Source organism: Enterobacter sp. 296B2 (genome assembly GCF_034106185.1).
GTDB lineage: Bacteria > Pseudomonadota > Gammaproteobacteria > Enterobacterales > Enterobacteriaceae > Enterobacter > Enterobacter cloacae_N.
Genome location: NZ_JAWNCA010000023.1, coordinates 1 through 55,681, shown reverse-complemented (window position 1 = coordinate 55,681; position 55,681 = coordinate 1). Strand labels below are relative to the sequence as shown.

Sequence of the window (55,681 nt, the reverse complement as noted above, 5' to 3'; positions counted from 1 at the left end):
CACAGCGCACCCTGATGGAGATAAGCCAACGCACAGGCACATCGCTTACTGCCAACTCGAATCTATATAGCCGTATTGCTCAGTCCATGCGATCAGCTGGTTACGCTTCTGCAGAAGTAGCGAAAGTAACCGAAACTGTCGCAACATCCCTGAGGTTATCAGGGGCCAGCACAGAAGAAGCCAGCTCCGTTATCACTCAGCTCAGTCAGGCGTTAGCGTCTGGTGTTTTACGTGGCGAAGAATTTAACTCCATCATGGAGAACGGGGGAAGGCTGGTAAAACTGCTGGCTGATGGCCTGGGTACCACTGTTGGTGGTCTGCGTAATATGGCCAACAACGGCGAGCTGACCACAGACAAAATCGTCCCGTTGCTTACCAACGTCGAGATCCTGCGTAAAGAGTTCGATACCCTTCCCGCATCAATCAGCGGATCTGCACAGAAAGTGCAAAACGCCTTTCTCGCATGGGTGGGCGGGGCGAACGATGCCGTCGGCGCATCATCAACCCTTTCCGGCGTGCTGGATGGTCTGGCGAATAACATCGATGATGTGGCAAATACAGCCGGTATTCTGGTTGGTGTTGGCCTCGCCCGTTATTTTGGCAACATGGTCGGCAGCGTTGCTCAGTCAACCCGGGCAGTTCTCGCTAATACGGCCGCCGAGGTCGCGCTGGCGCAGGCTCAGGTTCGCGGCGCTCAGGTTACCGTTGCTGCTGGTCGCCATGCTGTTTACCGCGCTCAACAGGCGCGTGCAGCGGCGACGAGTATTGAGGCTCAGATTGTCGCTGAGCGTAATCTTGCTGCTACTCAGGCATCGCTGAATACGGCGCTTGCTGGCAGGACTTCTGCCGTTAATAACCTCACAAATACGGCCTCGGTGATGTCCCGCCTGGGTAGTGGCGTTCTTGGCATTCTCGGTGGCTGGCCTGGAGTAATTATCGGTGCCGGCGCTGCGATGTATGGCCTTTATCAGCATACCCAGCAGGTGCACCGTGAGGCGGTAGGTTTTGCCAACAACCTTGACGAGATCAACACCAAGCTCCAGCAGATGTCGGTGCTTGGCCTGCGTTCGACCGCGGCTGATGCCCGTACATCTTTACAGGCGCAAAAACAGGACCTGGCCGACCTCGACTCTCAGATCGCGAAGGTGAAAGACAGCCTTAAGGCGGTTGACCAAATCCAGCAGGACTACAACCGCCATCCGATGCTGACCCTGATCAACACCTTCATGGACCAGGCCGACATAACGGCCAAAAACATTGAGCTGACCGACAAGCTGAACCAGCTGGAGTACCAGCGCGAACAGGCAGCCTCAAAAGTCGAGCAAACTCAGAAGCTGGTAAACAATGCCAGTGATCTGGCCACGCAAAAGGCTATCGAACAGGCTGGCGCCGTCTCAATCCTGAAAGGTGCGTATGACCTGCTTAACCGCTCAATGTCAGCGACCGCTGGCGCCAAGCCGCCACAATATGCCGGGCCCGTGGTTTCACTGGCGAACGCAACACCGCAACAGCAAACCGCACTGGAGCGCTCGCGCCGCGATAATGAGCTGGCCAGCTTAAGCGGATTAGAGAAACTCCATCAGCAGCACGTCTACGAAGCAGAAGACCTGAAGCTGACGGGGGCGCTTTATACACAGTACATCTACAACAAGGATCAGGCAGCCAAAAAGGATGCAGCAGCTGCAGAGGCAAAAAAAACCTCCACTGCTGCCTCAAATGCGCAGAGTAAAGCCGAGCGCGAAGCGGCCAGCACCGCCGAACAGTATTCCCGGAAAATGGCCGATCTGAGCGTGGCTATCGACGTGCAACGCGTCCGGGCCACGGAAGGCGAAAAAGCCTCGGAGCTTTACGCTGCATCGCACCAGGCAGGCACTAAATGGACCGACGAGCAGCGCAGGGCGATCCAGGCATCATCAGCAGAGCTGGCAAAATGGACGCAAAAAGCCGACGAGAACGTGCGCAAGCAGCGAGAACAAGCTGATGCCCTGAAGGATTTAACTGAAGCGGCCCGAAAGTTCAGGGATGAGGCGACGCTGACAACCGAAACCGCAGGCATGAGCGATCGCCAGCGCAGCCGGTTCGACGAGACGCAACAGATCGACCGTGTTTTTGCTAAAACGGACGGCGGTACCGAGGCCATCGCGCAGCGCGCCGCAGCCCTCGATGCTCTGGATAAGAAATACAAGGTTATAGCAGCAGCTGAAGCGGACTGGATGTCCGGAGTATCACGCGGCTATGCCAACTGGTTTGATGAAATCAGTAACGTATCCGGCACGGTTTCTGACGGGGTGAAAACCACACTCGACAGCGCGTTTGGTAACGTCACCTCAATGCTCGAAGGCAATAAAGTTAGCTGGAAATCGTGGGGTATTTCTGTCCTGCAGATTATCGAAAAAGTAGCTCTGCAGATGGCGGTGGTCAGCGCGATGGGTGGGGCCTCTTCCGGTTCTGGCATCTTTGGCTCACTCATCGGCAGTGTAGGCAGCTTCTTCGGGGGCGGGGCGGGAGCAGCAGCCAGCACCGGTACTGCGGTTTCCAGTTACGGATCGAGCTTCCAGTTTAACGCCAAAGGCGGCGTTTATGACTCCCCCTCTCTGAGCGCTTTCAGTAATGGGATCGTCAGAAATCCCACCATGTTTGCTTTTGCAAAAGGCGGGGCCGGAATCATGGGCGAGGCTGGGCCGGAGGCAATCATGCCGCTGACCCGCGCGCCGGATGGTTCTCTCGGTGTTCGTGCGGTTGGAGGTGGCGGAGGTCAGTCCGTATCGTCGGCGCCACAGGTTTATATCACCATCGATGGTAACGGCAACACCTCAACGCAAACCTCACCAGGCCTTGAGCAATTTGGTGCAGAGGTCGGGAAATTTGTCGATCAGCGATATAAGCAGAATGTAATGCGTGATATCCGCCCCGGCGGTGACATCTGGAACGCAATGAAAGGAAACCGATAAATATGGCCATCGAAACTTTCACATGGTGCCCACGGATTAACGCTGAGGCTGACACAAATTTCCGCGTCAGGAAAGCCAAGTTTGGCGATGGATATGAGCAGGTTTCAGGGGATGGATTAAACCCTAAAAGCCAGCAATGGACGCTTAATTTCACCGGTAATGAAACCTACATTTCCGCCATAAAGACTTTTCTCGACAGGCATGAAGGAACGAAAGCTTTTCAATGGAAGCCACCGCTCGAACCTTTGGGTTTGTATCGTTGCGAAACGTATAAACCCGCCGGGCTTGGCGCGGGGAAATTCAACCTTGAAGCAACATTCATCCAGGCATTTAAACCATGAGCTTAAACGCAGATTATCAGAAGCTGGAATCCGGAAACGATGTTCGTCTGATTGAGGTGGACGGTTCTTCCTTTGGGCTAACGGACGTTCTCCGCTTTCACAATTACAGCATTCCCCACTCAGAAGCGGAAATCATCGCCGCTGGCGGGGATGAGTCCAAGCTTCCGGCGAAACCAATCTGGTGGCAGGGCAATGAATATGCCGCCTGGCCATATCAACTGGAAGGTCTGGAGAAATCAACCAGTGGGAGCAATGCAACGCCATCCCTGACGGTTGCGAACATCGAAAGCTCCATTTCAGCCCTGTGTCTTGCGTATGACGATCTGCTGCAGGCTAAAGTCACTATTCACGACACAAAAGAGAAATATCTCGATGCCAGAAATTTCGCAGACGGTAACCCTTCTGCAGACCCGACTCAGGAAAAGCTGCAGGTCTGGTATATCGACGGGAAAACGGGCGAGCTTGCCGGTGAAACCGTTGAATTTGTTCTTTCCAGTCCGATGGACCTGCAGGGGCAAATGATCCCGACGCGACAGCTTCATTCCCTGTGTACCTGGTGCATCCGGAATAAATATCGTACCGGCGACGGCTGCGACTATGCCGGCACCCGCTATTTCGATAAAAACAACAACCCGGTAAGCGATCCGTCGCTGGATGAATGCAACGGTACGCTGACGGCCTGCAAACTCCGATTCGGCGAAAATAACGAACTCTCGTTTGGTGGCTTCCCGGGCACGTCTTTGATTAGGAGTTGATATGCGTCAGAAAACCATCGATGCGATTATGGCGCATGCTGCAGCTGAATATCCTCTTGAGTGTTGCGGCGTGGTGGCGCAGAAAAGCCGCGTTGAACGTTATTTCCCGTGCCGGAATCTTGCCGCGACGCCGGAGGACAATTTTGTCCTCTGCCCGGAAGATTACGCAGCTGCTGAAGACTGGGGTACGGTGATCGCCATCGCTCACAGCCACCCTGATGCCACTACGCAGCCGAGCGAACTGGATAAGGCGCAATGCGATGCAACGCTTTTACCCTGGCATATCGTGAGCTGGCCGGAGGGGGATTTACGCACCATCCAGCCGCGTGGGGAACTGCCGCTGCTGGAGCGTCCGTTTGTGCTTGGTCACTTCGACTGCTGGGGGCTGGTAATGAGCTATTTCCGGCAAACGCATGGTATCGAGCTCCACGATTACCGGGTGGATTATCCCTGGTGGGAAAACGACTATCTGGACAACTTCTATCAGGATTGCTGGTATGAGTGCGGATTCCGTGAATTCGACGGGCCACCAAAACCCGGCGATATGGTGATCATGCAGGTCCAGGCCGATAAGTGGAATCACGCGGGGATCCTGCTTAAGGACAATATGCTATTGCATCATCTCTACGGCCATCTGAGCCAGCGTGTGCCGTACGGCGGTTACTGGCAGGAAAGAACAGTTAAGTTATTGCGTTATAAAGATTTATTTCTGTATTAAATTATGTCATCAAAAATAATTCTTATATTGCAGCCAGATTGAATGGTGTTAAGATATTTCCGATTGTAATTAAGGGAAATAAATGATGAAGAAAATAGTCCTGATAGTTTTAACTACCATGATTTTATCTGGTTGCGCGGTTCGAAAGGAAATGGTTCCTATGGGGGGAAGCAAGGCCGATGGTACTGTGAGAATGGGTTATACAGTCGGTCAATTTGAAAAGCCTGTTGTTGACCTTAATCAAGCCGCATCTTTAGCCGCCCAAAAATGTAAAACTTGGGGATATGAAGGTGCAGAACCTTTTGGCGGACAAACTAGCCAGTGTGGACAGATGGATGGTTTTGGGAGTTGTATTATGTCCAATGTATCTGTCGAATATCAGTGTACCGGCGGTAAAGCTGCACAAAATTGATATTTAAACCGCTTCGGCGGTTTTTTTATGTGTGGAAATTGTATGAAAGTGGTTATGAGTCGAATTGAACTTGGCGGAGTTCTTGGTAAAACGTTTGGAAAAGTTCACCATCGCCTGATTTCCCGTGTGAGCGAGGCTGGTGTCGCACTCGCGAAGACCATTCCTGGATTTGAGCAGTTTATGATTTCCAGCCAGCGTCGCGGGCTCACATACTCTGTGTTTAAGGGTAAAAGAAACATTGGTGAGGATGATCTTGGCTTTCCGGTTACCGGTGACGTTATTCGTATTGTTCCAGTAATTATTGGCAGTAAAAAAGCAGGGATATTACAAACAATCCTTGGTGCAGTGCTGGTCGTTGTCGGGGTGGCTGTTGGCTATTTTTCCGCAGGTACGTTATCTGCAGCCGGGTATGGTGTCGCACAATTTGGTGCGGCGATGATGGTCGGCGGGGTTGTGCAAATGCTTTCTCCTCAGCCAACCGGACTGGCCAGTAAACAAAGTGCAGATAACCGTGCATCATACGCGTTCGGTGGTGTGACAAATACCGCAGCTCAGGGTTACCCGGTACCACTTCTCTACGGTCGTAGGCGAATCGGCGGGGCGATTATTTCTGCCGGAATTTATGTCGAAGATCAGCTGTAGATAACAAACCTTTTTTCAGGCCACCTTCGGGTGGCTTTTTTATGGGCGCAATATGGCTACAGAAAAAGTGTTAAAGGGCCGCAAGGGCGGCAGCTCCAGTTCCCGAACCCCTACTGAGCAGCCAGATGATCTGCAATCTGTAGCGAAGGCTAAAATCCTCGTTGCGCTTGGGGAAGGGGAATTTGCAGGGCAGCTAACCGGCAAAGATATCTACCTGGACGGAACGGCGCTTGAGAACGCCGACGGCTCCCAAAACTTCAGCGGTGTGACGTGGGAGTTTCGTGCGGGAACGCAGGCGCAAAATTACATTCAGGGCATTCCCGGTACCGAAAATGAAATCAGCGTGGGTACCGAAGTATCAAGCGCTACAGCATGGACGCGCACGTTCACCAATACGCAGCTATCAGCGGTTCGTCTGCGTCTGAAATGGCCCTCGCTTTTCAAGCAGGAGGACGATGGGGATTTGGTCGGCTATTCGATTAACTACGCGATTGACCTGCAGACGGACGGCGGAACATGGCAGACGGTACTCAATACCAGCGTGACCGGCAAAACAACCTCGGGTTACGAGCGCAGCCACCGTATTGATTTACCGCAGGCTGGTAGTACCTGGACAATTCGGCTGCGTAAAATTACTGCTGACGCCAACAGCGCGAAGATCGGCGACACGATGACGCTGCAGAGCTTCACCGAGGTGATTGACGCCAAACTGCGTTACCCGAACACCGCGCTGCTCTACATCGAATTCGACTCAAGCCAGTTCAACGGCTCTATTCCTCAAATTTCATGCGAACCGCGCGGCCGCGTTATCCGCGTTCCAGATACCTACGACCCTGAAACCCGCTCTTACAGCGGGACATGGGCCGGTGCGTTTAAGTGGGCATGGACGGATAATCCGGCGTGGATTTTTTACGATCTGGTTGTTTCTGACCGATTCGGCCTCGGGCACCGTTTGACCGCTGCGAATATTGATAAATGGACGCTTTATCAGGTTGCCCAGTATTGTGATCAGATGGTACCTGACGGCAAAGGGGGCAACGGTACCGAACCACGTTATACTTGCAACGTGTACATTCAGGATCGGAACGATGCCTACACAGTCCTGCGTGATTTTGCTGCTATCTTCCGTGGCATGACCTACTGGGGCGGGGATCAGATTGTGGCCCTGGCTGACATGCCGCGCGATGTTGATTATAGCTACACGCGCGCTAACGTTGTTGGCGGTCGCTTCACCTATTCGAGCAGCACCACGAAAAGCCGCTACACCACAGCGCTGGTTTCATGGTCAGATCCCGGTAACGCTTATGCTGACGCGATGGAGCCAGTATTTGAGCAGGCGCTGGTGGCGCGGTACGGCTTCAATCAGCTGGAAATGACAGCCATCGGCTGCACCAGGCAGTCAGAAGCGAACAGAAAGGGGCGCTGGGGTATTCTCACCAACAACAAGGATCGCGTTGTTTCGTTTGATGTCGGTCTGGACGGAAACATACCACAGCCGGGGTACATCATTGCCGTGGCAGACGAGCTGCTGTCCGGAAAGGTTATGGGCGGCCGCATCAGTGCCGTAAACGGTCGCGTTATCAAACTTGACCGCGTGGCAGATGCGACAACTGGTGATCGCCTGATTCTCAACCTACCTTCCGGAGCGTCGCAGAGCAGGACCATTCAGGCGGTGAACGGTGAATCAGTCACAGTCACCACGGCATACAGTGAGACGCCACAGGCCGAAGCTGTTTGGGTGGTTGAATCTGACGAGCTTTACGCTCAGAAGTACCGCGTTGTCAGCGTAAGCGATAATGATAATGGCACCTTCTCGATCACCGCCGCATGGCACGATCCGGATAAATATGCCCGTATCGATACTGGCGCAATTATCGACCAGAGGCCAATAAGTGTAATACCTCCTAGTAATCAGTCGCCGCCTGCGAACATCGTGATCAGCTCGTTTTCTGTGGTTCAGCAGAATATCAGCGTCGAGACCATGCGAGTGAGCTGGGACCAGGCACAAAATGCTATTGCCTATGAGGGGCAGTGGCGCCGCGACGACGGAAACTGGGTGAACATGCCTCGCAGCTCCACCACGTCATTTGACGTCCCGGGGATTTATGCCGGGCGCTACCTGGTGCGCGTCCGCGCAATTAATGCCGCTGAAATTTCCTCAGGATGGGGATATTCAGAAGAGAAGACACTGACCGGCAAAGTAGGTAATCCGCCTAAGCCAGTAGGATTCACGGCAACGGGAATTAACTGGGGGATTCGTCTTAACTGGGGTTTCCCGGCAAACACCGGCGATACCCTAAAAACGGAGATTCAGTACACAGCTAACAGTGACTTTTCAAATCCATTATTGCTGTCAGATGTGCCTTATCCATCCGCTGAATATACCCAGCTCGGGCTTAAGGCTGGGCAGGAATTCTGGTACCGCGCGCAGCTGGTCGACAGAACAGGTAACGAATCCGGGTATACCGACTGGGTAAGGGGGATGTCTAATGATAACGCCGATGATTATTTGGGCGATATCGCAGACGATTTCCTAACCTCTGCCGACGGGGAACGCCTCACTGGTGACATCGATACCAACATTGAGGGAATTCTACAGAACGCCCTGGCGAACCACGGAACAGTTGAGCACCAGTGGGCACAATACGGTGAAGTGCGTGCCGATATCCTTGTTGTTAAAACGACCATTGCTGAGGTAGATAAGGCAATGGCCGAAATGTCGACGCAGGTGCAGGCCCAGATCAATGACGTCACGGCTGCACTGGAGGACAAGCTTACCGCAGTGGTCGATGCCTCAGGTGCTTCGGCAATTTACACCCTTAAAACAGGCGTGAGGATAAATGGCATCATGTATAACGCCGGGATGTCGATTGCCGTTCTGGCGCAGGCAGGGCAGCCGATTGTTACCCGAGTAGGTTTCAACGCTAACCAATTCGTACTGATGAGTGGCAGTGGTGATACCCAGTATTCGCCGTTCGCGGTGGTTAATGGCCAGGTCTTTATCAGCTCAGGGTTTATTCAGGATGGCACGATCACCAACGCCAAAATCGGTAACTTTATCCAGTCCAACAATTATGTCGCCGGGCAGTCCGGGTGGAAACTGGATAAAGGAGGTACCTGGGAAAACTACGGCAGCGACGGGGAGGGCGCAAGAAAGACTACGAATGTAACGGACAGCATCAGGGACGCGAACGGCGTTCTCCGCGTACAGATTGGTAAAATTACGGGGGTATTTTGATGACGTGGGGCATTCAGACGTGGGATGCCAATGGCAACCCGAACAATTACGGTATTAAGCCAGTTTCAGTGGTAGGCCGCATCCCACTTTCTGAGGGGCAAAACTCCGGAAGCTGGTCATTTACCATTCCGGACGGAATGAAGGTCGGGTTTGTCGTTTCTCTGGATAAGGGGGCTGTCTCTGTGGGACGACGTATCGTCGCCAGCGGAAATACGATAACTCTTTCCGCGGCAAGCAGCGTAGGGATTGGAAACTATCCAGCATCTGAATGTGAGCTCGTAGTTTATGTGGAGAAAGCCTAGTGGCAGATTATGGCGCGCTGATTGCTCTGGAAAGCGGAAATCCTTTTATTACCCCACAGTCCACACCATTCTGTCTATACAGAAAGGTAGTGGTTAACTCAGTAGCAAGCGGGGCATATCACGGTGCATCTGCAGCAGTAGCTCTGGACGTGTCTTATCCAGCAATGGTTTTTTGCAAAACAAGTGATACAGCTCAGCCTACATTGGTCACTGCGGCCAGATCAGGAGGAAATATTCTTGTTGGATCAAGCAATGCTTATGGACAGGCACATACATTAACGGCCTACATCTTTGCTATCTACCCGCAGACATTGCCAAAATGGGGATTTGCTATCTGGGATGCTGCCGGGAAGTTGGTTCTGACAAACGAAAGTCGGATATTGAGTGACCTTGTGACTGTTGGGACGCCGGGAGCTACGACAGGTGGAATTAATATTGACGTCACTTTACCTGGGAGTTATGCGGTGGCGCCCGCTATCCTTGGCTCCCAAATCATCCAGAACAATAACACTCAGCCACCCACGATTGTAAATATCACAGCTTACTCAGGATGTCGGTTTAATGGTTCATCAACCAGAATTAATGCCGCGCCATCGACCACGGCTACTGGTTCTGCTGCTGGTGGGACAACGACTGGGATAGCTTTGACGGCTATCAACACTGCCGCCTATGATTGATCGTTTTAAGCGATCAAATCAACATAATTGATCTGTTATATCTATTTTATATTTTAATACCGCTGCGTTAGTTTTACTTATTAAAAACTAGCCAAGGTGTGAAATGACAAAAATAATATTCGCGATGGTATTCTGCCTGTTTCTTTCTGCTTGCTCCGGTTCAGTTCTGCAAAAGCAGAAACCATTATGCGAGGCAGAAGCGCTTATTGGTGGACAGGTTCAGTCGGTACAGATTTACGGTGTGCGTAAAGTAGCCAGTCAGACACAATATAGAGCAGGCTACCCCTTCAACTGGCGATGGGTGAGCAAAAATAACTTCACAAGGTCGACCTGTTCAAAATGAACAAAACAAGAACCCGCTTCGGCGGGTTTTTTATTATCTGAACTCAGGAGTTTTTATGTCGGCAGGTACAATTACCCTCACAAACGGGTCCGCTATTGTTGGTGGTAGCGGAACGGCATTTGCAAATGAAATCGCTGCAGGTGACTTCATTGTCTCTACTGTGGGCGGCGTTCCGTATACGCTGTCAGTCAAATCAGTCGAGAGTAATACCCAGTTGACGCTGGTCAGCAACTTTACCGGGCCTACACAATCAGGTGCGGCCTGGTCAGCAGTTCCTCGCGTGGCTCTCAACATGGTAACTGCCGCGCTGGTGGCGCAAAGTGCTGAAGCTCTGCGTGGACTGAATTACGACAAACAGAACTGGCAGCAGGTTTACAGCGCCGCCGGAAACATCACCGTGAAACTGCCCGACGGCACTACCTTCACCGGCCCGTCCTGGAAATATCTGTCTGACAATATGGCGACGAAGAGCGGCGGGGCCGTACCTGTTAATCAGGGCGGTACTGGTTCGACAACCGCATCAGGTGCTCGCACAAACCTCGGTTTGGGAGACAGCTCCACCAGGAACGTCGGCACAGCGGCGGGAACGGTGGCCGCCGGTGATGATTCTCGCCTGAGCACCATTGACAACAAAAGCGGTGGCACGCTTACATCCTCCCTTAACATCACGGGTAACACCGCATCTTTCATAAACCAGGCTGGTTCTCCGTCTACTGGCACATTAGTGTTTGGCGGTTCAATGCGCTCATCTTTCCGGATTGCAAACCAGGAGCGTGCAGCTGCGAGTTTACAGGCGAGATATGTTTGGGGTAATTCAAGTTCATACGCTGAATTAAGTGTTGCTACTTTCACAGCATCCGGGTCGGTAGGGGTTGCAGCGGCCTTCAATTTTGATGGTAATGGTTCAGCAACTGCACCAGGGGCCTGGGTGCCAAACTCTGACGGACGTCTTAAATACGCTATCGAGAGAATTCCGGACCCGTTGGGGAAAATGGTTAAGCTTCGCGGGGTCACATGGAAGCGTCTCGATGATATAGCTCCAGGTATTGGGTTTATCGCGCAGGAAGTGCAGGAGGTATTTCCTGAATTCGTTTTTGAAGGCGGTGACCGTACGCTGGAAGATGGTACCGTCGTGGAGAAGGTTTTAAGCCCTGATACCTACGGTGTGGCGGCAGCCCTTCACCATGAAGCAATTTTGGCTTTAATGAATCAAATTGAAGATTTAAAGAAACAGGTCGAGGCGTTGCAGCCTGGAAGTTAAGGAAACCACCGCCCACCGTATGCAAGAACGGTCAGCGGCTGGTTGCTCAGTGTCCATGCCTGAGCAATTGTCGGGAATTTTACCAGAATGATTTTGGCTGAGCACAAACGTAGTGGAAAGAAAGCAGGCGGTAATAATTTAAGATGTGGCTGTGTGCACGCTTTATAAAAGATTTCCGATCTTTAAGGGGATTTGCAAAGCATAAGTTATTAAAGTTCATCAGGATTGTTCGATGTGCTGATGCCGACTTTGACCAGGCTCAATATCATCAGACCAAGAGCTACAACCACAGTTGAAGCGATTATAAATGTTGTCATGTCGAGATTTCTCACAGGAGTGTGTTAGTTAGACTGCGTGAAGCCACAAACGTTCAGAACATAAAAATAAATATGAGAGTGATCATTGAGGGAGGTGCCGCCCATCGTATGCAAGAATGGGCGGTGGCTGGTTGCTCAGTGTTCATGCCTGAGCTACCGGGAATTAGTTTACTTGAGGTATCGTTCGGTGTCTCTTTTATTAATATGTCTGGCTTTCCATTCAGAATAATCTCTCAGTAACCATCTCGAACTTCTGCCTAGCTTTACCGGGGCAGGGAATTCGCCCCGATTTATAATTGAGTAAAAGTATTTAGCAGTGAACCCCGAATCGTTAGTTATGTACTTGAGGTCAATGAATGAATCATCAGAAAGGTTAGTTCTTGTCTTTGGCATCATGTATGTATTTCCTATAGTCGTGAACTCATTGAAAATGTGCGAAGATAAAAATTACCGCTACTTATACTCCCTCGATGCTCGAACTTTTTCAGTGATCCACGCTTCCACTTCCGTTGATATCCACCTAGTTGACCTACCTATTTTTATTGATTGTGGAAACTCGCCCGCATTCATCGACTTGTAAATGAATACCTTTTTGAACCCAACAGCCCTACAAACTTCTTTCAGATCCATCAAATATATGTTCAAATTGTGCTCTCCTCATTGAATGATAAATGGACGTCTTCTTGGAAAAACTAACATTGACACGAAAGGAAGAACGAAGGAGTGAACAAAAGAAAACCCGACGCGGTTTCCATGCAAACAAATATGGGGGTACTTTAGGGGGTATGTTGTTTTATTGAATGGTATATTTATTAGTATTATCAGTGGATTATTTGAATGTATCGAATCCTACAGGGGCCATTTAAAAACAGGCGTTTACGCCACTTTCAAACCAGCCTGATTTTCTCCTTGTGTCGTATTTGTGTTATGGTTTCCAAAAATGGCATCTATCTTTCGTGCATGTTCGTTTAAATGGTTCGGGGCTAGGTGAGCATAACGACGGATCATTTCGAACGACTCCTAGCCGCCATTTCTTGCAGAACGGACAGCGGTATGCCGGACTGAATTTACCAGCTCGCCCTGGTATGGCGGAGGTCATGAAAACGGAAGTTCTCGATACCTGCTTTTTCCAGTCCTGTACGCCAGGCGGCATTGTCATCCACTCGCATTTTACGGACAGCCGGAGTGACGGTTTTGTCGGGGCGCGTTGATGGCTTCGTGTGAACGAATATCATCATTGCCGTACTGACGAATCTCTATTTCAAAATCCGTGAAGACAACCGCCGCAGCAGGAGCCGAGATGAACCCAACGTTGAGGTTTAAGTTGGTGGGTGCCATTGACGGCGGATCTGGAGCAATCACTGTTGCTGAAATAATGCTGGGCAATGCGGATCGGCTGGAAGGTCGGCGTTATTATGCCTATCAGGATGTGGTCGGTGTATGGGCTGTTTGCGATGACCACATCGGCGCTGACATTCGCCGCGGCGAAGCGACCAGTATCGGCGGCCTGACGATGCTACCGGCCCCAGACTTACTGACTCCTCTGCTCGGGATTATTTCATCCTCAGAGAGTGGAATCTTCACAGTGACGAAACAGGTTGTCTATCTGCAGGAGTACATAACTACACAGTGTATGAGGTAAAATGCCATCTTTATTCGGAGGGCATATGTCAGAACACGAGTTAGCAGTTCAGTCTCTCTATGTAGCACAGTATTCTGCAAGATGGGCGCGATATGCTGTATGGATATATGGAGTTTCTGCAGTAATTGGCTTGGTGGCAGCTATGGCAACATTATGGGCAGTATTAGTTGCAAGAAAAGGGTTGAGTTCATGGAAGGATCAACACATAAGTGTTGCGAAGGCTGAGTGGATTGCTTCTCTGGTAAATTACGCTTCCGGCTTGTCTTCTTTGCCAGATTTAATAGATTGGCGTAATCCTGGTGATGCGAAGCACGTAGAGAGAATTGCTTTTCTTCAATATGAATGTATTAAGTGCTGGAAAGTTCTTCAGGTTCATTTGTCACAAAACCCAGTGTTGGAAAAAGAGTTTCATGAAAGATATAACCTTAAATGGGCAACATTTGGAGTTAACTCCCATAATGCATATATGAGCAGGCAGATGACTAAGGAAGCGTTAAAAAAAATATGCATTGATTTGTATAACACTTGAGATTGTTCATGCCGCCTACGGGCGGTTTTTTATTGCCATCACCATGAACAGACCCATCATAATGGCAATTCTGCTCACTTCTTGCAGAGGATGCGCAAATCCTTGCGATTAAACCCGCCATCTTTTGACAGATCTTGATATCCGTTAGGGCAAACTTCATTTGCTTTTGCATAGCAAACATCCCAACCGGTCGAGGCGCCACATTGGATGTCGTACTCGCTTGAGCCATCAGAGCGTTTGATTTCTTGGGAAGTAGAGCAGCCAACAAGCATGACCGCAAAAGTTAAGGGGAAAAGTGTTTTCATGTTCATCTCCAGGGGAAAGCATGAATATAAACCGCCTGCTCATGATTCGCGAGCCATCGTTATGCCTGGAAGAATAAATGCTGGACATTTACCAAATCACGCTAACCTCCCGGACAGGCGAAACCTTCACGGGCAAGATGTCGCGACGTCAGCCTGAGCTGGTTAACTGCTTTGTGCCGCTGGCGACCGAGACAGGGGAGTGGATATATTTCGCTCCGGCCAATGTGAAGCGCGTGCAATTCACGCCGCTGGTAGGGAGCGTTGAAGAAAAGGGCGAATGAACGCCCTGTGTATTAACCGCGGGCCTCTCGGCCTTCTTCATCCTCAGGGACGCGGTAACGCCAGTATTTTTCAGGTTTAACCCAAACGACATTTTTCCCGCTATCAACTCGAAACTTATTAATCACTTTGGTTGATAGCGCCTGGTTACCGTCAGCATTTTCCTTGATATGCTGCTCGTTGTTATGTTTAACGAGATAGTCGACAACATCTTGTTGGTAAAGACACTTGGATGACTGAAGGTTAAACATCATCCAAGATGACACGTCCGAGACAGATAGCCTTGGTGTGTTTGGGTTTACGGCTTTGGGGATGGGACCATTAACGAAACTTCAGGAAAAACGCCGCTATCAAGTTTCTTCCCTGCGAACCATTGGCATCCGTAAGAAAGTAATTTCTCTCCATATTGAGATGGCAAAATAACATCTTTGATAGTCATATCAGGACCACCGGATTTAAGAGTAACTATATCTCCAGCGGCATATTTAGCTTTGCTGCTCATAAAAACTCCATGAAATGAGATTTCCCATAGCACTCAACGACAAACAAGAAATGTTCTGTCGTGAGTACCTCATCGATTTAAACGCCACTTAAACGGCTATTCGGGCGGGATACAGCGCAAAGACAGCTAACTGCACAGCCTCCGAAAAGCTGTCAAAATCTGACGTTCAGCCCAGAATTGCCGAACTCAAAGCGCAGCGCAATGATCTGGTTGGCATAAATGCGACATACGTCCTGAATCGTCTCGTTGAGATAGAGCATATGGATGTGCTCGACATCCTCAAAGACGATATGAGTCTGAAGCCAGTAAGCGATTGGCCTTCATTCTGGCGGAGATATCTTAGCGGCTGCGATGTGGCTGAGATGTTTGAAAGCCGTGGGGAGGAGCGTGAGATGGTTGGGCTGCTTAAGAAAATTAAGTGGCCGGATAAAGTCAAAAATCTCGAGCTGCTCGGGAAGCGCATAGATGTGATGGCTTTCAAAGAGCAGGCCACTCATGAACATACAGGCAAGAACGGCTAACCTATCGAAATGGCGATGCTGACCAGATAAGAATACAAGACTTCCCGGCGGGAGATGTTGGAGGATGACGACTGCTGAGCAAAAGGGTTACGCCCGAATGATTGAATGTGAAGAGGACGGGCTTTACTACGCTCGTTACTTCTTCAAGCAGCGCACCGGCGGCATGATGATTGTCGCGCCGCACCACAAGGTTATTCAGTAAACACTGGTTCGCGTCATTGATGGTGAGATTTAGCGCCAGATTATCAACGTTCCGCCTGGCTACACGAAAACGGAACTGGCAACCATCGACAAGATGGGGCTTGCGCTTAACTGCCGAGCCCGCTTAATGCACCTGTGGTACTCGCATAACCTTGCGCTGCTGAACTTCTCCACCGCACTCGGAATGATTAAGTCGCAGGCTTATCAGTCAATGTGGCCGATGGCGCTGCGTGATGATGGAGACAGCAAGGCTATGTGGTGGACTGAGCACGGTGGCGGCGTTTATGCGTCGTCAGCTGCCGGACAGGTTACCGGGTCCCGCGCGGGTCACATGGAACCGGGCTGGAAGGGTATGCTGATTATCGATGACCCGGTTAAGCCGGATGACGCTTACTCTGAGAACGTCCGAGACCGCGTCAACAACCGTTTCAACGAGACAATCAAATCACGACTGGCGATCGAGACGACGCCGATGATTGTCATTATGCAGCGGATCCATTACCACGACCTGAGCGGCTATCTTCTGCGGGGCGGGAGTGGTGAGAAATGGCATCACCTGAATCTGCCGGTGATTATCGACAATAGCCAGCCATACGCTGCACATTATCCTGAAAACACCCACGCTATACCGATTGACCATGGTCTTCCTGATGGATGGCTGTGGCCGTTTAAGCATAACGAATCGCATCGCGTATCCCTGTTTTCTCACCGGCGCACCGCCTAAGCTCAGTACATGTAGAACGCGAGGGAAACGGCCAGTGTCATCAGCAAGCGCCTCGATGTGTCGATGTCGAAGACCATCGCTCAGACTGAGCGGGTTGGAGCGCTGCGGCAGGCGCAATGGAACGAAACGGACTGGGCTGCCGACAGGCTGGGGCTGAATACCGGCCTGCTGTGGCTGTCAGCGCTCAAGCCAACAACGCGCAGTTGGCACGCCAGCCGTCAAGGCAAGATCTATACCACCGAAGAGGTGCGTGACTTCTACGCTGAGAAAGGTAACTGGTACAACTGTTACTAAAGTTAGATTCCGGTGCTGCTCAACGACGACGGCAGCATCTTCAATGAAGGAGTGGCAGAAAAGCTGGCAAAGGAAAGAATAGCTTGGAAAACATCAGATTAATAGTATTTTAATATTTTCGAGGAGAGATACTATGAGTCTAAACTTTTTACATTACCCCGTAGGTATTGGATATACCATTTTTCAAAGACCAAGCGGCACGCCAGTGCACATCGAGCAGGCGTATTTGGTGGAAGGTGAAGATAAAGAAATTCAAGATTATCTTAGCTTCCTTAATCAGGTGCTTGGTGAAACTACCCCTGTGACATATGAAGTGATAATGTCTGGCACCTACAAAGTTCCATCACGTGTGAAATTGGTATGGGATATCGATGAATTCATCAAGATGCCGAAAGATGAATTCATTGCTCGCTTCATTAAGCCATACACGAATAATACATGGATCTACAGTTAACGACCTGACCCGCTCCGGCGGGTTTTTTATTTCCTGAAATCCACCAATGAGGACCCAGCATGAAACGCAACCGCGTTAACGTGCTGACCGTCGTCAACTCCGCTTCAAACATCACCACCGAAAGCGTCAACGGCAAGCCACATATCGTGGTTCGCGGAATCACGCCTGTCGTAGATGATATCTTGATGAACCGGAAATTATACCCGGCAGCTGAAATCGAAAAAGCCTACAACACGCTCGAGCGTAACCCGATGCCCCTAGGCCACCCAAAGGTGGATGGCAAGCATGTTTCGGCGCGTGATGTCCAGGCGGTAAACGAGTACCACGTCGGGGCGTGACTGCAGACGTCAGCCACAAAGACGGGAGGGTGACGGGCGACATGTACGATACTCATTGCTACACCGAGTCCACCCAATAGCCGATTCTGCACCGTCTCTGCTTCAGTTACTGTTTTATCAGACAACACGGCAGCCATTTGCTCCGGCGACATAACTACATGTAATCCGTTACTTATACCAATACTCCATTTACTTGATTTGTAGATAATAAAAAATATCAGCGCGTTGCGCAAAAGGTGTTGTAGTCTGCTAAAAGTGGCCACTTAGACCTACTGCTTAATAATCTAAACCCTGCTAGTAATAGCAGGGTTTTGTTATAGTTGGAGATCTGCAATGCACAATAGTAAACAGCTGCCGTATTTATTTAACCCTGACATGACCGCTGAGCAACATGAAGACTGGCTTGTACAGCAGAAAAATTGCTTACAAAGCGCTGGCGCTACAGAAAGCAATACATCAGTTCTGGCCAGAAGCATCAGAACTTGAATCTGACCCCCTCCTCTAAAGACCATCCAGCCTACATGAAATGACAAACAATAAATCAAAACATATATCTTTTATGAATGCATCGACGGTTCAGGCCGATTTTATGAGCCACGTAACCCCGAACATGATTCGTTCAGTATAGTCATCCGTCATTGCACTATTTGAACTGAAACATATCCCTGCTTTACTAAAAGGTGATTAATCCTGTGATGAGGGTCCACCTGTGGCATATGTCGACAAAGCACTTCGGTTTAATCCCGCCTCACCTGTCTTTCAGGAAAATCTTCATAACGTCTATCAGCATATGCGACACCACCAGCCGGTGGCGCGAATCGGTAAAACGTGGGTGCTTACCCGCTATCAGGATGTTTATCAGGCGCTGAAAGAGCGAGCGTTCGTCTCTTCGGGCATACCTGAAGATGTTCATACCGAAATGGAAAAACAGTGCTTCAATCTCTCGCCCCCTTTACGGGATCTTCTCTACGGCATTGTGCTGTTTGAAGATGGAAATGTGCATCGCGCGCACCGTCAGGCGCTGCAGGCTCTGTTTACCGGCGAATCCTGGGCGGCGCTAACCCGGCTTGTTTCTGAGGAGTCGCATTCAGTGGTGGCAGATTTAACAACCACCGGCACATTTGACGGCATACGCCAGCTTGCTGCGCCGCTCTGGGGAAAACTGTTTACCGCCTGGCTCAACCTGCCGAAAGCGCAGCAGGAGGTGGTAGAACAAGAGAAAAATGCCATTCGGCTCTTATTAGATCCCAGCGCCATCGATCGAGAGGGGCTTGAGCGGCTGGTCGTGGCGCTTTCCCGTCTGGATGACAGTTTTCGACAACTTGCGCAGGCGCACGGACAGGGTTACGACTCGCTTTTTTATCGCAGCCTTCTGAAAGGTTATGGCGGCGATCGGGATGCGCTTGCCGCACGGTTTAGCACCGACTGCGTCACGATGCTTATCGGCGGCAGTGAAACCAGCGAAGCGTTAACCGGAAACCTGGTGTATATGCTGGCACAGCAGCCTGAACTACAGGAACGCGTCAGAAATAACACTCTCCGGATGAAAGAGATCGTCAGTGAAACCATGCGCTTTGAGTCTCCGCTGCAGATGGGCAGACGAAGGGTTGCGGCTCCCGTGCAGTTTCTGGGGCGCGAACTTAAAGCCGGGGATAACATCTTATTATGCCTCGGCTCTGCGAATCGGGATGAAAGCGTCTTTGAAGAGGCGTGGCGCTTTATTCCCGGCCGCAAGAACGCGCAGCGACAGCTGGGATTTGGCGCCGGTGTACACCAGTGTATTGGGCAACTGCTGGCGCAGTGTCAGGCTGAAACGCTGGCGATGGCCTTAAGCGAACGCGGGACGATCTCTCTTGTGGGAGACGCGAAATGGTCGAATCGAAGCCTGATTCTCCGTACGCTGGAGACGCTGCCTGTTAAAATTATCTAAGCGATAATGAGGGTAATGACAGGATGAGGATCCTATTCCCTCGTGATTCACAATAATATTCACGACACCGAGAACTAGAAATAATGTCATTGCAGCCGCTCCCAACGCAGAGTGGCTGTCCTTCAGCAAGCATTAACTTTCCCGACGAGTTCATCGATCTTCATAGGCTTACCGAAATAGTAACCCTGCAAAAAATCGCTGTCCTTTAAGCGCAGATAGTCAGCCTGAGCCTTTGTTTCTACGCCCTCGGCAATAATCCTCAGGTGCATTTTTTTCGCCAATTCGATAAGACTGTCCACCAGTCTGGTATCGCCATTTTCACTAATCTGGCTGACAAACAGTTTGTCTATCTTGATGAATTCGGGGTCTAGCGCGTGAATGTAAGAGATGTTGGAACAGCCGGTCCCAAAGTCATCCAGAGCCAGGGAGATATTGGCTTGTCGGAGCGTTGCAAACCATTCGCTTAACTGAGGAGTGAAATGCAGCGGATCGCGTTCCGTAATTTCGATAACCAGCTGGACCTGGCTCGACGCGAGTTTTTGCAAAAGCTCAAGCGTATCCGTCTCGAAGCGCGGATCAAGGCAGTTACGGACGCTCAGATTAAGGTTGATATAAAGCCGGTCAGGGAAAAGCTGAATTCGATGCTGAAGATCGGCAATGACCTGCTGAATCAGATGATGCGTTAGCGGGGCGATAAGCCGGTGTTTCTCTGCCAGCGGGATAAATGTATCTGGAGACACGGGGCCGTACAGAGGATGATTCCAGCGAGCGAGTACCTCGATACCCGCGATAGTGCCCGTCTGGCTGTTAAAGAAGGGCTGGTAAACCGGCACAATCTCGCGCTTCTCGATGGCCGCGCTCAGGGTGCTTTCCGGGGAGAGGGTAAGCAGGCGGGCCAACAGTGTATTGAAGCGGGTGAACCATCCTGAGGTTAATTTTGTCGTGGTTATCATCATGAGCCTTAAGCGCGCGGCGCCCTCTCCGGACAGCCGCGCGGTGGTTATCAGAATTTGACCCAGTCATCCTGGTCATGGGAAGAAGATCGTTTAATAGGGGTCACGCTGGCGGTTAGCTGGCTTTCTCGTTGGCGGGGTTTGTGCCCGTTTGACACACGGAAAATCGACACCACTTTTTCAAGCTGCACGGCCTGATCCTCCAGCGAACTTGCCGCAGCGGAAGACTCCTCCACCAGGGCGGCATTTTGCTGAGTGGTGGTGTCCATTTCTGCCATCGCCTGGGCAATCTGCGAAATTCCGCGGCTTTGCTCATCAGTGGCGGCGGCAATTTCGTTCATAATGTCACGCACCTGCGCCACGGATGTCTCTATTTTCGTCATCGCATCCCCTGCGCTTTCAACCAGACTAAAGCCGGTATCCACCTGCACGACCGATTCGTTAATCAGGTTTTCAATCTCTTTTGCTGACTGCGCGCTGCGCTGAGCAAGGGTTCTCACTTCTGCGGCAACCACGGCAAAGCCTTTACCCTGGTCGCCCGCTCTGGCGGCCTCAACGGCGGCATTTAGCGCCAGAATATTGGTCTGGAAGGCGATACTGTTAATCACGGTGGTGATCTCTGAAATGCGGTGCGAACTGCTGCGCACGTTTTTCATCGTATCGATCACCTTCAGTGAGATCTGACTCCCTTCCGTCGCATTTTGCGCGGCTTCATCAGCCAGCTGGCGCGCATGATTAGCATTCTCGGCGTTGAGCGCGACGGTAGAAGTCAACTCTTCCATGCTGGCGGCGGTTTCGACGACGGCGGCTGACTGCTGTTCGGTGCGCGACGACAGATCCATATTGCCTGCGGCAATTTCTGAAGACGAACGGGCGACGCTATCCACCCCATTGCGTACGTCATTAATGATGTTTTTCAGGTTTGCATTCATGGTCGCAACGGCCTGCATCAGCAGACCCGGCTCATCACGACGTGTGCTGGTCAGTGTGCTGGTGAGGTCGCCCTGGGCGATTTGCTCTGCAACACGCAGGGTCTCATTAAGCGGACGGGTGATGGACAGGGTGATGCCCATCGCTAAGAGGACGCCAAGCGCAAGACCGATGGCAGCAACGATGCCCATCTGTATCTGAACGCTATCAACCGTATCAGACACTTTTTTCTGCTGCAGGCTAAATAATGTCTGGATGGCCTGCGTCAGCGTTATCGCTTTACCGGTTAAGGTATCGGAGAGTGTCGACTGTTGATTCCAGACGTTTTGGTAATTTATTAACTCTGCCGCGACGTTTTGCATGTCTTCCAGGCCTGACTGCAGCCAGACCTTTTGTTCCTCGGTAGCAACCGAAAGCAGTTGTTCGGTGTCCGATTTTGCGATGTCCAGACGCGCGCGGATCCCTTTCATTAACGCATCCGTAGGATGCTGTTTATAGAGGGTAACCTGAGAATCAATGTCGCTCATGACAAACGCAATCTGAGCGGCCACAAGGGCGTGCGAAGCGTCCAGCGAGCCATTTCGGCTGAGCGTGGAAGCCAGGCCGGAGTTATCGCACAGTCCCTGAGTGCTCAGTTTCTGTTCGCTGATTTTCTTCTCAGAAAGGGATTTTGTGAAAGGCAGCAGGGTGGCGACGTAGCTGTTCACCGCATTTGCCGTATCGTCCAGCGCTTTTTTTCCTTCCGGGGACCAGGACAGTTTTTCCATACTGGCGACAATGCTCTGCATGCGCTGGGAGGCGGCGTTGGTCTGATCAAGGTACTTCTGGTCGAGCGTATACTGAAAATTCGTCCGCCCTAAGCGAACCTGCGTCAGGGCGTTAAACAGGTCGGTGGTATGGCCGTTCTTTTCGACTTTATCCTGAATGTTGCTGAGACCCAGCAAACCTGAAATCAGAATAACAATCGTCACGAGCAGCACGAGAGAAAAACCAAAGAATAACTTCTTACGAACTTTCAAGTTGGCAAAATGGTTGATTATGCTCATATATAAAATTCCAGTGTTGGTATAAACCAAACAACAGTGCTAATAAATCATTAACGAAAAAAATGCTGAGGCAGAGAGATGATAAAAAAAAGCCCCTCACACGTGAGTGCTCAGGGCAAGAACCTGAGTTGACATCACTCACTCAGGCTATCTGTCTTCTCCTCTTTTTTAACAGAATGAGCCGGGAGTTCGCTCATTCTGTAATAAACGGGGATTACATCCGAATAATTAATGATGTAACCACACCCTTTAATATTGCGAATAAAATTTTCTGGTAACCCTAGCATACTCAGTTTGTTGTTGAGATTGCGCAGAACCTGCCACAGTCGTTGTGTGGAGGGGCTCAGATTATGCGCCTCCCAAATTTCTTCAAAGAGCTCTTCTTTAGGGATGGGCTGGGCTCTGCCATTCATCAACAAATAAAGGAAAAGCCTGAGCATCGTTTCATTAAAATAAATAGAGGCAAATGCAATGCTTTTATCACTCTGTATGCCAGTAAGGCGGTAGAGTCTTCGGTTAGAAATATCAAAATGAATGTCATCACCGATCATAAACCCATATAGACGATAACCCATATCTAATACCCATATTAAATGAAGACGAACTTGCATCACTACATATAAGCGCTGAGATAATCCATACCGTTTATAGGGTGGATTATATGGCTGCAATAAATGCTTTCCAATACACATCCCTGTGCGCTATGAGAAACCGGTTGTACCTCACCCTGGCATGGAGTTTTTGTCGATATAAGTTGTATTTTTGGAATAAAACGTCAAATGCTTTTCATTTTTCTTTTGTTTGTTCTGAGAATCGATATGCAATCGACCGCTCAACATAAAAATGCAAATTTTGAAAAAGATTCAGCATTTCTTTCTGTGGACACTACCAGGTAATGAGAAGCCTGATAGCGCCCTTTCGATACCGCATAGGTTACGATTCCTCTGCAGCAAAGAGGAGTGAAGATAAATGATTTATACTGATTAAGTTGATCCTTAAGCTGGGCGGAAGGTGAGAGGGAATGGGGAGTGAAAACCAATAATTCGTTGATAATAAATAACTAATTCCTGAATCAGAAAACGGATACGGATGTGAAAGTATAATAATGATGAATGTACAAAATCCCTGCGCGTTAACGGCCGGTGCGTCATGAAGCCCGTCTTTCTGATAAACGGCACCGTGCTTTTTGAGCCTGAGCTGCGTCGACTGTGCTCACTTTCGGGCTACCCTGAGCGCGCTGTGCTCCTGCATGCTCCGGTTAGCGAGTGCCTGCTACAGCTGCTTGAACACAACGGTGAGGTGCTTACGCAACGTTATCTTTTCTCAGCGGTATGGGAAAAACAGGGTGCAGTTGTCACGACCAACGCCCTCTACCAGACTATCGCCTCTATCCGTAAGGCCCTTAAGATGGCGGGTCTGGCAGATAATGTTGTGCAAACCGTACCCAAAGCGGGGTTTAAGTCGGTTGCTCAAATTCAGACGGGTACACTCGACACCTTTATCGCGACGGACGCGGCTTCGCCAGCCGACCTGCAAACTGAAGCTTCCGTGCCGACACCGCGCGTAGCAGATAACCGTTTCCGCTTTCTCTCAGGGAAAATAGCGTTTGGCGTCGCTACGGTGTTATTTATCCTTTCGTGTATGGTTCTCTATCAACAGTTGCATGAAAAACGCGCGGGATTTGAAACCTATCAACCGATAGGCAATATTGCAGGGTGCGACGTTTATTCCTCCTGGTATGACAAAATAAAAAGTCAGCGGATATATATTGGCCTGACCAAACGTTATCCCATTCAGTGCAACGCAGGTGGGGTGGCCTATATCACGCTCAACCGTTATCAAAATGGAACGTCGGTGATTGTGTGCGATAAATTGCCTGAGGTTGCTGGTGCACAATGTGATTCCATTTTGTACAGGGAGCAATATCATGAAAATGACTAGCCGGAGTGTGCGCTGGTTGTTCATCCTGTTGATGATTATCGCGCCACTTTTTTATGCCTGGTATACGCATTATCAGCGGAATCATTTTACCTGTGAGAGTCATCTCATTATTGTTGATGAAAATTCGCGGGTAGATGCCCTCATGACGTTTACATTTAATAATGGTGTTGGCAGTTACGATTCCACCGGAGAATACAGTCAGGCGGGTCAGGAAACGGTTGCCATCAGCAATAAAATTGCCTTCCGTTACTGGCGCGAAGAAGGGCGAATTATTATGATTTCCAGTGATACAAACGAGCGCCCGAAAAAAGACGAACCTTTTCGTCACTCTATTCCCGATTTTTTCCGCCAACGCGACCATGGCATTAGTATACAGCTCGTTCCGGTAAACGCTGCTTCCTACCTCTTCATCTTCGGAAATACTCCCGCGTTTTACTGTGCTAAAGGATGAGGGGGCCCCTTTATCACGCACTTTTTTGAGCTGGATCTTGCGCATATTTACGCTTGCCAAAGTATAGATAATGCGTATAGTTCTCATTTGCATTGCAACTAATACATTCTAAGGCCCGCCAACGGGTCATTTTTGCGCGCACTTTCAAACGAGTTAACGATGAACAACACCAAAATGCACAAAACGCTGCTGGCACTCGCCATTGGCGCGGTTACACATTCCGCCTGGGCGGCGGAGGGTAAAAAAGAAGACACCATAGTTGTGCAGTCTGCACCTGCCGGCGACTTCAAACCCGGCGGCGACCAGCTGGTGCCGGCCTTCCTTGACGGGCAGGTGGCGAATGGCGGACGCATGGGGATGCTCGGACAGCAGAACGCCATGGACGTGCCGTTCAACATCATCAGCTACACCTCGAAGCTGGTGGAAGATCAGCAGGCGAAAACCATTGCTGACGTGGTCGCCAACGACGCGGGCGTGCAGTTCGTTCAGGGGTACGGCAACAGCGCTGAAACCTTCCGCATTCGCGGCCTGAAGTTTGACGGCGACGACATGACCTTTGGCGGCCTGTCCGGCGTGCTGCCGCGTCAGGTGGTGGATGCCCAGATGGTCGACCGCATCGAGATCTTCAAAGGGGCAAACTCCCTGATGAACGGCGCGGCAAGCTCCGGCGTGGGCGGGATGATCAACCTTGAGCCAAAACACGCGGGCGACACCCCGCAGGCGAAAGTGGGCGTGGACTACACCTCGGACTCCCAGATTGGCACCACGCTGGATGCGGGCCGTCGCTTTGGCGATAACGACCAGTTCGGTGCACGTGTCAACCTGGTCCATCGTGAAGGGGAAACCGGCGTACCTAACGATCGCCGCCGCACCACGCTGCTCTCCACCGGCCTGGACTACAAAGGCGACCGCTTCCGCTCCTCGCTGGACCTGGGCTATCAGAAAAAAACCTTCCACGGCAGCCCGACCAGCGTCAACATCTCGGCGGTGGATTTCGTGCCTGAACCGCCGAAAAACGATCGTAACTTCTCGCAGAAGTGGGCCTACAGCGATATCGAAAACGAGTTCGGGATGTGGCGCAGCGAGTACGACATTACCGATAACTGGACGGCCTATACCGGCCTGGGCGCGCAGCACGCGCATGAAGAAGGGATCTACAGCGCGCCGAAGCTGGTGGACAAGAGCGGCAAGGCGACGGTCAGCCGTCTGGATACCAACCGCATCAGCGATTCCGTCAGCGGCATGGCGGGCATTCGCGGTAACTTCACTACCGGCTTCGTCTCGCACAAGGTGAACGTCGGGTATTCCGCGATGACTAAAAACGAAAAAATCGCGTGGAAAATGTCGGCGGCGAAGGATAACCCGACCACCAACATCTATCACAACACCGGCGTCGATATGCCGGACAGCACTAACTTCAACGGCTCCGGCGGCAAATACAGCGATCCGCTGACCAGCGGGCGCACCCGCACCCAGGGCTGGCTGCTGAGCGATACCCTGGGCGTGCTTGACGACAAGCTGCTGTTCACCGCAGGCGCGCGCCATCAGAAAGTGGTCGTTCGCGGGTATAACAAAATCACCGGCGCAGAGAACGACGCGGACGGTTTCGACGGCAGCCGCTGGATGCCAACCTACGGCGTGGTCTACAAACCGTGGGAGGAAATTTCCCTCTACGCCAACCACACCGAAGCGCTGCAGCCGGGCAAAACCGCACCTAACACCGCCACCAACTACGGTCAGAGCACCGGCATCGTTCACTCTAAGCAGAACGAAGTGGGCGTGAAGGCGGACTTCGGGCGCGTGGGCGGCTCGCTGGCGCTGTTTGAGATCAAAATGCCGTCGGCGATCCTCGATGCTAACAATCACTACGGCCTGGATGCGGAGCAGCGTAACCGTGGCGTGGAGCTGAACGTCTTCGGCGAGCCGATGCTCGGGATGCGCCTGAACGCCAGCGCCACCTGGCTGCAGGCGGAGCTGACCAAAACCAAAAACGGCGTGAACCAGGGCAACGATGCGATCGGTATTCCGAACTTCTACGCCGTGCTGGGCGCGGAGTACGACATCAAGCCGGTTGACGGCCTGACGGCGACCGCGCGGGTGAACCACTCCGGCACGCAGTATGCTGACCTCGCGAACAGCAAAAAACTCGACAGCTACACCACGCTGGATCTGGGCATGCGCTATCGCTTCGCGGTGAACCACAGCGCAAACCAGATGACCATTCGCGCGGGTATCGACAACGTGACCAACGAAAACTACTGGGCCAGTGTGGACGACTCCGGTACCTACATCACTCAGGGCGAACCGCGGACCTTTAAGGTCTCGGTTGGCTACGAGTTCTAAGCGTTCCACCTCGTTATCCGGGGCACGGATGCCCCCATCCTTCCGTCACAGTGTTATAAAATTGTAATAAAAGCTTCTTACACTGGTCGCCAACTCTTTACCTCTTGGCCAATGACAGGAAGCCGCTATGGGCAGACCCCTCAAATCCGTTTTTAAAAAAGAACATCGCGACGATATCGCTAATCGCAGCGCTAACCCGGTATTCTCCGAGGTGGCAGAAGTGTTCCTCTCCCGCCGCCGTTTTCTCCAGATGGGCGCCGTCGCGGGCGCTGCCGTTTCATTCCCCTTTTTGATCAAACCCGAAAATGCCGTTGCCGCGGTATCGAAGCCTTCCGCGCTGGCAAAAGCGGTTTCCCTGGGCTTTACCAGTATCGACGTCTCCACGGAAGATACGGTCAGGGTGCCGGAAGGCTATATTGCCCGCCCGTTCTATCGCTGGGGTGACCCGACGGGGATCAAGAACAACATGCCGGCCTTTAAGCCGGACGCCAGCAACACCACGGACGAACAGGCCGTACAGGCGGGCATGCACCACGACGGCATGGCATGGTTTAGTCTGCCGCAGGGGGAGCACAACCCGGAGCATGGCCTGCTGGCGATGAACCATGAATACATCGACAACGGGATGCTGTTTACCGACGGTACGGCGAACTGGAGCCTCGACAAAGCCCGCAAGGGGCAGAACGCGATGGGCGTCTCGGTGGTGGAAGTGAAAAAAGCGGGCAGCGACTGGCAGGTGGTACGCCCGTCTTCATATGCCCGCCGCATCACCGTCAATACGCCGATGCAGCTTACCGGCCCGGCCCGGCATCAGGACTTAATGAAAACCGCCGCCGACCCGCAGGGGGAACGCGTGCTGGGCACCATGCAAAACTGCGCCAACGGCCACACGCCGTGGGGCACCTATCTCACCTGCGAGGAGAACTGGTCGGATATTTTTGTTAAAAAAGCCGATCGCAACCCGCTGGAAAAACGCTACGGCATCAGCGACAGCGATGAATCCTACCGCTGGAACGAGGTGGATGAGCGATTCAGTGTCGATAAAACCCCTAACGAACCGAACCGTTTCGGCTGGGTCGTGGAGATCGATCCCTACAACTCAACCTCCACCCCGCGCAAGCACACCGCGCTGGGCCGCTTCAAGCATGAAGGGGCGGCCGTCACGCTCGCCGCTGACAGCCGCGTGGTGGTCTATATGGGTGACGATCAGAAGTTCGAGTACATCTATAAGTTTGTCTCGGATAAAAAATACGATCCCGCGAACCGTGAAGCCAATATGCAGCTGCTGACGTCCGGCACGCTGTACGTCGCCAGGTTCAACGAGGACGGGAGCGGCGACTGGCTGCCGCTGATCTTCGGGCAAAACGGTCTGGATAAAAGCAAAGGGTTTGAAAGCCAGGGCGATCTGCTGATTAAAACCCGCCTGGCGGCCGACGCGGTGGGGGCAACCAAAATGGATCGCCCGGAGTGGATAGCCGTCGATCCGCACGCCAGTGGCAGCGTCTACTGTACGCTCACCAACAACAGCGATCGCGGGAAAGAGGGCAAGGCGCCGGTGGATGCCGCCAACCCGCGCGCCAACAACGTGTTTGGTCATATTATGCACTGGCGCGAAGAGGGGACCGATCCTGCCGCCACGCGCTTTAAGTGGGATATTCTGGTGATGGGTGGGCGGACCGACAGCGACGATCCGAAGGCCAAAGGCTCCATGCAGGGCGCGGCATTCGGCAGCCCTGATGGACTCTCTTTCGATCATCAGGGCGTCCTGTGGATCCAGACCGACGTCTCCTCCAGCACCATTAATAAGAAAGCCTACGAGGGGATGGGCAATAACCAGATGGTGGCCACCATTCCGGGCACCAACGAGTATCGCCGTTTCCTGACCGGGCCGCGCGGGTGTGAAATTACCGGCATTGCGTTTACGCCGGACAACCGGACGCTGTTTATCAACATTCAGCATCCGGGGGAGGGCGGGGATGATATTACCGACCCGGCCAATCCGCGCGCCGTCTCTAACTGGCCGGACGCCAGCCCGAACGGACGCCCGCGTTCGTCAACGGTGGTGATTACCAAAGCGGACGGCGGGATCATCGGGTCGTGACGTTTATCCGCCGGGCGCACGCGCTGGCCCGGCGTTAAACTTGCTACCACCAGCATGAAGTGTTAAAACGTGCCCCTTCTAAAAAAGAGACAGGGGTAGGGCGTGAAAGACGCGTCATCCGCTTCAGGCCATGGTAGCGCTGAAGCTTCGTCGGATCAGAATCCGACGCTGCAACGTGGTTTGCAAAATCGACATATTCAGTTAATTGCCCTTGGCGGCGCTATCGGTACCGGGCTGTTTCTCGGCATCGGCCCCGCCATTCAGATGGCCGGCCCGGCGGTTCTGCTGGGTTACGCTATCGCCGGGATTATCGCCTTCCTGATCATGCGCCAGCTCGGCGAGATGGTCGTTGAAGAGCCGGTGTCAGGCTCCTTCGCACACTTTGCCTATAAATACTGGGGCCCGTTCGCAGGCTTCCTCTCCGGCTGGAACTACTGGGTGATGTTCGTGCTGGTGGGGATGGCGGAACTGACCGCCGCAGGCATCTACATGCAGTACTGGCTCCCGGACGTGCCCACGTGGATCTGGGCGGCGGCCTTCTTCATCATCATTAACGCCGTTAACCTCGTGAACGTGCGCCTGTATGGCGAAACCGAGTTCTGGTTTGCGCTGATCAAGGTGCTGGCGATTATCGGCATGATCGGCTTCGGCCTGTGGCTGCTGTTCTCCGGCCACGGCGGCGAGCGGGCCACTATCGACAACCTGTGGCAGCACGGGGGCTTCCTCGCGACCGGCTGGAAAGGGCTGATTCTCTCCCTGGCGGTGATTATGTTCTCCTTCGGCGGGCTGGAGTTGATTGGCATCACCGCGGCCGAAGCGCGCGATCCGCACAAAAGCATTCCGAAAGCGGTCAACCAGGTGGTGTACCGTATTCTGCTGTTCTACATCGGCTCGCTGGTGGTGCTGCTGGCGCTCTACCCGTGGGTGGAAGTGAAGTCCGACAGCAGCCCGTTCGTGATGATTTTCCACGATCTCAACAGCAATATGGTGGCTTCAGCGCTGAACTTCGTCATTCTGGTGGCGTCGCTGTCGGTCTATAACAGCGGGGTTTACTCCAACAGTCGCATGCTGTTTGGCCTCTCCGTGCAGGGCAACGCGCCGAAGTTTCTCACCCGCGTTAGCCGTCGCGGCGTGCCGGTGAATTCGCTATTCCTTTCCGGCGCGATTACCTCTCTGGTCGTGCTGATCAACTACCTGCTGCCGAAACAGGCCTTTGGCCTGCTGATGGCGCTGGTGGTCGCGACGCTGCTGCTGAACTGGATCATGATCTGCCTGGCGCACCTGCGCTTTCGCGCCGCGATGCGCCGCAAGGGACGCGAGACGCAGTTTAAGGCGTTGCTCTACCCGGCAGGGAACTACATCTGTATCGCCTTCCTGGGGCTGATCCTGGCGCTGATGTGCACCATGGATGAGATGCGTCTTTCGGCAATGCTGCTGCCGGTGTGGGTGGTGTTCCTGTTTATCGCATTTAAGCTCTCGCGCAAAAAGTAGCGCGGTTTTCTCCTCTCCCTGTGGGAGAGGGCCGGGGTGAGGGCACCAGACCGCACCTGCCTTCACGCCCGGTCAGGCGAAGCAGCCACCTGCAGTATCAAATCTGAAACGCGATCCGTTTCCCATTCGGTAACGTCACATCGATGCTCATTTCACCGCCTAGCGCGCTGACATAACGTTTGAGCGTTGAAAGCCGGGGATCGTTTCCCGGCTGTTCGATTTTTGCCACAGTGGGTTGTTTTACCCCCATTGCCTCGGCCAGCTCTGTCTGCGAAACATTGAGCTCTTCCCGCAGTTGGTTCAGGGCAACAATTCTGCGCATCACTTCAACTTTAGCCGCAATACGCTCCTGACTTTCCGCGCTCTGTTGTGCCATGAGTTCTTTTAGCGTTGCCATATGGCCTCCTTATCCGCCAGATGTCTGCTGTACTCAACGTCAGCCAGCGTAATCATTTCGTCATAAAACCGTTTTTGATTGCAACCGGTTTTGTCTCCAGCACAGAGCACAATTGCCTTACGGTCGGGATCAAAAGCAAAAAAGCTCTGATGGGATTTCTCGCATGTTGAATCCGTAACTCTTTCATGTTCGCATAGGCTGAAGCCTTCACGGTGTCTACGTATGGCCGCCCAAGCGTCGGGCCAAATTCAGCAAGAATATGCATTGTTGCCAGCACATCTTCTTTTAATGCTGTTGTTTGTTCAAAGAACCATTCATCAAATCTTTCCGTTGTCTCGACATTCCACATCGTTTCTCCTGTAGCTTCCTCGCTGTATTATTTTATAGCCTATTGGCTATAGCTACAATCAGAACGTCTCGTTTTGTCATACAACGAGCTTTATCGTGACCCCCCTCCCAAATCTGTTTCGATCCACAGGATCTTTAAATTGTAATCGATTACTTTTTACTTGAACTGTTTTGTAATCGATTACTTTTGAGGGTGGGGCTCATCATGATGTCAACAACTGAAAGTAGTGGGAAGGCGATAGCACAGCACCGGCTGCTGGTTCCGCGGCTGTCGCTGATGATGTTTTTGCAGTTTTTTATCTGGGGTAGCTGGTCGGTCACGCTCGGCCTGGTGATGACTCAGCACAACATGTCTTTGCTGATTGGCGATGCGTTCTCCGCCGGGCCAATCGCCTCTATTCTCTCGCCGTTCGTGCTTGGCATGCTGGTGGATCGCTTCTTTGCCTCGCAAAAGGTAATGGCGGTGATGCATCTCGCCGGGGCGGCGATCCTGTGGTTTGTTCCGGGCGCGCTGATTGCCGAAAACGGCGCGCTGCTGATTGGCCTGCTGTTTGGCTACACGCTCTGCTACATGCCGACGCTGGCGCTGACCAACAACATCGCGTTTCACAGCCTGGCGAACGTGGATAAAACCTTCCCGGTGGTGCGCGTGTTCGGCACCATCGGCTGGATCGTGGCGGGTATTTTCATCGGCGTTACCGGCGTGGCGGCAAGCGTCACCATCTTCCAGGTGGCGGCGGCCAGCTCCGTGCTGCTGGCGCTTTACAGCCTGACGCTGCCGCACACGCCAGCCCCGGCGAAAGGCCTGCCGGTCAAGGTGCGCGATCTCTTCTGCGCGGATGCCTTTGCGCTGCTCAAAACCCGCCACTTCTTCGTCTTCTCCGTCTGCGCGATGCTGATCTCCGTTCCGCTGGGCACCTACTACGCCTACACCGCCTCGTATCTGGCGGATGCCGGAATTGCCGACGTCAGCACCGCCATGTCGTTCGGGCAGATGTCCGAGATCGTCTTCATGCTGGTCATTCCGCTGTTGTTCCGCCGCCTGGGCGTGAAGGTGATGCTGCTGATCGGCATGCTGGCGTGGTTCGTGCGTTACGCCATGTTCGCGCTGGGCGTCAGCGAAGAAGGACGCATCCTGCTGTACCTCGGCATTCTGCTTCACGGCGTCTGCTACGATTTCTTCTTTGTCGTCGGCTTTATCTACACCGACCGCGTGGCGGGCGAGAAGGTGAAAGGCCAGGCCCAGAGCATGATCGTCATGTTCACCTACGGCATCGGCATGCTGCTCGGCTCGCAGATTTCCGGCGCGCTCTATAACCGCCTGGTGGCCGGGCAGACCGTGCCGCAGGCGTGGGTGACATTCTGGTGGATCCCGGCGGTGGCTGCCGCGGCGATCGCGCTGATTTTCCTTCTCACGTTTAAGTATGACGATGACAAGGCGTAATGTTCAGGAGGTGGTATGAGGACGATAAAAGGACCCGGCATTTTTCTGTCTCAGTTTATTGGCGCAGAAGCGCCGTTTAATTCGCTCGACGGGCTGGCTGAATGGGCGGCAGGTAAAGGTTATAAAGCGGTGCAGATCCCCTGCAACCATCCGCATATTTTTGACGTCGAGAAAGCGGCTGAGAGCCAGGCCTACTGCGATGACGTCACCGCTAAGCTGGCCGCGCACGGGCTGGTTATCAGCGAACTGTCGACCCATCTGGAAGGGCAGCTTGTCGCGGTAAACCCGATTTACAGCGACGCGTTTGATCACTTCGCGCCCACGTCCGTGCGCGGTAACGATGCGGCGCGCCGGGCGTGGGCCACGGAGAAGCTGAAACAGGCGGCGGTCGCCTCGGCCAGATTAGGCCTGAAAGCGCACGCCACCTTCTCCGGCTCACTGGCCTGGCCGTTTTTCTACCCGTGGCCGCCGCATAACGAACAGCGTTTTCAGGAAGCGTTCGGGGAGCTGGCAAACCGCTGGCGGCCGATTCTGGATACCTTCGACGAGCAGGGGGTGGACGTCTGCTTTGAGTTGCATCCGGGGGAAGATCTGCACGACGGCGTGACCTTCGAGCGTTTTCTGGCGCTGGTGGATAACCACCCGCGCTGCAACATTCTCTTTGATCCGAGCCACATGCTGTTGCAGCAGATGGACTACCTGGCCTTTATCGACATCTACCACGCGCGCATCAGGGCGTTCCACGTGAAGGATGCGGAGTTCCGCCCGAACGGGCGCAGCGGCGCGTACGGCGGCTACCAGCCGTGGATCAACCGCGCCGGACGCTTCCGGTCGCTCGGCGACGGGCAGATCGACTTTAAGGGCATTTTCAGCAAGCTGACCCAGTACGACTATGACGGCTGGGCGGTGCTGGAGTGGGAGTGCTGTCTGAAGGACGGCGAGACCGGCGCGCGCGAAGGCAGCGAGTTTATCCGCCGCCACATCATTCCGGTTTCCGGGCGCGCGTTTGATGATTTCGCCGCTGGAGGCAAGCATGATTAACGTCGGAATTATCGGCAGCGGGTTTATCGGCCCGGCGCATATCGAGGCGCTGCGGCGTCTCGGATACGTGCAGGTTGTGGCCCTCTGCGACGGCACGCTTGCCAAAGCGCAGGAAAAAGCGCGTCAGCTTAACGTGCCGCACGCGTACGGCAGCGTTGAGGAACTGCTCGCACACCCCGATCTGCACGTGGTGCACAACTGCACGCCTAACCACCTGCACGCGGAGATTAACCGCCAGATCCTGCGCGCGGGCAAGCACGTGTTTTCCGAAAAGCCGCTGTGCATGACCCCGGACGAGGCGCGCGAGCTGGTGGCGCTGGCGGATCAGACGGGCGCGGTGCACGGCGTGAGCTTTGTCTATCGCCAGTTTGCGATGGTGCGCCAGGCGGAGAGCATGATGCGTGCGGGCAGCGTCGGGCGGCTGTTTGCCTCGCACGGCAGCTATCTGCAGGACTGGATGCTGCTGGAAACCGACTATAACTGGCGGGTAGATGCTGCGCTGGGCGGCGCATCACGCGCGGTGGCGGACATCGGCTCCCACTGGTGCGACACTGTGCAGTTTGTCACCGGGCGGCGCATTACCGAGGTGATGGCGGATCTCTCCATCGTCTGGCCGACGCGCAGGGCCAGCAAAGGCGGGAATCAAACTTTCTCCCACAACGAGCGGGCGGAGTATGAAGACAAACCGGTCACCACCGAAGACTTCGGCTCGGTGCTGTTCCGCTTCGACGACGGCAGCAAGGGCAGCTTTAGCGTCTCGCAGGTGAGCGCCGGGCGTAAAAACCGCCTGACGTTTGAGGTCAACGGCAGCGAGCGGTCGCTGGCGTGGGATCAGGAGGTGCCGCAGCAGCTGTGGATCGGCCATCGCGCGCAGGCCAACCAGACGCTCACCGACGATCCGGGGCTGATGAACCCTGACGTGGCCGACAGCGCCCACTTCCCCGGCGGACATATCGAAGGCTGGCCGGACGCCTTCAAAAATATGATGGCGCAGTTCTACCGCGCCGTGCAGGCGGGCGCGATGCCGGATACGCCGCAGTTTGCGACGTTTCACGATGGCGCAAACGTGATGTATATCATTGATGCTATTGTGAAAAGCCATCAGCAGCAGCGCTGGGTGCGCGTGGAACAATAACGCGTTGCCCGGTTCGCCGGGCAATAAATTTATGGTAGCCTGCACAAAACGCTAACCGCAGGATGTGTCGTCGCTATGTCAATTCAGAAAATCGCTCAGCTGGCCGGGGTCTCCGTGGCGACGGTCTCCCGCGTGCTGAATAACAGCGACACCGTGAAGGCGAAAAACCGCGAGCGCGTTCTGCGGGCGATTCAGGAGAGCAACTACCAGCCAAACCTGCTCGCCCGTCAGCTGCGCACCGCCCGCAGCTATATGATCCTGGTGATGGTGTCCAACATTGCCAACCCGTTCTGCGCCGAAGTGGTGAAGGGCATCGAAGCCGAGGCGGAGAAAAACGGCTACCGCATTCTGCTGTGCAACTCCGGCTCGGACATCGAGCGCTCCCGCTCGGGATTAAGCCTGCTCTCCGGCAAAATCGTCGACGGCATTATCACCATGGACGCCTTCTCGAAGCTGCCGGAACTGGCCGCGCTGATTGGTTCTGCACCGTGGGTGCAGTGCGCCGAATACGCCGATGCGGGCGCGGTCTCCTGCGTCGGCATCAATGATGTGGACGCTTCACAGCATGCCGTCAGCCAGCTGGCCGACGGCGGACGCAAGCGTATCGCGATGATCAACCACGATCTCAGCTACAAGTATGCCCGCCTGCGCGAACGCGGCTACAAAAGCGTGATCCACCTGCGGGATCTGGACTATCAGGCGGTGGAGTATGCCAGCGATCTCAGCTCCGGCGCGGGCATGGCCGCGATGCAAAATCTGCTAAAAGAAAACCCGCCAGATGCGGTATTTGCCGTTTCCGACACGCTGGCGGCGGGCGCGCTGCGTGCGATTCAGCAGGCCGGGCTGCGGGTGCCGGAGGATATCGCGGTCGTGGGCTTTGACGGCACCGAGCTCGCGGAGATGGTTTCGCTCACCACCATCGAACAGCCGTCGCGGGATATCGGGCGCAAGGCGGTCGATCTGCTCTTAAATAAGATCGACAACCCGGATGCACCCACGGAGAGGGTGATGATGGACTGGCGCTTTATTTCCCGCGCCAGTGCCTGATTATTGCGCGATGATGCCAGCCAGGGAGCGAATATCGTTCCCGGTTGGTGACTGGTGAATGCGCAGACCAAATTCATCCACCACCGCAAAAATATGATCGAAGATGTCGGCCTGAATTTCCTCATATTCCGCCCAGACCACTGTGTTGGTGAAGGCGTATATTTCAATCGGCAGGCCGTTGGCGTCCGGCGCGAGCTGGCGCACCATCAGCGTCATATCTTTGCGGATGCGCGGGTGGTTGCACAGATATTCATTCAGGTAGGCGCGGAAGGTGCCGATATTGGTCATCTTGCGCAGATTTAATACTGATTCCCCTTCACCGTTCTTCTGATTCCACAGGCTAATTTCCTCATGACGCGCGGCCAGATAGGGCTTCAGCAGCTTCGCCTGAATCAGCTTCTGCTGCTCCTGCTCGTCGAGGAAATGAATGCTGGTGGTATCAATATTCAGGCTGCGCTTAATGCGTCGCCCGCCGGAGGCAGACATGCCGCTCCAGTTAATAAAGGCGTCAGAGACCAGCGCCCACGTCGGGATAGTGGTGATGGTGTTATCAAAGTTGCGCACCTTAACGGTGGTCAGGCCGATATCCGTCACCGTGCCGTTGGCGCCGTATTTCGGCATCTCCAGCCAGTCGCCGAGCTTGAGCATGTCGTTGGCGGAAAGCTGAATCCCCGCCACCAGTCCGAGTATCGGGTCTTTAAACACCAGCATCAGAACGGCGGCCATGGCGCCCAGACCGCTGATAAGAATCGCCGGGGACTGGCCGATCAGCAGGGAGATAATTAATATCCCCACCAGAATGGCGCTCACCAGCTTGATGCCCTGGAAAATCCCTTTTAGCGGCAGCTGCGACGCGGTGGCCATTTTCTGCGACAGGTTAAAAATCACGTCCAGCAGCGAGAAGAAGGAGAGCAGGGCATACACCATCACCCACAGCTTCGCGCAGGTGGTGAGCATTTCCGCCGCTTCGCTGCCTTTTTGCAGCCACAGCACCGCCTGAACGTTGACGATTATCCCCTGAAGGGTAAAGGCCAGACGGTGAAATAGTTTATTCTGGGTAATGATCTGCAACCATAAATGGCTGCTGGCCTGCGCGCGTTTCTCAAATGCGCGCAGCACCACTTTGTGAAGAATAAAATGAACGATGATGGCGGTAAGAAAAATAATACCAAAGATAATCACTAAAGAGGTGGTGTGATTAATTTCAATGCCTAACTCTTCAACCTGAGCAATTAATTCCTGCATAACATCTCCTGTATTGTTGCAGCCCCATAATGGCGGCTGCGGATCTATTATGCAAATTTGCGGGCTTATTTGGCGGCCTGGCAGACCTTCGCCACCGGCAGGCACAGCCTGTGACGCATACGGATTGTCGCCAGCGCCAGGATAACCATCAGGCCGGTTTCTACTGCCAGGAAAAGGTTAATCGCCTGCGCGTAATTTCCGTGATAATTCTGCAGGCCGTGTAGCAAAATCGCGCCGAAAATGGCCGGGCCCAGCCCCAGCGCGGCCTGCTGCAACGTGCTGAGAATGGCGCTCGCGGCCCCCGCGTCATCGGGCTGAATATCGCGCATCCCGATGCGGTAAAAGCTGTTTACAATCAGCGCCTGGCCGTAGCCTACCAGCCCGGTGGCAGGCGCCAGCGTCAGCGCAGTATTTTGCAATCCCCAGTAGCGGAACGTGACGATCAGCGCCAGCAGGCCGATTATCTGAATTGCCAGACCCGTCAGCAGAATCGTGCTGGTGCTGTAGCGGGCAATCAGCCTCGGCGCGAACCATGCGGAGATAAAATAGGTCACGCCAAGGGCGATAAAACTGTTCCCGGACTGCCACGGCGCCATCCCCAGCCCGGTCTGCATGGTCAGCGCCATGCAGAACATAAACCCGGACCAGACGCTGAAAAAGAGCAGCGCAATCACGATGCCAAAGCGAACGCTGCGAAGCTGAAGCAGACGCGGCGGGATCAGTGGATGGGCATTCTCACGCTCCTTTTTGCGCGCATTCTGCGCCATCAGCCAGGCCAGCGGAATAATGACAAGAAGCATAACCTTCAGCGACCACGGCCAGTGCTGTTGTGGGCCGAGCGCCATCGGGAACAGCAGACAGCAAAGAATGATCGCCAGCAGCACGGTGCCCGGCCAGTCGATGCGTGACGGCGTCTCACGGCGGGTTTCCGGCACGTAGCGGCGGCTTAACGCCAGCACCAGCAGACAAATCGGCACGTTGATAAAGAAGGCGTTACGCCAGCCCAGCCCGGCGATATCCGCCGACACCAGCCAGCCGCCGCCCATCTGGCCCACGATAAACGCAATCCCGCCGATGCCGCCAAACAGGCTTATGGCTTTCGCGTGGGCGCTGCCTTTTAGCGTGACGTGCAGCGTCGCGAGGATCTGCGGCATAATCAGCGCTGCCCCCGCGCCCTGAACGATGCGCGCGGCCAGCAGCTGTTCAATGTTTCCCGCCATCCCGCACAGCAGTGAGGCCAGGCCAAAAACTGCCACGCCCCACATAAACAGGCGACGGCGGCCAAGGTTATCTCCCAGCTTGCTGCCGAGCGCGAGGCAGACGGCAAAGGCCACGCCGTAGAGGGCGACAATCAGCTCCAGCTCGGTGGCGGTAGCCTGCAGTGAATGGGTGATAGCGTCCAGCGCCACATTGGTGATTGAGGTATCAATCATGGGCAGCATCTGGCCGGTCAACAGCAGTATCAGGCCTGCGCGGCCCGGTGAAACAACTGACGTATTCATGGTAACTCCATTGCGTCATTCATCAGATGGTCGTAGCATCAACCATCTGATAAACGGGTACCAGTTCTTGCTTATACTGGTACTGGCACTACCATGCAGGGGGATTTATGGCCTTGATGTCTGAACCCGTCGCCTCACATCAGGATGACACCCGAAAACAGCTGGGGGCATTTTTACGCGCCCGGCGGGAAAGCCTCGATCCGCAGCGTCTCGGCCTGCCGCGCAGCGGTCGGCGCCGCACGCCGGGCCTGCGCCGGGAAGAGGTGGCGATGCTCGCGGATGTGGGCGTGACCTGGTACACCTGGCTTGAGCAGGGCAGGGACGTCAAACCGTCCAGCACGGTGATGGCCGCCGTGGCGAAAGCCCTGCAGTGCACCCCAACCGAAACCCGACATCTGTTTGTGTTAGCCGGATTGCCGCCGGGTGAAGCGCCGCAGGCGGTCTGCTGCGAGGGCATCAGCGAAGGCACCCGCCGCCTGCTCGATACCCTGATGCCAAAACCCGCCAGCATCCAGAAGCCCAACTTCGACATCGTGGCGTGGAACGACAGCTTCGGGCACCTGATGGGCGTTGATTTCAATGACATCCCGCCGGAAGACCGCAACTGTATTTACCTGTTCCTCACCCATCCGGCGTGGCGCGCGCGTCTCGGCAGACGCGATGACGTGCTGCCGATTTTCGTTTCCTATTTCCGCGCGGCGATGGCCGAGCACCGGGGCGACCCGCTGTGGGAAGCCAAGCTGGCGCGCTTCTTCGCGGTGTCTGAAGAGTTTAAAACCCTGTGGCACCAGCGCAACGACGTGCGCGGCGTGGAGAACCAGCTCAAGCTGTTTACCCATCCAGAACTGGGTGATTTTACGCTGCAGCAGATGTACTGGTACTCCGCACCGCGAAACGGCTCGCGGCTGCTGGTCTATTTACCGGTGGATGAGGCGGGGGAGCGGGCGATGGAATGGCTGGCGGAGCAGGGGAAATAAGTTTTTTGCGAGGCGCTTTCAGGGAATAATGGCTGGTTCTGCTAAGTGGATGAGACAGGTGTAAGGTGGGGTTATCTTAAACCAATCGACTGAATCGACATCATTTCGATGAGGTGTTAAGTCGTCTATACTCACGCCATGAGAAACCACCATGTCGCCACTGATGATTGATTCCGCAGACTTCAGCCAAAAATTAGGCCTTATCTCCCGAAACGTTGAACATACTGAAGCGTTTCTTGCACGAGGCACGGTGGATTTTCATCTGCCTGGATTTATGCTGCCAGCGGGATATCGCCTGTTAAAATCGCGCTACGGCGATGAATACCGTCTCGTGACCACTGACGATGGTAAACCCTATACGGCGTATGCCGTGAAGTTGACGTTTCATAAAGAAATTACATTTCCTCACGGGGCTGCGACACAGGTTATGGTCTGGCGTACGCCACGCGCCGTGCATCAGCGAGTAATAAGTGGGTTACCACAATCCTTCTTTCAATGGGTGCTTAGCGAATACGACATTGTGGTTTCTGACAGCGAACAAACCGGAGACGGACAGCGGTTTTGGTTACGCATGATTGACTGGGCGTTCAGCATGAATTATCAGATAAGCGTGGCGGACGGTACGGTAGGTGAGGAGTGGCACTTAACACCGGTGAGTTCTTACGCCGAGCTGGAAGAGCGCTGGATTGCGTTTGCCTGGGGATACGATCGTGATGTTCATCCACATCGCAGGTTAGTCATCAGTAAAGCGTAACGGGCCGCACAGAGCGGCCCGTTTTGATCAGCACTCGGTCACAATCGTGCTCAGCGGCAGGCGAGACTTCGGCAGCGTGGCGTTGAAATCTTCCACGCTGTGGTGCCCAACCGGCACCACCACCAGGCTGGTGAAGCCTTTCTCTTTCAGGCCAAACTCTTCGTCGAGAATAGCGGCGTCGAAGCCTTCGATTGGCACGGCGTCCAGACCCAGCGCACCCACGCCCAGCAGGAAGTTACCGACGTTCAGGTAAACCTGTTTCGCCATCCACTGGTCGTCATCTTTCAGATCCACGCGGTGCATATCGGCAAAATAGTGGCGTCCTTTGTTATTGGCCGCTTTCGCTTCCGGCGTGTTGAAACGACCATCCGCCTCTTCCTGATCGACAACGCGCTCCAGCCAGGCGTCGTCCATCGCGGTTTTCGCGCAAAATACCACCACGTGAGAAGCATCCAGCATTTTGCGTTCGTTGAACACATAGGTGCCCGCGGCGGATTTCGCCACGCGCGCTTTACCTTCCTCGGTGCTGGCCACAATGAAGTGCCACGGCTGGGAGTTGGTGCTGGATGGGCTGTACTGCAGCAGGGTTTTGATTTTTTCCGCTTCTTCAGCGGTCAGTTTTTTGGTTGGGTCGAACGCCTTGGTAGAGTGGCGTTTCAGGGCGACAGAAATGATATCCATAACTACTCCTGGTAATGAAATTCGCCCGTGCGCGGGCGCGAAAGGAGAGCAGATTACCGCGCGAAGCCGCAAAAGATAAGTGCGATTCGAGCGGTTATACTGTTCGGCACAGACGAACAGTCAGGCTGGCCGTATCCACTTCTGGTCTTTTTTCGGCAGCTTATCGACAACCAGATTCCACGAGTCCGCGATCAGGTCGGCGACCAGTTCTGGCGTGATGTCCTCGGTGCCGTAGAGCGAAATCCAGTGTTTTTTATTGAGGTGGTAGCCCGGCTCAACGCCGCGATAAATCTGCTGGTTTAACAGGGATTTTTCCGGGTCGGATTTCAGGCTAACGTGGGGCCTGCCGTGCGCGGTGGCCATCAGCATAAAAATTTTCCCGCCAACCTTAAACACGTCGTACTCGGGGCCAAACGGCCAGCAGTGTTCGGTGAAAGGCATCTCCAGCGCGACGCGTTTCGCGTGCGCCTGCAGAGAGTTACTGTCCATCGCTATCCTCCTGAGCCAGCCCGCGCCACATGGCTTCAAAACCCAGCGCTTTAAAATCGACGGCACGGGACGGATCGCGGGTGGCAAACTCCATGGTGGTTTCCGCCAGCGATAAGAAAAGCGCATCGCCAAACGTTTTAAATTCATCGGACATAAACACCGGACGCACCGAGCGGCGGCACAGCTCGTGAAGTTCCGGGAACATCTCCTTCACCGCCTGTTCCGTTTCGGCGCTCAGCTTTTCACTGACGCCAATCTGGCGGATTGCCGCATGAGAAACGGGGTTACGAATACCCCAGTCCACGTAGCTGTTCCAGATATTGCGGGTATGCTCTTTAGGAAGGGTGAGGGTGCGATCGAGGTTCGCCAGCATGGTCTGGCAGAGATCCTGCTTGAGGTGCAGGTAAAGGGCATTCAGCAGGTCGTCTTTAGTAGCAAAGTAGCGAAACAGCGTGCCTTCAGCGACGCCCGCGTTACGGGCAATTAACGCCGTTGAGGCGGCAATACCTGACTGTGCAAATGCCACCGTTGCGGCTTCCAGTAAGGCCTGTTTTTTATCTTCACTCTTCGGACGTGCCACTAAATTTCCCCCTCTCAATGCTAAAAACCCTGATTGAAACACGTGCTTTGACACGCTGCAACGCGGAATGTCAAAGATCGAAAACGTCTTGACGACTTTATCATCATATCTATAATGAGTGCTTACTCACTCATAATCAAGTTTCCCCCGCGTAAACCATCGGATGGCGCGCGTTTTCGGGTCAGGATATGAAAAAGCCTCTCTTCATCTGCGTGGTGTTCGTCATGATTATTGCTTCAGCTGCGAGTTTACCGTTTGTTCTGAATGCCGGATTTGGCCAGCCGCCGCAGGGTGCGCAGCTTACGGAAGTGGAGGCTTCTCCGCACTATCGCGACGGGAAGTTCCATAACGCGCTTCCGACGCCTGGCTTTACCGGGCAGCAAAACATGCTGGTGGCGTGGTGGCAGTTCCTGACCCGTAAAACCGAAAACGCCCGTCCGGCGCAGCCGTTGCCACTGGTGAAAACCGATCTGGCGAGCTTGCCTCTGGAGCAGGATACGCTGGTGTGGCTCGGCCACTCCTCGTGGTATATGCAGCTGGCGGGAAAACGCATCCTGATCGACCCGGTCCTCGGCAACTATGCCGCGCCGTTCTCGTTCCTTAATAAGGCGTTTGCGGGAGAGTACCCGTGGCGTGCGGAGAGCATGCCGGAAATCGACCTGCTGATTATCTCGCACGATCACTACGACCATCTGGACTACGCCACCATCCGGTCGCTATTGCCGAAGGTGAAGCGCGTCGTGACGCCGCTCGGCGTGGGATCCCACCTGCGCTACTGGGGAATGAAGCCTGAGATTATCGACGAGCGCGACTGGAACCAGTCGGTGCACATCAGCGATGCGCTGACGGTTCACGTGCTGCCCGCGCGCCACTTCTCCGGGCGCGGCATCAAGCGTGACCAGACCCTGTGGGGCAGTTTTATGTTCGTCACGCCAGAGCAGAAGGTCTACTACAGCGGCGACTCCGGTTACGGCCCGCACTTTAAGGCCATTGGCGAGCAGTTTGGTGAGGTGGATCTGGCCATCATGGAAAACGGCCAGTACGACCAGGACTGGAAGTACATCCACATGCTGCCGGATGAAACGGCGCAGGCTTCGGCGGACCTCAACGCGAAAGCGGTGGTGCCGGGGCATAACGGGCGCTTCGTGCTGGCGAAACACACCTGGAACGATCCGCTGATCCAGCTGGCGCGGGCCAGTAAGGATAAAAATTATCGGTTGCTGACGCCGGAACTGGGTGAGCCGGTTCGGGTGAGCGATAGCACGCAACAGTTTCGTGAGTGGTGGGAATAATGTTGAACCAAGAAACAGAGGGGGAGAGCAGCATGACGATTTCCGCTCAGGTCATTGATACCATTGTCGAATGGATCGATGACAACCTACACCAGCCGCTACGCATCGAAGAGATCGCCCGCCACGCGGGTTACTCCAAGTGGCATTTACAGCGGCTGTTTATGCAGTACAAAGGCGAAAGCCTGGGGCGCTACATCCGCGAACGCAAGCTGCTGCTGGCGGCGCGGGATCTGCGTGAATCTGACGAGCGCGTGTACGAAATCTGCCTGCGCTACGGTTTTGAATCGCAGCAGACGTTTACGCGCATCTTTACCCGCACCTTCCATCAGCCGCCTGGGGCATATCGCAAAGAGAACCATAGTCGGGCGCATTGAAATTGACGAAACGTAGGCCGGGAAAGGCATTGCTGCCACCCGGCTTTTTTATTGGCCTACGACGCCAGTGAAAACCAGCGGCGCCAGACGAAACGCAGGATGAAGAATTCAATGGCCCCGAGCAGTAAAAACCACACGCAGAACAAAATGGTGTAGAGCTGGTTCAGATCGACCATATGAAAGGTCTGAACCAGCTTCTGCGCCAGCACCAGACCCAGCGACGGTGCGGGCAGCAGTAAGCAAGAGAGCAGGGCCAGCAATAAAATGCCCCCTGCAGTCAGCAGCGATTCCAACGGGTGTTTCATCGTAATGTTAATCGTCAGTTAAAAATGTCATTGTCCGGCATCCTTTAACGTAAAGCAATATCAACCCGCCAGGCCTTTTTTAATTAAATAATTCTCTACACCAACAAATAATGTGCGAAAGGAAATTAATTTAACCATGATGATTAAATTAATTTCGCTCTATGTAAATAAATGTCTGCATCACGAAAATAATTTTACAAACGTATAGGTGCTGTATCCAATTAACGTCGCAATAACAATGGCTGCGACAATGTATAACGCCAGGCGCCGTCCGCGATAAATACCAAACATGGTACCCCCTCGTTTAGGAATGGTTTAGAAATATTTTGTAAAAATCAGCTCGTCGAAATAATTTTAATCAATTCTGAATAACCCAGTGGTAAATATATTGCGGTAGATCAATTTTACCCGCAAGACTTTAAAATCAATTTATTTAAGCCAGAAAGGAATTCAGGCTTCTGTTCACCGGATATTGAAGGAAAAATACGATGACTGAAAAAAAATTCTCCCCAAACATGCCGCCTTCCGGCGGGCTGGCATACCAGCAGACCACAGAGCAGGTGCTTGCCTACGCGCAAAGCCAGGCGAGCGGTCTGGACCGGGCAGAGGCGCAGGCGCGTCTGCAAAAACAGGGACCGAACGCGCTTCCGGAGAAAAAGGGCAAGCCGGGCTGGCTGCGTTTTCTCGCGCACTTTAACGATGTGCTGATTTACGTTCTGCTGGCCGCTGCGGTATTAACGGCGGTAATGGGCCACTGGGTCGATACGCTGGTTATTTTGGGCGTGGCGGTTATCAACGCCTTGATTGGCCATATTCAGGAAAGCAATGCGGAAAAATCCCTGAAGAGCATTCGTAATATGCTCTCCAGCGAGGCGCGCGTTATTCGCAACGGCAACCATGAAACCATCCCAACGACTGAAATAGTCCCGGGCGATATTATTGTATTACGCGCGGGGGATCGTATTCCGGCAGATATGCGTTTAATCGAAGCGCATAATTTACGCGTGGAAGAGGCGATTCTGACCGGCGAATCCACCGTGGTGGATAAACATATTAATCCGCTGAGCGGTGAACTGCCGCTGGGCGACCGCACCAATATGGTCTTCTCCGGGACGACCGTCAGCGCGGGCGGCGGCATCGGCGTGGTCACCGCGACCGGTAAGGAGACGGAGCTCGGCCACATCAACCAGATGATGGCGGGTATCGAAAAACACCGCACGCCGCTGCTGGTGCAGATGGACAAGCTGGGTAAAGCGATCTTCGCCATTATCCTCGCAATGATGGCTGCGCTGTTCGTCTTCAGCCTGGTGTTCCGCGAGATCCCGATGGGCGAGCTGCTGCTCTCCCTGATCAGCCTGGCGGTGGCCTCCGTGCCGGAAGGTCTGCCGGCGATAATCTCCATCATCCTCTCGCTGGGCGTGCAGGCGATGGCCCGCAAGCGGGCGATTATCCGCAAGCTGCCGACGGTTGAAACGCTCGGCGCAATGACCGTGGTCTGCTCGGATAAAACCGGCACCCTGACCATGAACGAGATGACGGTCAAAGCCATTATCACCGCCGACGCCTGCTACCGCGTGGACGGCAACAGCTACGAGCCGGTGGGCAACATCTACCTGGAAGGCAGCGACGAGCCGGTCCACATCCAGCCGGGCACCGTGCTGGAGCAGTACCTGCGCACCATCGACCTCTGCAACGACAGCCAGCTGATTCAGGACGAGCGCGGCCTGTGGGGCATCACCGGTGGCCCGACCGAGGGGGCGCTGAAGGTGCTGGCGGCGAAGGCCAGCCTTGAGCCGGTCGCGACCACGCTGGTTAACAAGATCCCGTTCGACTCGCAGTATAAGTACATGAGCACCCACTACCAGATTGGCGGTGAGGAGCAGATCCTGATCACCGGCGCGCCGGACGTGATTTTCGCCCTGTGCGCCGAGCAGCAGACCCGCAACGGTGCGGAAGCCTTCAACCGCGCGTACTGGGAAAGCGAGATGGAGCGCTATGCCCGTCAGGGGCTGCGCATGGTCGCCGCGGCGTTCAAGCCGGCGAACGGCGAGCAGGAACTGACGCACGACGATCTGAGCCACGGTCTGATCTTCCTCGGCATCGCCGGGATGATGGATCCGCCGCGTCCGGAAGCCATTGATGCGATTAACGCCTGCCAGCAGGCGGGGATCCGCGTGAAGATGATCACCGGGGATCACCCGCAGACGGCGATGAGCATCGGCCAGATGCTGGGGATCACCAACAGCGAGCAGGCGGTCACCGGCTACGAGCTGGAGAAGATGGACGACGCCGCGCTGGCGGAAGCGGCGGTGAAGTATGACATCTTCGCCCGCACCAGCCCGGAGCATAAGCTGCGCCTGGTGAAAGCGCTGCAGGACAAGGGCGAAATTGTCGGCATGACCGGTGACGGCGTGAACGATGCCCCGGCGCTGCGTCAGGCGGACGTGGGCATCGCGATGGGCATCAAAGGCACGGAAGTGACCAAAGAGGCGGCGGACATGGTCCTGACGGACGATAACTTCGCCACCATCGCCAGCGCGGTAAAAGAGGGGCGTCGCGTTTACGACAACCTGAAGAAGACGATTCTGTTCATCATGCCGACCAACCTCGCGCAGGGGCTGCTGATTGTGATTGCGCTGCTGGCGGGGAACATCATTCCGCTGACGCCGGTTCTGATTTTGTGGATGAACATGGCTACCTCCGCCACGCTCTCCTTCGGCCTGGCCTTTGAGGCCGCCGAGCGCAACATCATGCGTCGTCCGCCGCGTCAGACCGGGCAGCACGTGATGGACGCCTACGCCGTGTGGCGCGTGGCCTTCGTCGGCACCATGATTGCCATCGCCGCCTTTGCGCTGGAAGCCTGGCTGGCTCCGCGCGGCCACAGCGCGGAGTTCATCCGCACCGTGCTGCTGCAGATGCTGGTCTGCGCCCAGTGGGTGTACATGATTAACTGCCGCAACACCGAAGGGTTCTCCCTGAACCGCGGCCTGCTGGCTAACAAAGGGATCTGGCTGGTGACGGGCGTACTGTTCCTGCTCCAGGCGGCGATTATCTACCTGCCGTTTATGCAGATGCTGTTCGGCACCGAAGCGCTGCCGCTGCGCTACTGGTTCGTGACCCTGGCGGTGGCGGGCGTGATGTTCTTCGTCGTCGAAATCGAGAAGCGACTGACCCGCAGGTTCCGTAAGGCTGCATAACAAAGAACCCCCTCACCCTGCCCTCTCCCCAAAGGGGAGAGGGTGTTCAAGTTCCCTCTCCCCTTTGGGGAGAGGGTTAGGGTGAGGGGAGACAACGCTGAGGTACTCCTATGAAATTCCCGGTCCTGTTAGCACTCCTTGTCAGTACCCTGCAACCCGCATTCGCCGCCATCCCCGTGCGCGTCGCCGCCGTGGAAAAGACCGCCCACGCCGCCGAGCGCCAGATCCCGGGCCGCATCGAAGCTATCCACACCGTTGAGCTGCGCGCCCGCACGGAAGGCGTGATTACCAAAATCCACTTCCGCGACGGGCAGTACGTGAAAAAAGGCGACGTGCTGTTCGAGCTGGACGACGCCGAGCCGCGCGCCGCCCTGCGCCTGGCGCAGGCCGAGGTGAGAAGCGCCGAAGCCACGCTGCGTCAGGCGCAGCAGCAGCTTTCCCGATTTGAAAGCCTGGGCAGCAGCAACGCCATCAGCCGTCACGACGTGGATAACGCCCGCATGCAGCGGGACGTCGCCAGCGCCGCGCTGGAGCAGGCCAAAGCCCGGCTCGACACCCGCAGAGTCACCCTGAACTACACACGCATTACCTCGCCGATTGACGGCCGCGTGGGGCACAGCCAGTTCCACGTCGGCAGCCTGGTGAATCCTGCCAGCGGCGTGCTGGTGGAGGTGGTGCAGCTTGACCCGATCCGCATCGCCTTTGCGCTGGAGGAGGGGGCATTTGCTACCAAAGCCGGACAGCATGCTGACATCAGCGCCATGAAGCAGGCCTGGCAGGCGTTAATTGACAGCAACGGCCAGCGCGTCAGCGGCGAGCTCACCTCCGTGGACAACCGCATCGACCCGCGCACCGCCAGCGTGATGCTGCGCGCCGAGTTCGCCAACCCGCGCCATCAGCTCCTGCCCGGTGGCAATGTAAACGTGTATTTGCGCCCGGCAAGCGAACAGCCCGTGCTGACCCTGCCCGCTGCCGCGGTGCAGCAGAACGGCGACGGGTTCTTCGCCTGGGTGGTTAACGCCGACGGCAAGGCTGAAATGCGTCCGCTGAAGATAGCCGGACAGATCGGCCAGCAGTTTCAGATTGCCTCCGGCGTGAAGCCCGGTGAGCGAGCGATTACTGACGGCGCGCAGCGCGTGCAGCCCGGCGCTACCGTCCAGATACTCAACTAAGGAGCCATCATGCTGACGTTTTTCATCAAACGCCCGCGCTTCGCGATGGTGATTGCGCTGGTCATCACCCTGCTGGGGGCCATCGCGCTGAAGATTATTCCGGTGGAGCAGTACCCGCAGATCGCGCCGCCGGTCGTGAACGTTTCTGCCAGCTGGCCGGGCGCCAGCTCGGCCGACGTGGCGGAGGCCATTGCCACGCCGCTGGAGACCCAGCTGAACGGCGTGGACCACATGCTCTACATGGAGTCCACCAGTTCGGACGAAGGCACCTACAGTCTGAACATTACCTTTGCGGCGGGCACCGATCCGGACCTCGCCGCCATCGACGTGCAGAACCGCGTGGCGCAGGCCGTGGCGCAGCTGCCGACCGAGGCGCAGCAAAACGGCGTGCAGGTGCGCAAGCGCGCCACCAACCTGATGATGGGGGTAAGCCTTTACTCACCGAATAACACCCATACGCCGCTTTTCGTCAGCAACTACGCCAGCACCCAGGTGCGCGAGGCGCTGGCTCGCCTGCCGGGCGTCGGGCAGGTGCAGATGTTTGGCGCGCGCGACTACAGCATGCGCATCTGGCTGCGTCCGGACCGCATGAACGCCCTGAACGTCACCACCGACGACGTGGCGCAGGCGCTGCGCGAGCAGAACGTGCAGGGGGCGGCAGGCCAGGTTGGCACGCCGCCGGTATTTAACGGCCAGCAGCAGACCCTGACTATCAACGGGCTGGGGCGCTTAAATCAGGCCGAAGACTTTGCCGACATCATCATCCGCGCGGGCGAGATGGGCCAGCTGGTGCGCCTGAAGGACGTCGCCACCATTGAGCTTGGCTCGCGCAGCTACAGCTCGGGCGCGCAGCTGAACGGGCACGACTCCGCCTACCTCGGCATCTACCCGACGCCGTCCGCCAACGCCCTGCGCGTGGCCGACGCGGTGCGCGCGGAGCTGGAGCGCCTCTCGACGCGCTTCCCGGACGACCTGGTATACGAGGTGAAGTTCGACACCACTTCCTTTGTGGCCGCCACCATTAAAGAGATCGGCGTCTCGCTGGCGCTCACCATGCTGGCGGTTGTGGTGGTCGTTTCCCTGTTCCTGCAAAGCTGGCGCGCAACGCTGATTGTCGCGCTTGCTATTCCGGTGTCGCTGGTGGGCACCTTCGCGCTGCTCTACACGCTCGGCTACTCCGCCAACACCCTCAGCCTGTTCGCCATCATTCTGGCGCTGACCATGGTGGTGGATGACGCCATCGTGGTGGTGGAGAGCGTCGAAACGCTGATGGCGGAAGGGCAGAGCCGCACGGCGGCGACCGCGCTGGCCCTGCGCCAGATTGCCGGGCCGGTCATCGCGACGACGCTGGTGCTGCTGGCGGTGTTTGTGCCGGTGGCGCTGCTGCCGGGGATTGTCGGCGAGCTGTACCGCCAGTTCGCGGTGACACTCTCCACCGCCGTCACGCTCTCAAGCCTGGTGGCGCTGACCCTGACGCCCGCCCTGTGCGCGCTGCTGCTGCGCCCGCGCCCGGAGAAGCCTGCTGCGGTTTATCGCGCCTTTAATCGCGGGCTGGACGCCTCGCGCGGTTTCTATACCCGCATCGTGCACGTCTTAAACCTGCGCCCGTGGCTGGCGCTGCTGGCCACCGCATGCGCGGCGGCGGTAGTGGTGTTCAGTTTTATGTCGATGCCAAAAGGCTTCCTGCCGCAGGAGGATCAGGGCTACTTCTTCGCCAGCGTCCAGCTGCCGGAAGCGGCCTCGCTGGAGCGTACCGAGGCGGTGATGACCACGGCGCGCGAACTCATCGCCAAAAATCCGGCGGTGGAGGACGTGATTCAGGTCTCCGGGTTTAACATCCTCAACGGCACCAGCGCCTCTAACGGCGGGTTTATCTCCATCATGCTCAAAGACTGGAGCGAGCGTCCGCCGCTGGACGAGGTGATGGGCAGCCTGCAGCGCCAGCTGCAGGCCCTGCCGGAAGCGACCATCATGACCTTCGCGCCACCGACGCTGCCGGGGCTGGGCAACGCCTCCGGCTTCGACCTGCGCATTCAGGCGCAGGCGGGGCAGAGCCCGGCGGAGCTGGAGCGCGTGACGCGTGAGGTGCTGGCGAAAGCTAACCAGCATCCGCAGCTGAGCCGCGTGTTCACCACCTGGAGCAGCAATGTGCCGCAGCTGACGCTGACCGTTGACCGCGAGCGCGCCGCGCGCCTCGACGTGCCGGTATCACGCATCTTCAGCAGCCTGCAAACCGCCTTTGGTGGCACCCGCGCCGGGGATTTCAGCGTCAACAACCGCGTCTACCACGTGGTGATGCAAAACGAGATGCAGTGGCGCGAGCGCGCAGAGCAAATCAGCGAGCTGTTCGTGCGCAGCAACAGCGGCGAGCGGGTGCGCCTGAGCAACCTCGTCACCATCACGCCGAGCGTCGGCGCGCCGTTCCTGCAGCAGTACAACCAGTTCCCGTCCGTGTCGGTGAGCGGCTCGGCGGCTGAAGGGGTAAGCAGCAGCACCGCGATGGCGGTGATGGGCGAGCTTCTGGCGGAGAATTTGCCAGCGGGATACGACTACGCCTGGAGCGGCATGTCTTATCAGGAGCAGCAGACCGGCAACCAGGCGGTGTGGATCGTGCTGGCGGCGGTGGTGATGGCGTGGCTGTTCCTCGTCGCCCAGTACGAGAGCTGGACGCTCCCGGCGAGCGTGATGCTCTCGGTGCTGTTCGCCATCGGCGGGGCGCTGGTCTGGCTGTGGTTGGCGGGCTACGCCAATGACGTGTACGTGCAGATTGGCCTGGTCTTGCTGATCGCGCTAGCGGCTAAAAACGCCATTCTTATCGTGGAGTTTGCCCGCGAGCGGCGCATGGACGGCATGGCGATTGTCGATGCCGCAAGAGAAGGGGCCTCGCGCCGCTTCCGCGCGGTGATGATGACCGCCGTGTCGTTCATTATCGGCGTCCTGCCCATGATGCTGGCGACCGGAGCGGGTGCCCAGAGCCGCCGCATTATCGGCACCACGGTGTTCAGCGGCATGCTGGTGGCGACCGTGGTGGGGATTGTGTTCATCCCCGCGCTGTTCGTGCTGTTCCAGCGCCTGCGCGAGTGGGGCCACGGCCTTACGGACTCGTCGCCCACAGCTCGCAGTGTTTCTGCACCAGAGAAATAAGCGAGCCACCGTCGGCGATAAAGTCCCGCATGCGCTGCGCCTCGCTCTTGCCCTGCTTTAACAGCAGGGCAATTTCATTGATTGCGCTGGTCGCGCCGAGCTTTTCGGCCGACGGCGCAACCTGCTCCAGCAGCCACGCAATGTCTTCCGCTACGGTTTTGTGCTCACCGGTGTGCACGTCCGTCAGGATCCCCTCCAGCCCGTAGCGACAGGCCTGAAAACGGTTAAAGCGGTAGAGCAGAAAATCCTTCTCCTGATGCTTATAGGGTCGCGCGGTTAACAGCCAGTGCGACGTCGCCTGAATAAGCCCGGCGATGTTAATGGCGTGGCCGAGCGTCAGCGGCGTATCCATCACCCGCACCTCCACGGTGCCAAAATGCGGGCTGGGGCGGATGTCCCAGTGCAGATCCTTAATGCTGTCGATCATGCTGGTCGAACTCAGGCGGCGGAACAGCCCCTCGAACTCCTGCCAGCTGTTGACCCACGGCATCTGGCCGTTATCCGGGAAGCCGGAGAAGATGTTGAGCCGCGACGAGGAGAACTTCGTGTCCGTGCCCTGCATATACGGCGAGGCGGCCGCCAGGGCGATAAAGTGCGGCACGAAGCGCGACAGGCCGTGCAGCAGGTAAATCGCGTCGTCCCCGGTCCGGCAGCCGACGTGCACGTGCTGGCCGAACACCGTTGCCTGCAAAATCAGATAGCCAAAGCGCTCCAGCGTGACGTTATAGCGCTCGTCGTCGCACACCTCCTGACGCTGCCATTTCTGGAACGGATGCGTCCCGCCGCCGCAAATCTGAATATGCTGCTCCGCCGCGGCGCGCAGAATGCTCTGCTGCATCACCGAGAACTGCGCCGCCGCCTGGTCGATGTTCTGGCACACGCCGGTGGCGATTTCGAGCATGCTTTCGGTGATGTCGTGTTTGACTTCGCCGCCTTTGATGTCGTCTTTGACGGCGGCGATAAGCGCGGAGGAGTCCTGGCTCAGATCGTAGCCCGGCGGGTTAACCACCTGCAGTTCGAGTTCGATGCCGAGGGTGAACGGTTCAGAGGATTTGAAATCAGGTAAAGGCATGGCGCACTCCGTTGTCTGTTGTGTGTTGAGTATAGACAACGACGTGGCGCTCACTTTTCAGGGTGGTATAACTGTTAGCAGGCTTAGCGAAAAGGGGAGTTAACCATGTCTGACAATCCAGTGATTGCGCTGATTGGGCCTGGCGCAATTGGGACCACCATTGCCGCGGTGCTGCACGACGCGGGCCGTACGCCGATGCTGTGCGGACGCACCGCACATCCGGAATTACGTCTGCGCCACGACGAGGGTGAAACCGTGGTGCCCGGCCCGGTATTAACCGATCCGGCCGACATTACGCGCCCCGTCGATCTCGTTTTCGTGGCGGTAAAAACGACGCAAAATGCCGACAGCGCAGGATGGCTGCGGGCTCTGTGTGATGAAAACACCGTGGTCTGCGCGCTGCAAAACGGCGTGGAGCAAAAAGCCCAGCTTGAGCCGTGGGTTAACGGCGCAGCGGTGCTGCCGTCGGTAGTCTGGTTCCCGGCGCAGCGCGAGCCGGATGCCTCCGTCTGGCTGCGGGCGAAGCCGCGTCTGACGCTGCCGGACGTGCCTCAGGCGCAGCGGGTGGTGGAGGCGCTTCGCGATACGCGCTGCGCGGTTGAACTCTCGGCAGATTTCGCTACCGTCGCCTGGCGCAAGCTGCTACAAAACGCGGTCGCCGGGCTGATGGTGCTGGCCAACCGCCGCGCAGGGATGTTCAGGCGCGAGGATATCAGCGAGCTTGCGCTGGCCTATCTGCGCGAGGGGCTTGCCGTCGCCCGCGTCGAGGGGGCGAAGCTGGATGATGCGGTGGCGCAGGAGATTCTGGCGAACTTCCAGCGTGCGCCAGTGGATTTGGGCACGTCGATCCTTGCGGACCGTCAGGCGGATCGCCCGATGGAGTGGGATATCCGCAACGGCGTGATCCAGCGCTACGGCCGTAAGCACGGGATTGCGGTGCCCATCAGTGACGTGGTGGTGCCGCTGCTGGCGGCGGGGAGCGAGGGGCCGGGGTGAGCCAGGGTCTGGAGTGAAGGAAAGACCCGGCCGTTGTGCGCCGGGTAGCGTCTCTACTTAGCCTGACGGGCTTTCTCTGCTTTCAACTCTTCCATGGTTGCCTCCAGGATCCAGAGGCACTGAGCACCTTCAAACGTTTCCAGCAGCGCCTGGCGGGTACGCTGATAAAACGCGTCGATTTCGGCGGATGATTTCTCTAAAGGCGGCGTGCAGACGATATCGCTGCCTACCATGTGCGGCCACTTTCCGGCATCAAGGATGCGGAGCGCTTTCAGCGTGGCGTTGGTGTTTGTGGTGAGCGCTGCGGCTAAGGCATCTTCTAACTGCTTTGCCTGGTTCTCGTCAGCAACGGCAGCAAGCTTTGGGGCTTGCTCAATCCGGTGTACATCACCTGAGGCAATTCCCTTCACTGCTGAAGACCAGTCACTAACGTCAGCTATTGCCGGGGCTGTAAGAGCACATATCAGCAGTACGATCGGGTATTTCATCGCACTACCTCAAGCATGCCGCCGTCGCGAAGAATCTTACGTCTCGTTGACGGTGAGAGAATGATGCACCCCTCGGATGCAAACCCCGCGGGGCCATACTTGTGGTCACCATGAATGCGGAATTCTGAGCGACCAAAACTTTCGCCTGAGGTTTGCTCAAGAATGATGGTTATCGGTCCTTTAGAATTCGAATGACCCGCGATTTTATACGTCCCGCGAGGCAGTGGCCCCAGTCCTTTCACATGCTGACGGTCCGGGTTGTTTTTATTCGTAAGAGCACCGGAATACCCGATCTCAATTAATTTACCGTCTTTATACATCTTGCCGGTCGACTGCTCATACTTCCATCCCATAACGTTCTCCTTATGCCGTCTTGCGGCCGTTCCAGCTATCTGAATGTATGGTGTTACCGTCGACATAGCGCCAGGTAATTTTTTCATACAGCAGTTCTACCAGCTCAAGATGGTTATGCTTCTCGTAGTCAGGATCTTTGATATCTAGCATCATTGGACAGACGCTGACAATCGTCACTCCCTCCATAAGAGTGGAGAAATATTCCACTTCCTGACCGGCATCGTTGATATGGTAAAACTTCACCTCTGCAGATTTTAGCTTCTGACCTGTGCTGACAGCCTTGTACAAATAGGGGCTGGAGGCGTCGATCTCTTTATCAAAAGAGTAGGGGGAATGGACGCGAAGACTTGTCGCCTTACCGGTATGTTTGTCCGTGGGCTGCATTATGCCGTGGTTCAGCGCGATTATCTCGATACTTCCATCACGACCATGTATATCGACAGAGCCTTTGATGTCGGCACCGCCGTCATCTTTGAGCCATAAATAAGCGGGAATAGCCATTTGTTTAAAACTCCATTTAAGGAAAACCTGAAAAAACCTTTTAGTTTAATTGGTTATGTAACCAGGGTAACGCTAGTGCTTACAAAATGGTCCGTCAATTTTTATATGGTATGGATATAAAACGATCTTCGTTTTCGTTGATGAAAATTAAGAAATAATGGGATCTTACTGTTTGGATCTGGATAAAGTGTTAATGATTAATATCGTGGTTTAA

52 protein-coding genes and 7 pseudogenes (1 of these 59 cut by a window edge) are annotated in these 55,681 nt (G+C 55.0%); 38 read left to right on the top strand and 21 right to left on the bottom strand.

The features are described from left to right. The 11 genes from URZ40_RS16560 to URZ40_RS16510 all read left to right on the top strand — a co-directional run. A protein-coding gene (locus URZ40_RS16560; protein ID WP_320720869.1) for a phage tail tape measure protein crosses the window boundary here: on the top strand, positions 1-2,951 show its 3' portion. The gene continues 331 nt to the left of window position 1, outside the view; 2,951 of the gene's 3,282 nt are visible here — the last part of the coding sequence; the start codon falls outside the window, past its left edge; it ends in the stop codon at positions 2,949-2,951. Between the two features lie 2 nt (positions 2,952-2,953). Next, on the top strand, positions 2,954-3,292 hold the full coding sequence (locus URZ40_RS16555; RefSeq protein WP_320720868.1) for a phage tail protein: 339 nt from the start codon (positions 2,954-2,956) through the stop codon (positions 3,290-3,292). Further along, on the top strand, positions 3,289-4,047 hold the full coding sequence (locus URZ40_RS16550) for a phage minor tail protein L (RefSeq protein ID WP_116341413.1): 759 nt from the start codon (positions 3,289-3,291) through the stop codon (positions 4,045-4,047). The genes URZ40_RS16555 and URZ40_RS16550 overlap by 4 nt, the downstream gene beginning before the upstream one ends. Before the next feature lies 1 nt (position 4,048). After that, complete coding sequence (locus URZ40_RS16545; protein ID WP_116341412.1) at positions 4,049-4,765, top strand: C40 family peptidase; 717 nt, start codon at positions 4,049-4,051, stop codon at positions 4,763-4,765. Between the two features lie 82 nt (positions 4,766-4,847). After that, complete coding sequence (gene yecR, locus URZ40_RS16540; RefSeq protein ID WP_225828840.1) at positions 4,848-5,177, top strand: YecR family lipoprotein; 330 nt, start codon at positions 4,848-4,850, stop codon at positions 5,175-5,177. 42 nt (positions 5,178-5,219) lie between these two features. Beyond that, positions 5,220-5,819, top strand: coding sequence for a tail assembly protein (locus URZ40_RS16535; protein WP_320720867.1), 600 nt, complete (start codon positions 5,220-5,222; stop codon positions 5,817-5,819). 52 nt (positions 5,820-5,871) lie between these two features. Beyond that, the gene (locus tag URZ40_RS16530) at positions 5,872-9,057 is read left to right on the top strand and encodes a host specificity protein J (RefSeq protein ID WP_320720866.1); all 3,186 of its coding nucleotides are present in this window, start codon (positions 5,872-5,874) and stop codon (positions 9,055-9,057) included. After that, the gene (locus URZ40_RS16525; protein ID WP_232935881.1) at positions 9,057-9,359 is read left to right on the top strand and encodes a hypothetical protein; all 303 of its coding nucleotides are present in this window, start codon (positions 9,057-9,059) and stop codon (positions 9,357-9,359) included. Before URZ40_RS16530 ends, URZ40_RS16525 begins: the two co-directional genes overlap by 1 nt. Further along, entirely contained in the window at positions 9,359-10,036 is a 678-nt protein-coding gene (locus tag URZ40_RS16520) for a hypothetical protein (protein WP_116341404.1), read from the top strand. The genes URZ40_RS16525 and URZ40_RS16520 overlap by 1 nt, the downstream gene beginning before the upstream one ends. A 103-nt stretch (positions 10,037-10,139) precedes the next feature. Beyond that, positions 10,140-10,379 carry a cor protein gene (locus tag URZ40_RS16515; RefSeq protein ID WP_232935882.1) on the top strand — a complete coding sequence of 80 codons (240 nt, stop codon included), beginning with the start codon at positions 10,140-10,142 and terminating at the stop codon, positions 10,377-10,379. 55 nt (positions 10,380-10,434) lie between these two features. Beyond that, entirely contained in the window at positions 10,435-11,640 is a 1,206-nt protein-coding gene (locus URZ40_RS16510; protein WP_232935883.1) for a tail fiber domain-containing protein, read from the top strand. Between the two features lie 209 nt (positions 11,641-11,849). On the opposite strand, the gene URZ40_RS23195 is transcribed toward URZ40_RS16510, so the two are convergent. The 3 genes and pseudogenes from URZ40_RS23195 to URZ40_RS16500 form a co-directional block, all read right to left on the bottom strand. After that, complete coding sequence (locus URZ40_RS23195) at positions 11,850-11,957, bottom strand: YnaM/YnfT family protein (RefSeq protein WP_368731672.1); 108 nt, start codon at positions 11,955-11,957, stop codon at positions 11,850-11,852. 453 nt (positions 11,958-12,410) lie between these two features. Continuing rightward, positions 12,411-12,587: an AlpA family transcriptional regulator gene (locus tag URZ40_RS16505; protein ID WP_232935884.1), complete on the bottom strand. Its 177-nt coding sequence runs from the start codon at positions 12,585-12,587 to the stop codon at positions 12,411-12,413. Positions 12,588-12,833: 246 nt separating this feature from the next. Then, positions 12,834-13,189 (bottom strand): annotated as a pseudogene (locus tag URZ40_RS16500) (tyrosine-type recombinase/integrase); the annotation flags it as partial. Here URZ40_RS16500 and URZ40_RS16495 point away from each other — a divergent pair. The 3 genes and pseudogenes from URZ40_RS16495 to URZ40_RS16480 all read left to right on the top strand — a co-directional run. Beyond that, positions 13,188-13,280: pseudogene (locus tag URZ40_RS16495) on the top strand (lysis protein); the annotation flags it as partial. The pseudogenes URZ40_RS16500 and URZ40_RS16495 sit on opposite strands and share 2 nt — an antisense overlap. Continuing rightward, the gene (locus URZ40_RS23190) at positions 13,258-13,599 is read left to right on the top strand and encodes a hypothetical protein (protein WP_407065516.1); all 342 of its coding nucleotides are present in this window, start codon (positions 13,258-13,260) and stop codon (positions 13,597-13,599) included. The pseudogene URZ40_RS16495 and the gene URZ40_RS23190, both read left to right, overlap by 23 nt. Before the next feature lie 25 nt (positions 13,600-13,624). After that, complete coding sequence (locus URZ40_RS16480; RefSeq protein WP_316380787.1) at positions 13,625-14,128, top strand: hypothetical protein; 504 nt, start codon at positions 13,625-13,627, stop codon at positions 14,126-14,128. Between the two features lie 74 nt (positions 14,129-14,202). Here the strand turns inward: URZ40_RS16480 and URZ40_RS16475 are convergent, their stop codons facing one another. Then, a complete protein-coding gene (locus URZ40_RS16475; RefSeq protein WP_316380785.1) occupies positions 14,203-14,433 on the bottom strand; it encodes a hypothetical protein in 231 nt (76 codons plus the stop codon). Positions 14,434-14,510: 77 nt separating this feature from the next. Between URZ40_RS16475 and URZ40_RS16470 the strand changes: the two genes are divergently transcribed. Further along, positions 14,511-14,714, top strand: a complete 204-nt coding sequence (locus URZ40_RS16470; protein ID WP_316380784.1) for a hypothetical protein — start codon at positions 14,511-14,513, stop codon at positions 14,712-14,714. A 12-nt stretch (positions 14,715-14,726) separates the two neighbouring features. Here URZ40_RS16470 and URZ40_RS16465 read toward each other — a convergent pair whose 3' ends face one another. Both URZ40_RS16465 and URZ40_RS16460 read right to left on the bottom strand, forming a co-directional pair. Further along, entirely contained in the window at positions 14,727-14,978 is a 252-nt protein-coding gene (locus tag URZ40_RS16465) for a DUF6953 family protein (RefSeq protein ID WP_407065515.1), read from the bottom strand. A gap of 32 nt (positions 14,979-15,010) precedes the next feature. Next, positions 15,011-15,214 (bottom strand): DUF2158 domain-containing protein, encoded by a 204-nt coding sequence (locus URZ40_RS16460; protein WP_316380783.1) that lies wholly within the window; start codon positions 15,212-15,214, stop codon positions 15,011-15,013. Positions 15,215-15,240: 26 nt separating this feature from the next. On the opposite strand from URZ40_RS16460, the pseudogene URZ40_RS16455 reads away from it, so the two are divergent. From URZ40_RS16455 to URZ40_RS16430, 6 genes and pseudogenes are all read left to right on the top strand, one after another. Continuing rightward, a pseudogene (locus tag URZ40_RS16455) lies at positions 15,241-15,765 on the top strand (terminase small subunit). A gap of 34 nt (positions 15,766-15,799) precedes the next feature. Further along, positions 15,800-16,657, top strand: a pseudogene (locus URZ40_RS16450) (DNA-packaging protein); the annotation flags it as partial. An 18-nt stretch (positions 16,658-16,675) separates the two neighbouring features. Beyond that, positions 16,676-17,056 (top strand): annotated as a pseudogene (locus tag URZ40_RS16445) (phage head morphogenesis protein); the annotation flags it as partial. 31 nt (positions 17,057-17,087) lie between these two features. Next, positions 17,088-17,408: a hypothetical protein gene (locus URZ40_RS16440; protein WP_316380782.1), complete on the top strand. Its 321-nt coding sequence runs from the start codon at positions 17,088-17,090 to the stop codon at positions 17,406-17,408. 59 nt (positions 17,409-17,467) lie between these two features. Further along, positions 17,468-17,820, top strand: a pseudogene (locus URZ40_RS16435) (DUF2213 domain-containing protein); the annotation flags it as partial. A 635-nt stretch (positions 17,821-18,455) separates the two neighbouring features. Then, positions 18,456-19,676 (top strand): cytochrome P450, encoded by a 1,221-nt coding sequence (locus tag URZ40_RS16430; protein ID WP_320720865.1) that lies wholly within the window; start codon positions 18,456-18,458, stop codon positions 19,674-19,676. A gap of 122 nt (positions 19,677-19,798) precedes the next feature. Here URZ40_RS16430 and URZ40_RS16425 read toward each other — a convergent pair whose 3' ends face one another. The 3 genes from URZ40_RS16425 to URZ40_RS16415 all read right to left on the bottom strand — a co-directional run bounded on the left by URZ40_RS16425 (position 19,799) and on the right by URZ40_RS16415 (position 23,180). After that, entirely contained in the window at positions 19,799-20,632 is an 834-nt protein-coding gene (locus URZ40_RS16425; RefSeq protein ID WP_320720864.1) for an EAL domain-containing protein, read from the bottom strand. 47 nt (positions 20,633-20,679) lie between these two features. Further along, entirely contained in the window at positions 20,680-22,605 is a 1,926-nt protein-coding gene (locus URZ40_RS16420) for a methyl-accepting chemotaxis protein (protein WP_302218850.1), read from the bottom strand. A gap of 134 nt (positions 22,606-22,739) precedes the next feature. Further along, a complete protein-coding gene (locus tag URZ40_RS16415) occupies positions 22,740-23,180 on the bottom strand; it encodes a transcriptional regulator (RefSeq protein WP_192983359.1) in 441 nt (146 codons plus the stop codon). A 574-nt stretch (positions 23,181-23,754) separates the two neighbouring features. Here URZ40_RS16415 and URZ40_RS16410 point away from each other — a divergent pair. The 5 genes from URZ40_RS16410 (at position 23,755) to pheP (ending at position 30,932) form a co-directional block, all read left to right on the top strand. Further along, a complete protein-coding gene (locus URZ40_RS16410) occupies positions 23,755-24,546 on the top strand; it encodes a winged helix-turn-helix domain-containing protein (protein WP_320720863.1) in 792 nt (263 codons plus the stop codon). Further along, a complete protein-coding gene (locus URZ40_RS16405; protein ID WP_320720861.1) occupies positions 24,533-24,997 on the top strand; it encodes a hypothetical protein in 465 nt (154 codons plus the stop codon). Before URZ40_RS16410 ends, URZ40_RS16405 begins: the two co-directional genes overlap by 14 nt. 159 nt (positions 24,998-25,156) lie before the next feature. Further along, positions 25,157-27,340: a TonB-dependent siderophore receptor gene (locus URZ40_RS16400; RefSeq protein WP_320720859.1), complete on the top strand. Its 2,184-nt coding sequence runs from the start codon at positions 25,157-25,159 to the stop codon at positions 27,338-27,340. A gap of 127 nt (positions 27,341-27,467) precedes the next feature. Then, on the top strand, positions 27,468-29,441 hold the full coding sequence (locus URZ40_RS16395; protein ID WP_320720858.1) for a PhoX family phosphatase: 1,974 nt from the start codon (positions 27,468-27,470) through the stop codon (positions 29,439-29,441). Positions 29,442-29,543: 102 nt separating this feature from the next. Then, entirely contained in the window at positions 29,544-30,932 is a 1,389-nt protein-coding gene (gene pheP / locus URZ40_RS16390; protein ID WP_116341388.1) for a phenylalanine transporter, read from the top strand. Between the two features lie 97 nt (positions 30,933-31,029). On the opposite strand, the gene URZ40_RS16385 is transcribed toward pheP, so the two are convergent. After that, positions 31,030-31,329: a helix-turn-helix domain-containing protein gene (locus tag URZ40_RS16385; RefSeq protein ID WP_116341386.1), complete on the bottom strand. Its 300-nt coding sequence runs from the start codon at positions 31,327-31,329 to the stop codon at positions 31,030-31,032. Beyond that, positions 31,317-31,678: pseudogene (locus tag URZ40_RS16380) on the bottom strand (type II toxin-antitoxin system RelE/ParE family toxin). The gene URZ40_RS16385 and the pseudogene URZ40_RS16380 overlap by 13 nt, the downstream one beginning before the upstream one ends. A gap of 204 nt (positions 31,679-31,882) precedes the next feature. Here URZ40_RS16380 and URZ40_RS16375 point away from each other — a divergent pair. The 4 genes from URZ40_RS16375 to URZ40_RS16360 all read left to right on the top strand — a co-directional run bounded on the left by URZ40_RS16375 (position 31,883) and on the right by URZ40_RS16360 (position 36,344). Continuing rightward, complete coding sequence (locus URZ40_RS16375; RefSeq protein ID WP_320720856.1) at positions 31,883-33,121, top strand: MFS transporter; 1,239 nt, start codon at positions 31,883-31,885, stop codon at positions 33,119-33,121. A 15-nt stretch (positions 33,122-33,136) separates the two neighbouring features. After that, positions 33,137-34,162: a sugar phosphate isomerase/epimerase family protein gene (locus tag URZ40_RS16370; protein ID WP_320720855.1), complete on the top strand. Its 1,026-nt coding sequence runs from the start codon at positions 33,137-33,139 to the stop codon at positions 34,160-34,162. Further along, positions 34,155-35,297, top strand: coding sequence for a Gfo/Idh/MocA family oxidoreductase (locus tag URZ40_RS16365; RefSeq protein ID WP_320720853.1), 1,143 nt, complete (start codon positions 34,155-34,157; stop codon positions 35,295-35,297). Before URZ40_RS16370 ends, URZ40_RS16365 begins: the two co-directional genes overlap by 8 nt. Positions 35,298-35,372: 75 nt before the next feature. Continuing rightward, complete coding sequence (locus URZ40_RS16360) at positions 35,373-36,344, top strand: LacI family DNA-binding transcriptional regulator (RefSeq protein WP_163330531.1); 972 nt, start codon at positions 35,373-35,375, stop codon at positions 36,342-36,344. On the opposite strand, the gene URZ40_RS16355 is transcribed toward URZ40_RS16360, so the two are convergent. Both URZ40_RS16355 and URZ40_RS16350 read right to left on the bottom strand, forming a co-directional pair. Further along, positions 36,345-37,589 carry a mechanosensitive ion channel family protein gene (locus URZ40_RS16355; RefSeq protein WP_320720852.1) on the bottom strand — a complete coding sequence of 415 codons (1,245 nt, stop codon included), beginning with the start codon at positions 37,587-37,589 and terminating at the stop codon, positions 36,345-36,347. Positions 37,590-37,654: 65 nt separating this feature from the next. Continuing rightward, positions 37,655-39,091 (bottom strand): MFS transporter, encoded by a 1,437-nt coding sequence (locus URZ40_RS16350; protein ID WP_116341371.1) that lies wholly within the window; start codon positions 39,089-39,091, stop codon positions 37,655-37,657. Between the two features lie 107 nt (positions 39,092-39,198). Between URZ40_RS16350 and URZ40_RS16345 the strand changes: the two genes are divergently transcribed. Then, positions 39,199-40,068, top strand: a complete 870-nt coding sequence (locus tag URZ40_RS16345) for a helix-turn-helix transcriptional regulator (protein ID WP_192983332.1) — start codon at positions 39,199-39,201, stop codon at positions 40,066-40,068. 151 nt (positions 40,069-40,219) lie between these two features. Further along, positions 40,220-40,822 (top strand): hypothetical protein, encoded by a 603-nt coding sequence (locus URZ40_RS16340; protein ID WP_219323478.1) that lies wholly within the window; start codon positions 40,220-40,222, stop codon positions 40,820-40,822. A gap of 27 nt (positions 40,823-40,849) precedes the next feature. Here URZ40_RS16340 and nfsB read toward each other — a convergent pair whose 3' ends face one another. From nfsB to URZ40_RS16325, 3 genes are all read right to left on the bottom strand, one after another. Further along, positions 40,850-41,503 (bottom strand): oxygen-insensitive NAD(P)H nitroreductase, encoded by a 654-nt coding sequence (gene nfsB, locus URZ40_RS16335; protein ID WP_116341365.1) that lies wholly within the window; start codon positions 41,501-41,503, stop codon positions 40,850-40,852. 120 nt (positions 41,504-41,623) lie between these two features. After that, entirely contained in the window at positions 41,624-41,992 is a 369-nt protein-coding gene (locus URZ40_RS16330) for an MmcQ/YjbR family DNA-binding protein (protein ID WP_151413900.1), read from the bottom strand. Continuing rightward, on the bottom strand, positions 41,982-42,572 hold the full coding sequence (locus URZ40_RS16325; RefSeq protein WP_116341361.1) for a TetR/AcrR family transcriptional regulator: 591 nt from the start codon (positions 42,570-42,572) through the stop codon (positions 41,982-41,984). Before URZ40_RS16325 ends, URZ40_RS16330 begins: the two co-directional genes overlap by 11 nt. Positions 42,573-42,760: 188 nt before the next feature. On the opposite strand from URZ40_RS16325, the gene URZ40_RS16320 reads away from it, so the two are divergent. Next, the gene (locus URZ40_RS16320) at positions 42,761-43,864 is read left to right on the top strand and encodes a RomA family MBL fold metallo-hydrolase (protein WP_316380763.1); all 1,104 of its coding nucleotides are present in this window, start codon (positions 42,761-42,763) and stop codon (positions 43,862-43,864) included. Positions 43,865-43,896: 32 nt separating this feature from the next. Beyond that, complete coding sequence (locus URZ40_RS16315) at positions 43,897-44,238, top strand: RamA family antibiotic efflux transcriptional regulator (protein WP_028012253.1); 342 nt, start codon at positions 43,897-43,899, stop codon at positions 44,236-44,238. Between the two features lie 56 nt (positions 44,239-44,294). Here URZ40_RS16315 and URZ40_RS16310 read toward each other — a convergent pair whose 3' ends face one another. Beyond that, complete coding sequence (locus tag URZ40_RS16310) at positions 44,295-44,543, bottom strand: DUF1158 domain-containing protein (protein WP_116341357.1); 249 nt, start codon at positions 44,541-44,543, stop codon at positions 44,295-44,297. A gap of 488 nt (positions 44,544-45,031) precedes the next feature. Between URZ40_RS16310 and URZ40_RS16305 the strand changes: the two genes are divergently transcribed. The 3 genes from URZ40_RS16305 (at position 45,032) to URZ40_RS16295 (ending at position 52,056) form a co-directional block, all read left to right on the top strand. After that, positions 45,032-47,740 carry a cation-transporting P-type ATPase gene (locus tag URZ40_RS16305; protein ID WP_320720847.1) on the top strand — a complete coding sequence of 903 codons (2,709 nt, stop codon included), beginning with the start codon at positions 45,032-45,034 and terminating at the stop codon, positions 47,738-47,740. A 110-nt stretch (positions 47,741-47,850) separates the two neighbouring features. Next, a complete protein-coding gene (locus URZ40_RS16300) occupies positions 47,851-48,912 on the top strand; it encodes an efflux RND transporter periplasmic adaptor subunit (RefSeq protein WP_320720846.1) in 1,062 nt (353 codons plus the stop codon). Positions 48,913-48,921: 9 nt separating this feature from the next. Further along, complete coding sequence (locus URZ40_RS16295; protein ID WP_320720845.1) at positions 48,922-52,056, top strand: efflux RND transporter permease subunit; 3,135 nt, start codon at positions 48,922-48,924, stop codon at positions 52,054-52,056. Here URZ40_RS16295 and URZ40_RS16290 read toward each other — a convergent pair. Then, entirely contained in the window at positions 52,007-53,128 is a 1,122-nt protein-coding gene (locus tag URZ40_RS16290; protein ID WP_101744450.1) for a YbdK family carboxylate-amine ligase, read from the bottom strand. The genes URZ40_RS16295 and URZ40_RS16290 overlap by 50 nt on opposite strands. A 105-nt stretch (positions 53,129-53,233) precedes the next feature. On the opposite strand from URZ40_RS16290, the gene URZ40_RS16285 reads away from it, so the two are divergent. Beyond that, entirely contained in the window at positions 53,234-54,124 is an 891-nt protein-coding gene (locus tag URZ40_RS16285) for an oxidoreductase (protein WP_316380757.1), read from the top strand. A 53-nt stretch (positions 54,125-54,177) separates the two neighbouring features. Here the strand turns inward: URZ40_RS16285 and URZ40_RS16280 are convergent, their stop codons facing one another. Genes URZ40_RS16280 through URZ40_RS16270 form a run of 3 tightly spaced genes read right to left on the bottom strand, consistent with a single transcriptional unit; the run spans position 54,178 to position 55,467 of the window. Continuing rightward, positions 54,178-54,612: a hypothetical protein gene (locus URZ40_RS16280; protein ID WP_316380756.1), complete on the bottom strand. Its 435-nt coding sequence runs from the start codon at positions 54,610-54,612 to the stop codon at positions 54,178-54,180. Beyond that, positions 54,609-54,965: a tlde1 domain-containing protein gene (locus URZ40_RS16275; protein ID WP_316380755.1), complete on the bottom strand. Its 357-nt coding sequence runs from the start codon at positions 54,963-54,965 to the stop codon at positions 54,609-54,611. The genes URZ40_RS16280 and URZ40_RS16275 overlap by 4 nt, the downstream gene beginning before the upstream one ends. Positions 54,966-54,975: 10 nt before the next feature. Next, entirely contained in the window at positions 54,976-55,467 is a 492-nt protein-coding gene (locus URZ40_RS16270) for an Hcp family type VI secretion system effector (RefSeq protein ID WP_320720844.1), read from the bottom strand. Between the last annotated feature and the right edge of the window lie 214 nt (positions 55,468-55,681).

What these genes read in the sequence shown, in the direction of transcription:
- URZ40_RS16555 (WP_320720868.1), top strand. Translation starts at nt 2,954, where the DNA reads ATGGCCATCGAAACTTTCACATGGTGCCCACGGATTAACGCTGAGGCT.
- URZ40_RS16550 (WP_116341413.1), top strand. Translation starts at nt 3,289, where the DNA reads ATGAGCTTAAACGCAGATTATCAGAAGCTGGAATCCGGAAACGATGTT.
- URZ40_RS16545 (WP_116341412.1), top strand. Translation starts at nt 4,049, where the DNA reads ATGCGTCAGAAAACCATCGATGCGATTATGGCGCATGCTGCAGCTGAA.
- yecR (WP_225828840.1), top strand. Translation starts at nt 4,848, where the DNA reads ATGATGAAGAAAATAGTCCTGATAGTTTTAACTACCATGATTTTATCT.
- URZ40_RS16535 (WP_320720867.1), top strand. Translation starts at nt 5,220, where the DNA reads ATGAAAGTGGTTATGAGTCGAATTGAACTTGGCGGAGTTCTTGGTAAA.
- URZ40_RS16530 (WP_320720866.1), top strand. Translation starts at nt 5,872, where the DNA reads ATGGCTACAGAAAAAGTGTTAAAGGGCCGCAAGGGCGGCAGCTCCAGT.
- URZ40_RS16525 (WP_232935881.1), top strand. Translation starts at nt 9,057, where the DNA reads ATGACGTGGGGCATTCAGACGTGGGATGCCAATGGCAACCCGAACAAT.
- URZ40_RS16515 (WP_232935882.1), top strand. Translation starts at nt 10,140, where the DNA reads ATGACAAAAATAATATTCGCGATGGTATTCTGCCTGTTTCTTTCTGCT.
- URZ40_RS16510 (WP_232935883.1), top strand. Translation starts at nt 10,435, where the DNA reads ATGTCGGCAGGTACAATTACCCTCACAAACGGGTCCGCTATTGTTGGT.
- URZ40_RS23195 (WP_368731672.1), bottom strand. Translation starts at nt 11,957, where the DNA reads ATGACAACATTTATAATCGCTTCAACTGTGGTTGTAGCTCTTGGTCTG.
- URZ40_RS16505 (WP_232935884.1), bottom strand. Translation starts at nt 12,587, where the DNA reads ATGGATCTGAAAGAAGTTTGTAGGGCTGTTGGGTTCAAAAAGGTATTC.
- URZ40_RS23190 (WP_407065516.1), top strand. Translation starts at nt 13,258, where the DNA reads ATGAACCCAACGTTGAGGTTTAAGTTGGTGGGTGCCATTGACGGCGGA.
- URZ40_RS16480 (WP_316380787.1), top strand. Translation starts at nt 13,625, where the DNA reads ATGTCAGAACACGAGTTAGCAGTTCAGTCTCTCTATGTAGCACAGTAT.
- URZ40_RS16475 (WP_316380785.1), bottom strand. Translation starts at nt 14,433, where the DNA reads ATGAAAACACTTTTCCCCTTAACTTTTGCGGTCATGCTTGTTGGCTGC.
- URZ40_RS16470 (WP_316380784.1), top strand. Translation starts at nt 14,511, where the DNA reads ATGCTGGACATTTACCAAATCACGCTAACCTCCCGGACAGGCGAAACC.
- URZ40_RS16460 (WP_316380783.1), bottom strand. Translation starts at nt 15,214, where the DNA reads ATGAGCAGCAAAGCTAAATATGCCGCTGGAGATATAGTTACTCTTAAA.
- URZ40_RS16440 (WP_316380782.1), top strand. Translation starts at nt 17,088, where the DNA reads ATGAGTCTAAACTTTTTACATTACCCCGTAGGTATTGGATATACCATT.
- URZ40_RS16425 (WP_320720864.1), bottom strand. Translation starts at nt 20,632, where the DNA reads ATGATGATAACCACGACAAAATTAACCTCAGGATGGTTCACCCGCTTC.
- URZ40_RS16420 (WP_302218850.1), bottom strand. Translation starts at nt 22,605, where the DNA reads ATGAGCATAATCAACCATTTTGCCAACTTGAAAGTTCGTAAGAAGTTA.
- URZ40_RS16415 (WP_192983359.1), bottom strand. Translation starts at nt 23,180, where the DNA reads ATGGGTTATCGTCTATATGGGTTTATGATCGGTGATGACATTCATTTT.
- URZ40_RS16410 (WP_320720863.1), top strand. Translation starts at nt 23,755, where the DNA reads ATGAAGCCCGTCTTTCTGATAAACGGCACCGTGCTTTTTGAGCCTGAG.
- URZ40_RS16405 (WP_320720861.1), top strand. Translation starts at nt 24,533, where the DNA reads ATGAAAATGACTAGCCGGAGTGTGCGCTGGTTGTTCATCCTGTTGATG.
- URZ40_RS16400 (WP_320720859.1), top strand. Translation starts at nt 25,157, where the DNA reads ATGAACAACACCAAAATGCACAAAACGCTGCTGGCACTCGCCATTGGC.
- URZ40_RS16395 (WP_320720858.1), top strand. Translation starts at nt 27,468, where the DNA reads ATGGGCAGACCCCTCAAATCCGTTTTTAAAAAAGAACATCGCGACGAT.
- URZ40_RS16385 (WP_116341386.1), bottom strand. Translation starts at nt 31,329, where the DNA reads ATGGCAACGCTAAAAGAACTCATGGCACAACAGAGCGCGGAAAGTCAG.
- URZ40_RS16375 (WP_320720856.1), top strand. Translation starts at nt 31,883, where the DNA reads ATGATGTCAACAACTGAAAGTAGTGGGAAGGCGATAGCACAGCACCGG.
- URZ40_RS16370 (WP_320720855.1), top strand. Translation starts at nt 33,137, where the DNA reads ATGAGGACGATAAAAGGACCCGGCATTTTTCTGTCTCAGTTTATTGGC.
- URZ40_RS16365 (WP_320720853.1), top strand. Translation starts at nt 34,155, where the DNA reads ATGATTAACGTCGGAATTATCGGCAGCGGGTTTATCGGCCCGGCGCAT.
- URZ40_RS16360 (WP_163330531.1), top strand. Translation starts at nt 35,373, where the DNA reads ATGTCAATTCAGAAAATCGCTCAGCTGGCCGGGGTCTCCGTGGCGACG.
- URZ40_RS16355 (WP_320720852.1), bottom strand. Translation starts at nt 37,589, where the DNA reads ATGCAGGAATTAATTGCTCAGGTTGAAGAGTTAGGCATTGAAATTAAT.
- URZ40_RS16350 (WP_116341371.1), bottom strand. Translation starts at nt 39,091, where the DNA reads ATGAATACGTCAGTTGTTTCACCGGGCCGCGCAGGCCTGATACTGCTG.
- URZ40_RS16345 (WP_192983332.1), top strand. Translation starts at nt 39,199, where the DNA reads ATGGCCTTGATGTCTGAACCCGTCGCCTCACATCAGGATGACACCCGA.
- URZ40_RS16340 (WP_219323478.1), top strand. Translation starts at nt 40,220, where the DNA reads ATGTCGCCACTGATGATTGATTCCGCAGACTTCAGCCAAAAATTAGGC.
- nfsB (WP_116341365.1), bottom strand. Translation starts at nt 41,503, where the DNA reads ATGGATATCATTTCTGTCGCCCTGAAACGCCACTCTACCAAGGCGTTC.
- URZ40_RS16330 (WP_151413900.1), bottom strand. Translation starts at nt 41,992, where the DNA reads ATGGACAGTAACTCTCTGCAGGCGCACGCGAAACGCGTCGCGCTGGAG.
- URZ40_RS16320 (WP_316380763.1), top strand. Translation starts at nt 42,761, where the DNA reads ATGAAAAAGCCTCTCTTCATCTGCGTGGTGTTCGTCATGATTATTGCT.
- URZ40_RS16315 (WP_028012253.1), top strand. Translation starts at nt 43,897, where the DNA reads ATGACGATTTCCGCTCAGGTCATTGATACCATTGTCGAATGGATCGAT.
- URZ40_RS16310 (WP_116341357.1), bottom strand. Translation starts at nt 44,543, where the DNA reads ATGAAACACCCGTTGGAATCGCTGCTGACTGCAGGGGGCATTTTATTG.
- URZ40_RS16305 (WP_320720847.1), top strand. Translation starts at nt 45,032, where the DNA reads ATGACTGAAAAAAAATTCTCCCCAAACATGCCGCCTTCCGGCGGGCTG.
- URZ40_RS16300 (WP_320720846.1), top strand. Translation starts at nt 47,851, where the DNA reads ATGAAATTCCCGGTCCTGTTAGCACTCCTTGTCAGTACCCTGCAACCC.
- URZ40_RS16295 (WP_320720845.1), top strand. Translation starts at nt 48,922, where the DNA reads ATGCTGACGTTTTTCATCAAACGCCCGCGCTTCGCGATGGTGATTGCG.
- URZ40_RS16290 (WP_101744450.1), bottom strand. Translation starts at nt 53,128, where the DNA reads ATGCCTTTACCTGATTTCAAATCCTCTGAACCGTTCACCCTCGGCATC.
- URZ40_RS16285 (WP_316380757.1), top strand. Translation starts at nt 53,234, where the DNA reads ATGTCTGACAATCCAGTGATTGCGCTGATTGGGCCTGGCGCAATTGGG.
- URZ40_RS16280 (WP_316380756.1), bottom strand. Translation starts at nt 54,612, where the DNA reads ATGAAATACCCGATCGTACTGCTGATATGTGCTCTTACAGCCCCGGCA.
- URZ40_RS16275 (WP_316380755.1), bottom strand. Translation starts at nt 54,965, where the DNA reads ATGGGATGGAAGTATGAGCAGTCGACCGGCAAGATGTATAAAGACGGT.
- URZ40_RS16270 (WP_320720844.1), bottom strand. Translation starts at nt 55,467, where the DNA reads ATGGCTATTCCCGCTTATTTATGGCTCAAAGATGACGGCGGTGCCGAC.